This window comes from Micromonospora globbae (assembly GCF_036184225.1).
GTDB classification, from domain to species: Bacteria; Actinomycetota; Actinomycetes; order Mycobacteriales; family Micromonosporaceae; genus Micromonospora; species Micromonospora globbae.
This window is the reverse complement of the sequence record NZ_CP108084.1, coordinates 6340950-6397654: the sequence shown is the minus strand read 5'-3', so window position 1 is coordinate 6397654 and position 56705 is coordinate 6340950. Positions and strand designations below refer to the sequence as shown.

At 74.3% G+C, this 56705-nt stretch carries 50 protein-coding genes and 2 pseudogenes (1 of these 52 only partly in view); 21 read left to right on the top strand and 31 right to left on the bottom strand.

The genetic code is table 11. The features are described 5' to 3' along the window. The first annotated feature begins 432 nt into the window (after positions 1 to 432). On the top strand, positions 433 to 1686 hold the full coding sequence (locus OG994_RS29350; protein ID WP_120328925.1) for a phosphatidylserine decarboxylase: 1254 nt from the start codon (positions 433 to 435) through the stop codon (positions 1684 to 1686). A 69-nt stretch (positions 1687 to 1755) separates the two neighbouring features. Here the strand turns inward: OG994_RS29350 and OG994_RS29345 are convergent, their stop codons facing one another. The 3 genes from OG994_RS29345 to OG994_RS29335 all read right to left on the bottom strand — a co-directional run bounded on the left by OG994_RS29345 (position 1756) and on the right by OG994_RS29335 (position 5075). Next, complete coding sequence (locus OG994_RS29345; protein ID WP_120329117.1) at positions 1756 to 2679, bottom strand: CDP-alcohol phosphatidyltransferase family protein; 924 nt, start codon at positions 2677 to 2679, stop codon at positions 1756 to 1758. A 343-nt stretch (positions 2680 to 3022) separates the two neighbouring features. Further along, complete coding sequence (locus OG994_RS29340; RefSeq protein WP_328853823.1) at positions 3023 to 3934, bottom strand: NUDIX hydrolase; 912 nt, start codon at positions 3932 to 3934, stop codon at positions 3023 to 3025. Between the two features lie 193 nt (positions 3935 to 4127). After that, positions 4128 to 5075, bottom strand: a complete 948-nt coding sequence (locus OG994_RS29335) for an NUDIX hydrolase (RefSeq protein ID WP_120328924.1) — start codon at positions 5073 to 5075, stop codon at positions 4128 to 4130. 144 nt (positions 5076 to 5219) lie between these two features. On the opposite strand from OG994_RS29335, the pseudogene OG994_RS29330 reads away from it, so the two are divergent. Then, positions 5220 to 5510 (top strand): annotated as a pseudogene (locus OG994_RS29330) (PspC domain-containing protein); the annotation flags it as partial. Between the two features lie 112 nt (positions 5511 to 5622). On the opposite strand, the gene guaA reads toward OG994_RS29330, so the two are convergent. Beyond that, positions 5623 to 7176 (bottom strand): glutamine-hydrolyzing GMP synthase, encoded by a 1554-nt coding sequence (gene guaA / locus OG994_RS29325; protein WP_120328922.1) that lies wholly within the window; start codon positions 7174 to 7176, stop codon positions 5623 to 5625. Positions 7177 to 7291: 115 nt separating this feature from the next. Continuing rightward, positions 7292 to 8986, bottom strand: a complete 1695-nt coding sequence (locus tag OG994_RS29320) for a GMC family oxidoreductase (protein WP_328851614.1) — start codon at positions 8984 to 8986, stop codon at positions 7292 to 7294. A 133-nt stretch (positions 8987 to 9119) separates the two neighbouring features. On the opposite strand from OG994_RS29320, the gene OG994_RS29315 reads away from it, so the two are divergent. Continuing rightward, complete coding sequence (locus OG994_RS29315) at positions 9120 to 10244, top strand: LCP family protein (protein WP_192902153.1); 1125 nt, start codon at positions 9120 to 9122, stop codon at positions 10242 to 10244. Between the two features lie 140 nt (positions 10245 to 10384). Here OG994_RS29315 and OG994_RS29310 read toward each other — a convergent pair whose 3' ends face one another. The 4 genes from OG994_RS29310 to guaB all read right to left on the bottom strand — a co-directional run bounded on the left by OG994_RS29310 (position 10385) and on the right by guaB (position 16134). After that, complete coding sequence (locus OG994_RS29310; protein ID WP_328851613.1) at positions 10385 to 11845, bottom strand: M1 family metallopeptidase; 1461 nt, start codon at positions 11843 to 11845, stop codon at positions 10385 to 10387. Positions 11846 to 11963: 118 nt separating this feature from the next. Beyond that, positions 11964 to 13364 (bottom strand): M1 family metallopeptidase, encoded by a 1401-nt coding sequence (locus OG994_RS29305; protein ID WP_328851612.1) that lies wholly within the window; start codon positions 13362 to 13364, stop codon positions 11964 to 11966. Positions 13365 to 13413: 49 nt separating this feature from the next. Continuing rightward, positions 13414 to 14532 (bottom strand): GuaB3 family IMP dehydrogenase-related protein, encoded by a 1119-nt coding sequence (locus tag OG994_RS29300; RefSeq protein ID WP_120328919.1) that lies wholly within the window; start codon positions 14530 to 14532, stop codon positions 13414 to 13416. A gap of 39 nt (positions 14533 to 14571) precedes the next feature. Then, on the bottom strand, positions 14572 to 16134 hold the full coding sequence (gene guaB / locus OG994_RS29295; protein ID WP_120328918.1) for an IMP dehydrogenase: 1563 nt from the start codon (positions 16132 to 16134) through the stop codon (positions 14572 to 14574). Between the two features lie 182 nt (positions 16135 to 16316). Here guaB and OG994_RS29290 point away from each other — a divergent pair, with 182 nt between their 5' ends. Continuing rightward, a complete protein-coding gene (locus OG994_RS29290) occupies positions 16317 to 16727 on the top strand; it encodes a DUF5319 domain-containing protein (protein WP_120328917.1) in 411 nt (136 codons plus the stop codon). Positions 16728 to 16790: 63 nt separating this feature from the next. Here OG994_RS29290 and OG994_RS29285 read toward each other — a convergent pair whose 3' ends face one another. Then, positions 16791 to 17618, bottom strand: a complete 828-nt coding sequence (locus OG994_RS29285) for a response regulator transcription factor (RefSeq protein WP_120328916.1) — start codon at positions 17616 to 17618, stop codon at positions 16791 to 16793. Between the two features lie 252 nt (positions 17619 to 17870). Here OG994_RS29285 and OG994_RS29280 point away from each other — a divergent pair, with 252 nt between their 5' ends. Further along, a complete protein-coding gene (locus OG994_RS29280) occupies positions 17871 to 18254 on the top strand; it encodes a WhiB family transcriptional regulator (RefSeq protein ID WP_120329113.1) in 384 nt (127 codons plus the stop codon). A gap of 159 nt (positions 18255 to 18413) precedes the next feature. On the opposite strand, the gene OG994_RS29275 is transcribed toward OG994_RS29280, so the two are convergent. From OG994_RS29275 to groES, 3 genes are all read right to left on the bottom strand, one after another. Continuing rightward, a complete protein-coding gene (locus tag OG994_RS29275) occupies positions 18414 to 20009 on the bottom strand; it encodes a molybdopterin-dependent oxidoreductase (RefSeq protein WP_407942621.1) in 1596 nt (531 codons plus the stop codon). A 443-nt stretch (positions 20010 to 20452) separates the two neighbouring features. Continuing rightward, positions 20453 to 22099, bottom strand: a complete 1647-nt coding sequence (groL, locus tag OG994_RS29265) for a chaperonin GroEL (RefSeq protein WP_328851611.1) — start codon at positions 22097 to 22099, stop codon at positions 20453 to 20455. A 69-nt stretch (positions 22100 to 22168) separates the two neighbouring features. Continuing rightward, on the bottom strand, positions 22169 to 22483 hold the full coding sequence (gene groES, locus OG994_RS29260; protein ID WP_109802944.1) for a co-chaperone GroES: 315 nt from the start codon (positions 22481 to 22483) through the stop codon (positions 22169 to 22171). A gap of 331 nt (positions 22484 to 22814) precedes the next feature. On the opposite strand from groES, the gene OG994_RS29255 reads away from it, so the two are divergent. From OG994_RS29255 to OG994_RS29220, 8 genes are all read left to right on the top strand, one after another. Next, the gene (locus OG994_RS29255) at positions 22815 to 23615 is read left to right on the top strand and encodes a helix-turn-helix domain-containing protein (protein WP_328851610.1); all 801 of its coding nucleotides are present in this window, start codon (positions 22815 to 22817) and stop codon (positions 23613 to 23615) included. Further along, complete coding sequence (locus OG994_RS29250) at positions 23606 to 23797, top strand: DUF397 domain-containing protein (protein ID WP_328851609.1); 192 nt, start codon at positions 23606 to 23608, stop codon at positions 23795 to 23797. The genes OG994_RS29255 and OG994_RS29250 overlap by 10 nt, the downstream gene beginning before the upstream one ends. 30 nt (positions 23798 to 23827) lie before the next feature. Further along, positions 23828 to 25015 (top strand): THUMP-like domain-containing protein, encoded by a 1188-nt coding sequence (locus OG994_RS29245; RefSeq protein WP_328851608.1) that lies wholly within the window; start codon positions 23828 to 23830, stop codon positions 25013 to 25015. 10 nt (positions 25016 to 25025) lie between these two features. Then, a complete protein-coding gene (gene ybaK / locus OG994_RS29240) occupies positions 25026 to 25505 on the top strand; it encodes a Cys-tRNA(Pro) deacylase (RefSeq protein WP_328851607.1) in 480 nt (159 codons plus the stop codon). 192 nt (positions 25506 to 25697) lie between these two features. After that, positions 25698 to 26795 carry a sugar ABC transporter substrate-binding protein gene (locus OG994_RS29235; RefSeq protein ID WP_120330585.1) on the top strand — a complete coding sequence of 366 codons (1098 nt, stop codon included), beginning with the start codon at positions 25698 to 25700 and terminating at the stop codon, positions 26793 to 26795. Positions 26796 to 26911: 116 nt separating this feature from the next. Then, the gene (locus OG994_RS29230) at positions 26912 to 27742 is read left to right on the top strand and encodes an ATP-binding cassette domain-containing protein (protein WP_120330586.1); all 831 of its coding nucleotides are present in this window, start codon (positions 26912 to 26914) and stop codon (positions 27740 to 27742) included. Continuing rightward, complete coding sequence (locus OG994_RS29225; protein WP_328851606.1) at positions 27739 to 28998, top strand: sugar ABC transporter permease; 1260 nt, start codon at positions 27739 to 27741, stop codon at positions 28996 to 28998. The genes OG994_RS29230 and OG994_RS29225 overlap by 4 nt, the downstream gene beginning before the upstream one ends. 63 nt (positions 28999 to 29061) lie before the next feature. Continuing rightward, positions 29062 to 30243, top strand: a complete 1182-nt coding sequence (locus tag OG994_RS29220) for an ROK family transcriptional regulator (protein ID WP_328851605.1) — start codon at positions 29062 to 29064, stop codon at positions 30241 to 30243. 18 nt (positions 30244 to 30261) lie between these two features. On the opposite strand, the gene OG994_RS29215 is transcribed toward OG994_RS29220, so the two are convergent. Beyond that, positions 30262 to 30912 (bottom strand): winged helix-turn-helix domain-containing protein, encoded by a 651-nt coding sequence (locus tag OG994_RS29215; protein ID WP_328851604.1) that lies wholly within the window; start codon positions 30910 to 30912, stop codon positions 30262 to 30264. A 188-nt stretch (positions 30913 to 31100) separates the two neighbouring features. Between OG994_RS29215 and OG994_RS29210 the strand changes: the two genes are divergently transcribed. Then, positions 31101 to 31841: a DUF4142 domain-containing protein gene (locus tag OG994_RS29210; RefSeq protein WP_120330590.1), complete on the top strand. Its 741-nt coding sequence runs from the start codon at positions 31101 to 31103 to the stop codon at positions 31839 to 31841. 172 nt (positions 31842 to 32013) lie between these two features. On the opposite strand, the gene OG994_RS29205 is transcribed toward OG994_RS29210, so the two are convergent. The 6 genes from OG994_RS29205 to tsaB form a co-directional block, all read right to left on the bottom strand. After that, entirely contained in the window at positions 32014 to 33873 is a 1860-nt protein-coding gene (locus OG994_RS29205; RefSeq protein ID WP_328851603.1) for an ABC transporter ATP-binding protein, read from the bottom strand. Continuing rightward, positions 33873 to 35573 carry an ABC transporter ATP-binding protein gene (locus tag OG994_RS29200; protein WP_328851602.1) on the bottom strand — a complete coding sequence of 567 codons (1701 nt, stop codon included), beginning with the start codon at positions 35571 to 35573 and terminating at the stop codon, positions 33873 to 33875. The genes OG994_RS29205 and OG994_RS29200 overlap by 1 nt, the downstream gene beginning before the upstream one ends. 73 nt (positions 35574 to 35646) lie before the next feature. Beyond that, a complete protein-coding gene (locus OG994_RS29195) occupies positions 35647 to 35901 on the bottom strand; it encodes a hypothetical protein (RefSeq protein ID WP_120330593.1) in 255 nt (84 codons plus the stop codon). After that, on the bottom strand, positions 35898 to 36959 hold the full coding sequence (tsaD, locus tag OG994_RS29190; protein WP_120330594.1) for a tRNA (adenosine(37)-N6)-threonylcarbamoyltransferase complex transferase subunit TsaD: 1062 nt from the start codon (positions 36957 to 36959) through the stop codon (positions 35898 to 35900). The genes OG994_RS29195 and tsaD overlap by 4 nt, the downstream gene beginning before the upstream one ends. Positions 36960 to 36962: 3 nt before the next feature. After that, the gene (rimI, locus tag OG994_RS29185) at positions 36963 to 37409 is read right to left on the bottom strand and encodes a ribosomal protein S18-alanine N-acetyltransferase (protein ID WP_120330595.1); all 447 of its coding nucleotides are present in this window, start codon (positions 37407 to 37409) and stop codon (positions 36963 to 36965) included. Positions 37410 to 37411: 2 nt separating this feature from the next. Then, on the bottom strand, positions 37412 to 38089 hold the full coding sequence (gene tsaB / locus OG994_RS29180; RefSeq protein WP_328851601.1) for a tRNA (adenosine(37)-N6)-threonylcarbamoyltransferase complex dimerization subunit type 1 TsaB: 678 nt from the start codon (positions 38087 to 38089) through the stop codon (positions 37412 to 37414). A gap of 160 nt (positions 38090 to 38249) precedes the next feature. Here tsaB and OG994_RS29175 point away from each other — a divergent pair. Beyond that, positions 38250 to 38402: pseudogene (locus OG994_RS29175) on the top strand (helix-turn-helix transcriptional regulator); the annotation flags it as partial. A 289-nt stretch (positions 38403 to 38691) separates the two neighbouring features. Beyond that, positions 38692 to 39033 carry a hypothetical protein gene (locus OG994_RS29170; protein ID WP_328853848.1) on the top strand — a complete coding sequence of 114 codons (342 nt, stop codon included), beginning with the start codon at positions 38692 to 38694 and terminating at the stop codon, positions 39031 to 39033. Between the two features lie 36 nt (positions 39034 to 39069). Here the strand turns inward: OG994_RS29170 and ung are convergent, their stop codons facing one another. The 6 genes from ung to OG994_RS29140 all read right to left on the bottom strand — a co-directional run bounded on the left by ung (position 39070) and on the right by OG994_RS29140 (position 44633). After that, entirely contained in the window at positions 39070 to 39768 is a 699-nt protein-coding gene (gene ung, locus OG994_RS29165; protein WP_328851600.1) for a uracil-DNA glycosylase, read from the bottom strand. A 180-nt stretch (positions 39769 to 39948) separates the two neighbouring features. Continuing rightward, positions 39949 to 40437: a tRNA (adenosine(37)-N6)-threonylcarbamoyltransferase complex ATPase subunit type 1 TsaE gene (gene tsaE / locus OG994_RS29160; RefSeq protein ID WP_120330599.1), complete on the bottom strand. Its 489-nt coding sequence runs from the start codon at positions 40435 to 40437 to the stop codon at positions 39949 to 39951. Next, entirely contained in the window at positions 40431 to 41519 is a 1089-nt protein-coding gene (locus tag OG994_RS29155; RefSeq protein ID WP_328851599.1) for an alpha/beta fold hydrolase, read from the bottom strand. The genes tsaE and OG994_RS29155 overlap by 7 nt, the downstream gene beginning before the upstream one ends. After that, positions 41516 to 42634 carry an alanine racemase gene (gene alr, locus OG994_RS29150; RefSeq protein WP_328851598.1) on the bottom strand — a complete coding sequence of 373 codons (1119 nt, stop codon included), beginning with the start codon at positions 42632 to 42634 and terminating at the stop codon, positions 41516 to 41518. The genes OG994_RS29155 and alr overlap by 4 nt, the downstream gene beginning before the upstream one ends. 105 nt (positions 42635 to 42739) lie before the next feature. After that, entirely contained in the window at positions 42740 to 44209 is a 1470-nt protein-coding gene (locus tag OG994_RS29145) for an NAD(P)H-hydrate dehydratase (protein WP_328851597.1), read from the bottom strand. 55 nt (positions 44210 to 44264) lie between these two features. Next, complete coding sequence (locus OG994_RS29140) at positions 44265 to 44633, bottom strand: holo-ACP synthase (protein ID WP_328851596.1); 369 nt, start codon at positions 44631 to 44633, stop codon at positions 44265 to 44267. 271 nt (positions 44634 to 44904) lie between these two features. Between OG994_RS29140 and OG994_RS29135 the strand changes: the two genes are divergently transcribed. Together OG994_RS29135 and OG994_RS29130 are read left to right on the top strand one after the other, a co-directional pair. Further along, the gene (locus OG994_RS29135) at positions 44905 to 45201 is read left to right on the top strand and encodes a hypothetical protein (protein WP_328851595.1); all 297 of its coding nucleotides are present in this window, start codon (positions 44905 to 44907) and stop codon (positions 45199 to 45201) included. Further along, positions 45198 to 46790 carry an alpha/beta hydrolase gene (locus OG994_RS29130; protein WP_328851594.1) on the top strand — a complete coding sequence of 531 codons (1593 nt, stop codon included), beginning with the start codon at positions 45198 to 45200 and terminating at the stop codon, positions 46788 to 46790. Before OG994_RS29135 ends, OG994_RS29130 begins: the two co-directional genes overlap by 4 nt. A 93-nt stretch (positions 46791 to 46883) precedes the next feature. On the opposite strand, the gene glmS is transcribed toward OG994_RS29130, so the two are convergent. Beyond that, the gene (gene glmS / locus OG994_RS29125) at positions 46884 to 48797 is read right to left on the bottom strand and encodes a glutamine--fructose-6-phosphate transaminase (isomerizing) (protein WP_120330606.1); all 1914 of its coding nucleotides are present in this window, start codon (positions 48795 to 48797) and stop codon (positions 46884 to 46886) included. A 313-nt stretch (positions 48798 to 49110) separates the two neighbouring features. Here glmS and OG994_RS29120 point away from each other — a divergent pair, with 313 nt between their 5' ends. Further along, complete coding sequence (locus OG994_RS29120) at positions 49111 to 50301, top strand: pyridoxal phosphate-dependent aminotransferase (protein WP_328851593.1); 1191 nt, start codon at positions 49111 to 49113, stop codon at positions 50299 to 50301. Between the two features lie 88 nt (positions 50302 to 50389). On the opposite strand, the gene OG994_RS29115 is transcribed toward OG994_RS29120, so the two are convergent. Then, the gene (locus OG994_RS29115) at positions 50390 to 50986 is read right to left on the bottom strand and encodes a PadR family transcriptional regulator (RefSeq protein WP_328851592.1); all 597 of its coding nucleotides are present in this window, start codon (positions 50984 to 50986) and stop codon (positions 50390 to 50392) included. A gap of 77 nt (positions 50987 to 51063) precedes the next feature. Between OG994_RS29115 and OG994_RS29110 the strand changes: the two genes are divergently transcribed. Continuing rightward, positions 51064 to 53898, top strand: coding sequence for an FtsX-like permease family protein (locus tag OG994_RS29110; RefSeq protein WP_328851591.1), 2835 nt, complete (start codon positions 51064 to 51066; stop codon positions 53896 to 53898). 3 nt (positions 53899 to 53901) lie between these two features. Further along, positions 53902 to 54648: an ABC transporter ATP-binding protein gene (locus OG994_RS29105; RefSeq protein ID WP_328851590.1), complete on the top strand. Its 747-nt coding sequence runs from the start codon at positions 53902 to 53904 to the stop codon at positions 54646 to 54648. Positions 54649 to 54733: 85 nt separating this feature from the next. Here the strand turns inward: OG994_RS29105 and glmM are convergent, their stop codons facing one another. The 3 genes from glmM to rplM form a co-directional block, all read right to left on the bottom strand. Further along, positions 54734 to 56092: a phosphoglucosamine mutase gene (gene glmM / locus OG994_RS29100; protein ID WP_120330610.1), complete on the bottom strand. Its 1359-nt coding sequence runs from the start codon at positions 56090 to 56092 to the stop codon at positions 54734 to 54736. Between the two features lie 123 nt (positions 56093 to 56215). After that, a complete protein-coding gene (gene rpsI / locus OG994_RS29095) occupies positions 56216 to 56680 on the bottom strand; it encodes a 30S ribosomal protein S9 (RefSeq protein WP_120330611.1) in 465 nt (154 codons plus the stop codon). Between the two features lie 20 nt (positions 56681 to 56700). Continuing rightward, positions 56701 to 56705, bottom strand: the end of a protein-coding gene (gene rplM, locus OG994_RS29090; protein WP_120330612.1) for a 50S ribosomal protein L13. Its footprint extends 439 nt past the window's final position; 5 of the gene's 444 nt are visible here — the last part of the coding sequence; the start codon falls outside the window, past its right edge; its stop codon occupies positions 56701 to 56703.

Genomic DNA, 56705 nt, shown 5'->3' with positions numbered 1-56705 from the left:
CCACGCCGGAGCGGACCGAGCCGGTGAGCACGCCGGACGCGACGGTCGACCTCGCGGGCCTCCGGGACGCGGACACGAGCGACCTCGGACGGGTGGGTGGCACCGCGCCCGGTGGTGGCGACGAGCGGCCGACCGAGGCGATCACGGACGCGCCGGTCGAGGCCGTGGAGGACCGGCCGACCAGCGGCCCGGGCGGCGGCGCGGACCCGTGGCCGGCGGCCTCCGACGACGAGGAGCGGCCCCGCCGCTGATCCGGGGCGGCCGGCTCACCGCGTACGGCACGGGGTGCCCGACGGCCGACGGCGGCGGTGCCGGCGGGGAGCCGGGACGCCTATGCTGGCCGATGGAGTTCGCGTCCCGTGAGCCGATCCCGCGCCCTCGCGGTGGCCCCGTCGCGCTTGCCGTGCCTACCCCGTCAGGAGTCCGTCCGACATGACCCAGTCCCCCGCCGTGCGTACCCCCGGCCGGCCCGGTCCGGTCCGCATCGGCGAGCGAGCCGCCCGCACCCTCGTCACCGAGCTCGCTCGACTCAACGACTCGAAGGCCGCGCTGCTGGCCGGTGCGACCTCGCAGTCCGCGGTGCTGGCCGCGGCGATCGAGGCGTTGCTGCCCGGTGACCGGCTCACCGTGGTGCCCGCGGAGGGCGGGTCCGCCGCCGCGCTGCGCGACCACGTCACCGCACAGGGCAGATGGGTCGCCGACCGGGTGCGGGTGGTCGACTCCCTCGCCGAGGCCGACCCGGCCGAGGTGGTGATCGCCGCCGAGCCCCTGCTCGGGACGGCCGAGGAGACGCGTACGACCATCGAGGCCCTCACCAAGTACCTCGCCGACGGAGGGGTGCTCAGCGTCGCGACCGCCGCGGCACCGGGCCGGACCGCCGGCGCGGCGGCCGAGTTGGAGCGGCAGGACGCGCTGCACGGCGTCGGGCGCGACCTGGTGCTGCGCAACTCCCCGCCGGTGCGGCTGTACCGGCTCCGGTTCACCCCGGCGGACCCGGCCACGGCGGTGCGGCTCGCCCCCGCTCACCGGCCGTCCAGCGTGCCGCTGACCCGGACCATGCACATCGACTCCAACGGGGTGGCCGCGGCCGGCATCAGCCTCGGCCTGGCCGCGCTGGCCCGCCTGACCCGGCCGGGCTCCAAGCTCTGGCTCCTGCCGGCGCTCGCCGCCGCACCCGTCGCCGCGTTCTTCCGGGACCCGGAACGGGACGTGCCCGAGGACCCGTCGGCCGTGGTGGCCGCCGCGGACGGCCAGGTCCTGTCGGTGCAACGCCTGCACGACGAGCGTTTCGGCGACGGGGAGTGGCTGCGCGTGGCGGTCTTCCTGTCGGTGCTCGACGTGCACGTCAACCGCGCACCGGTGGCCGGCAAGGTGGTGGACTACTTCGTGGCCGACGGCGGGTTCGCCAACGCCATGAAGCCGGAGGCCGAGCACAACGTGGCCGCGTACACGGTGCTGGACACCGTCCACGGCACGGTGGTGGTCGCGCAGCGGACGGGGCTGATCGCCCGGCGGATCGTGCAGCGGGCGCCGGTCGGCACGCTGCTGGCGCGGGGCGAGCGCTTCGGGCTCATCCGGTTCGGCTCGCGCACCGACGTCTACCTGCCGGCCGACGCCGCGGAACCGCTGGTCGGTCCCGGCGACAAGGTGGTCGGCGGGGCCACCGTGATCGCCCGCTGGCGCTGAGCCGGCACCAAGGGGGGCGCCGCGGACTCGCGGCGCCCCCCTTCGCGTACGGCGGTGTCGGCCGCGGGATCAGGCGGCGCGGCGCTGGCGGAGCCACAGCACCGGCCCGCTGACCAGGTAGCCCGCCACGATCAGCGCGAACGTGAGCCGGACGTCGATCAGCGCGCCGACCACGGGCGCCAGCCACAGCCACGGCGGCAGCTTCACGAGCCGGGCGAGCTTCGCGTACGGGAAGCTGGACACCATCGCGAAGGCGAGCAGCGCCACCCCTGCCAGCAGCACCGGCCCGGGCACCGGCAGGCCGATCGCGACGGTCACCGCGAGCACGGCGGCCGCCATCGTGGTGGGTACGCCGCAGAAGAACCGGCCGTCCTTCGGCGAGACGTTGAACCGGGCGAGCCGGATCGCGGCGCAGGCCGCGACGAGGGCGCACGCCACGGCGGCGGCCGCCGTCGGTACGGAGCCGGCGAGCGAGGCGTAGACCACCACGGGGGCGGCGAGGCCGAAGGAGCACATGTCGGCCAGCGAGTCCATCTGGGCGCCGAACGGGCTCGCCACGCCGAGCTTGCGGGCCAGCGCACCGTCGAGCCCGTCGAACGCGACGCAGGCCATGAGGCAGATGGCGGCGACGCGTACCTCGCCCTGCATGGCCAGGAAGATGGCCAGGACGCCCAGCGTCAGGCTGCTCAGTGTGCACGCGTTGACCACGGCGAACTTCATCCGCCGGCTGGCGCTGCGCTCGCCGGGGAGCAGCGGGATCGTCCCGGCCACGCTGTCGTCGTCCGGCGCGGCGACCGGCGCCAGGGCCGGGCTGACCGGCATGACGGCCTCGACCTCGGCCCGCCGTGTCCGCGCCAGCCCGTAGCGGCGGCGGCGCCGGTCGGCGTAGCGGGGCTCGGCCAGCGCCGCCTCGGCGGCGACGGTGAGGTCACCGTCGCGGCGGCCCACCCGGACCAGCAGCACCTGCCGGGCGAAGGCGCCGCTACGGCGCAGTCGGCCGGCCCAACGAGGGCCTGCGGGGCGCGGGCTGTCAGTCGTACGACGCCGGCGCCATGGGGCTCTCGGCACGCTTCCTCCATCACCGGAACGGCTCGCCGCTTACCGAAGCGGGGCATCCGGCTGTCTCGTGCCGGACCCTTCCCGGCCCGGCAGCCGTTGTGCGGAGTACACCATTGCACAGGGAAGGGCGCTTGGCGATAGCTGTCGGCGGGCTTTATATCTCCATATACCGCCCGAACGGCGCTGTCGTTCGCAACCCGGGCGTCATCGCCCGTTATCCATCATTCCCTACCTCGACTGTAGCCCAGCCGCCCCAGGACGGCCTCCCGGGCGGGTGTCACCCGCCCCGCCGGCCGAGGGCGCGGGCGGCGATCTCGGTGAGCCGCAGGCCGGCCACCTGGTCCGGCGTGAACCAGGCGGCCCGGGCGGTCGAGCCGCCGGCCAGCTCGGTGACGCGGGCCTCGGTGGGTGCCTCGACCACCACCCGGTAGATGACGCGTACGCCGTGCCAGTCCAGCGGCCGGCCCTCGGGGCCGAGAGCGGCCGGGTTGTGCAGGTTGTCCACCCCGATGAGCCCCGTCACCCGGCCCAGCTGGCCGGACTCCTCAACCAGTTCCCGCAGGAGCGCGGGGACCGGCTGCTCGCCGTGGTCCGTGCCACCCCCGGGCAGGTGCCACCGGCCCGCTCCGGGATACCCGTCGGCGATCATCGTGAGCAGCACCCGGCCGTCCGGGTCGGTGACCAGCCCGTACGCCCCGAAGCGCAGCCGGCGGTCCGGCGGCGGCGGGGCGACCTGGTCGGCCGGCAGCGACCGGGGCACACCCGGCGGCAGGGGCGTGACGGGGAGGCCGAGCAGTTCGGCGGTGAACGGCATCAGCGGCACCTCCGCCGCCTCGGCGGGAGTGAACCAGGCGAGGCGGTCACTGCCGCCGCCCGCCTCTGGCCGCGGCTCGGCGTCGGACGCCGTGACGTCGAAGACGACCCGGTCGGTGTGCATCGAGACGTCCGGGTCGCGGAAGGTGGTCACGTCGGCGAGTACGGCCCGCAGCCCGGTCACCTCGACGGCGAGGCCGGTCTCCTCAGCGAACGTCCGCACCACCGCGTGCGCCGGATGCTCGGCGTGCTCCACCCCGCCGCCCGGCAACTGCCAGACCCCGGGGAACGGGGCGGAAGCGGAGCCGCGGGCCAGCAGCACCCGCCCGTCGCGCCGGCACACCCCGTACGCACCGACCCGCCGCCGCTCCCGCATCCCGTGCCCTCCCACCCCGCAGGCCCGCCCGGCCCGCCCGCCGGCCGTCCGCCGGTCCGCCTGCACCGGTCGATCATGAAGTTATCGCCGTCCATCCCGGCGTGTCCCGACAATAACTTCATGATCACCGCTCGGAGCGGAGCGGGGTGAGCGGGACGGGAGGGGAGGGGGGGAGGGGGGGAGGGGTGGGGGGTTAGGTCAGGTTGGCGGCTTGGACGGCTTCGGCGGTGACCTCCGTCAGGCGGTCGGCCGGGAGGGCGCCCAACTCCTCGCGAGCGAACCAGCGGGCCTCGCAGGTGGAGCCGCCGATGTCGGTCACCCGCGGCGGGGCCGGCTTGTCGACCACCACCCGGTAGAACGCGCGCACGCCGTGCCAGTCGATCGGGTAGCCCTCGGGGCCGAGCGACGCGGCGTCCCGGTGGCTCGCCACCCCCAGGAGGCCGACCAGCCGACCCGTCTGCCCGGTCTCCTCGGCCAGCTCACGGATCAGGGCCGCGCCGGGCTGCTCCCCGTAGTCGGTGCCGCCGCCCGGCAGGTGCCAGCAGCCGGCGCCCGGGTAGCCGTCGGCGACCCGGGTGAGCAGCACCCGGCCGTCCGGGTCGGTGCAGACCGCGTACGCGGCGAAGCGCTGCGCCCGGTGCAGCCCGTCGGGACCGGGCACGGCGTAGAAGGAGGGGAACTCCGGAGGCTCGTCGGGGACCACGTCGGCAGAGGACGCGGGCAGGTCGAGGGCGCGCGCCGTGAACGAGCGCAGCGGCAGCCTGGCCGCTTCCTCGCGGGTGAACCAGCGGGCCAGGTCGGTCGGCCGGTCGACCCGGTCGGTGAGGGTGCCGCCCCGTACGGAGACCCGGTAGACGAGCCGGTCGGTGTGGATCGTGATGCCACGCTCGGGCAACGCCCGCATGTCCGCCAGCACGTCCTGGAGCCCGGTCACGGCCACCGACAACCCGGTCTCGGCCGCGGTCTCCCGGACGACCGTGTGGTTCGGGTCCTCACCGTGATCGACCGCCCCGCCGGGCAGGGACCATGTGCCGGGTGTGCCGGAGTGCTTCGAGGCGCGGACGAGCAGCACCCGGCCGGCGGAATCAGCACAAACTGCGTATGCCGCGATCCTGCGAAGCGGCGTCAGCGTGGTGGTCACGGGACAAAATTCTCCCCCGGGCGGGTTACCGGCATCGAAAAGAGTCGGATTGCTGACTCAACGCTCGCCCCTCAGGGGGTGGTCAGGGTAGGGATCCGGGCACTCACCGAGGCCGTGGACGCGCCCAGCGCGGACCGTGGAGGCATGACAGCGACCGTCCCTCCCCAGGCCCCGTACAAGCAGCTCCGGCGACCCACCACCGACCGCATGGTGGCCGGTGTCGCCAGCGGCCTCGGCCGCTACTTCGACGTCGACCCGACCCTGGTACGCGTGATCTTCGCGGTCGCCGGCCTGCTGACCGGCGGGCTCGCGCTGCTCGCGTACCCGATCATGTGGTTCCTGATGCCCGAGGAGCCGGCCGGCGCGCCCGCCTGGCCGCGCCCGACGGGCACCGCGCCGCAACCTCCGCCGGCCGGGCCGTTCCCTCCGGCCGGACCGTTCCCTCCGGCCGGACCTACCGCGCCGGTCCCGCCGACCGGGCAGGTTCCGCCGACGGCGCCGGTCCCGCCGGCCGGGCCTCAGCCGCCGACGGCGGCCTGAGCCCGGATCACTCCCACTCGATGGTGCCCGGCGGCTTGCTGGTCACGTCCAGCACCACCCGGTTCACCTCGGCCACCTCGTTGGTGATCCGCGTCGAGATCTTCGCGATCAGCTCGTAGGGGAGCCGGGACCAGTCGGCCGTCATCGCGTCCTCGCTCGAGACCGGGCGCAGCACCACGGGATGCCCGTAGCTGCGCCCGTCACCCTGCACGCCGACACTGCGTACGTCGGCCAGGAGCACCACCGGGAACTGCCAGACGCCCCGGTCGAGGCCGGAGGCGCTCAGCTCCTGCCGGGCGATGAGATCGGCCTTGCGGAGCACGGCGAGGCGCTCCTCGTCGACCGCGCCGATGATCCGGATGGCGAGGCCCGGGCCGGGGAACGGGTGCCGCCAGACCATCGCCTCGGGCAGCCCGAGCTGCAGGCCGAGCGCCCGCACCTCGTCCTTGAAGAGCGTGCGCAGCGGCTCGACCAGGGAGAACTTCAGGTCCTCCGGGAGCCCGCCGACGTTGTGGTGGCTCTTGATGTTGGCGGTGCCGGTGCCGCCGCCGGACTCCACGACGTCCGGGTAGAGGGTGCCCTGCACCAGGAACTCGACGTCACCGTGCGCGGCGACCTCCCGGGCGGCCGCCTCGAACACCCGGATGAACTCACGACCGATGATCTTGCGCTTCTGCTCCGGGTCGGTGACCCCGGCGAGCGCGCCGAGGAACCGCTCCCGGGCGTCGACCACCTTGAGCTTGATGCCGGTGGCCGCCACGTAGTCCTTCTCCACCTGCTCGGCCTCGCCGGCCCGCAGCAGGCCGTGGTCCACGAACACGCAGGTGAGCTGGTCACCGACGGCCCTGTGCACCAGCGCGGCGGCCACCGCGGAGTCGACACCCCCGGAGAGGGCGCAGATGACCTCCTTGTCGCCGACCTGCTCGCGGATCCGGGCCACCTGCTCGTCGATGATGTTCTCCGGCGTCCAGGTGGGCTCGATGCCGGCGACGTCGTAGAGGAAGCGGGTGAGCATCTCCTGCCCGTGGGCGGTGTGCCCCACCTCCGGGTGGAACTGCACGCCGGCCCGCCGGCCCGCCAGGTCCTCGAAGGCGGCGACCGGCGCGCCGGCCGACTCGGCGGTGACCGTGAAGCCGGCCGGGGCCTCGGTGACGCAGTCGCCGTGGCTCATCCAGACCGGCAGGTCGTCGGGGAGGTCCCGGAGCAGCACCCCGGCGTCCGGGCGGGTGCGCAGCGGGGTGCCGCCGTACTCGCGGTTGCCGGTGTGGGCCACCGTGCCGCCGAGCGCCTGCGCCATGGCCTGGAAGCCGTAGCAGATGCCGAAGACGGGCACCCCGGCCGTGAACATGCCGGCGTCGACCTGCGGCGCGCCGGGCGCGTAGACGCTGGCCGGGCCACCGGAGAGGATGATCGCCGCAGGATCCTTCGCCAGCATCTCGGCGACCGGCATGGTGTGCGGGACGATCTCGGAGTAGACCTTCGCCTCGCGTACCCGGCGCGCGATGAGCTGGGCGTACTGGGCTCCGAAGTCCACCACGAGGACGGGGCGAGGCGTGCTCATGCGCACAAAGCCTACCGACTGTCACGGCCCCGCCGGCCGCGCCCCGTGCCGTGGGCGGGGTGAGCCTGTTAACAGGGGGCCCGCGCTCCACGGCGGGCACCGGGTAGGGGTCCTGTCACCGCAGGGCGGCGGGGGCGCCGACGGGCACGGCCGGGTTGCGGGGCGGCACCGGGGCCAGCCGCCGGTACGGGGAGCCCAGCGGCGGCCGGGGATCCTCCTCACCCTTGTTGGGCCAGAACGACATGGCCCGCTCGGCCTGCGCGGTGATCGTCAGCGACGGGTTCACCCCGAGGTTCGCCGAGACGGCCGCCCCGTCCACGACGTGCAGGCCGGGGTGGCCGAAGACCCGGTGGTACGGGTCGATCACCCCGTCGTCGGGGGTGGCGCCGATCACCGCCCCGCCGAGGATGTGCGCGGTCATCGGGATGTCGAACGGCTCGGTCATCGCGCCGCCCGGCGTACCACCGATCTCCTCGGCGAGCAGCCGGGCCGCGGTGTGGCCGGCGGGGATCCAGGTCGGGTTCGGTGTGCCGTGCCCGGGACCGCTGACCAGCCGCCGGCGCAGCGGCCCCCGGTGCCACCGGGTGGTGAGGGAGTTGTCGGCCGACTGCATGATCAGGGCGATGACCGTCCGCTCGGACCACCCGCGTACGGACACCATCCGCGCGGCGAGACCGGGCTGGCGCAGCAGCGTGCCGAACCAGCGCCGGACGCGGTGCGGCCCGCCCTCGACCAGCAGCGACTGGAGCAGGCCCATGGCGTTGGAGCCCCGCCCGTAGCGCACCGGCTCGATGTGGGTCTGCGGGTCGGGGTGGAACGAGCTGGTGATGGCCACACCCTCGGTGAAGTCGAGTCCCGCGGCCCGGGCCTGCCGGCGGGGCACCGACGCGCCGAGGATCGCCTCCGAGTTGGTCCGGGTCAGCTCCCCGAGCCGGGGCGAGAGCGCGGGCAGCGCTCCGGTCGCCTTCATCTCGTGCAGCAGCCGCTGGGTGCCGAGCGCGCCCGCGGCGAACACGACCTGGTCGGCCCGGAAGACCTGCCGCCGCCGGCGCAGCCACGCGCCCGTGCGTACGGTGTGCACCTCGTAGCCGCCCTCGGGATGCGGGCGCACGGCGGTCACCGTGGTGAGCGGATGCACCCGGGCCCCCAGCCGCTCGGCCAGCCAGAGGTAGTTCTTCACCAGCGTGTTCTTCGCCCCGTGCCGGCAGCCCGTCATGCACGAACCGCAGTGCGTGCAGCCGGTGCGCTCGGGGCCGGCGCCGCCGAAGTACGGGTCGGCCACCCGCTCGCCGGGGCGACCGATGTGCACGCCGACCGGGGTGGCGTGCACGGTGTGGCCGACGCCCATCCGCTCGGCCACCGCCCGCATCACCCGGTCCGCGCCGGTGTCCACCGGGTACGTGGTGACGCCGAGCATCCGCTTGGCCTGGTCGTAGTGGCGGGCCAGCTCGTCGCGCCAGTCGGTGATGTCCCGCCACTGCGGGTCGGTGTAGAACGCGGGCAGGGGCTCGTAGAGCGTGTTGGCGTAGACCAGCGAGCCGCCGCCCACCCCCGCGCCGGAGAGCACCAGCACCCCGCCGCCCGCGCGCCGGTCGGCCGCCCGCAACAGCGTGATCCGCTGGATGCCGTAGCAGCCGAGCTTCGGCGCCCAGAGGAACCGCCGCACCCGCCACGACGTCTCGGGGAACTCGTCGTCGGCGAAACGCCGGCCGGCTTCGAGGACCCCGACCGAGTAGCCCTTCTCGGCCAGGCGGAGCGCGGTGACGCTACCGCCGAAGCCCGACCCGATGACGAGCACGTCGTACCGCATCACCGCATCATTACCGGTCGGTAGCTGTCGCGCCAGGGTCAGTTTCGCGCGATCATCCACAGCACCGGGCCGTACCGGCGCCACCGGAGGCAACCGGAGGCACCCGTCGTCCCACGGTGGAGGGGGTGGCCAGATGGTCCTCGGTTCGGCCGTGCCGCGCCGCCGGTTGCTGCTCGTGGCGCTGCTGGCGGCCGTCGTGCTCGTCGTGGCGGGCGGCGTCGTGGCCACGCGACTGGTGGGTGGACCGCGTACGGACCGCGGGGCGACGCCCGTGCTCACGCCCGGTCCGTCCACACCGGCCTCGCCCAGCACGACACCGAGCCCGCCGCCACCGCCCCCGGGAGCCGACATCACCGGGCCGCTCAACCTGCTGCTGGTGGGCGTGGACACCCGGGTCAGCGTCCCCGGCTGGGAGCCGCACGCCGACGCCGTGCTCGTCCTGCACGTGCCGCGCGGGCTGGGCAGGGCGTACCTCTTCTCCCTCCCCCGCGACCTGGTGGTCGACATCCCGGCCTTCCCGAAGGCGGGCTACCGGGGCGGGCGCACCAAGCTCACCCACGCCATGAGCTACGGCAGCAGGGTGCCCGGCCGCCCGAAGCAGCCGGACACCGCCCAGGGGTACGAGCTGCTGCGGAGCACGGTGAGCGGCTACACGGGGCTGCGGATCGACGCCGGGGCGGTGCTCACCTTCAACGGCTTCGACCGGCTGGTCGACAGCCTCGGCGGGGTCGACATCTACGTCGACCAGCGGGTCGTCTCGCGGCACCGGCAGCCCGACGGCCGGCACCGGGCGAGCGCGCCCGGCGGCTACACGGGGCCGCAGATGGTGTACGAGAAGGGCCGGCGCCACCTGACCGGCTGGCAGGCGCTGGACTACGCCCGGCAGCGCTACATCCCGGGCGGTGACTACAGCCGGCAACGCCATCAGCAGCAGCTGATCCGGGCGCTGGCGCGGAAGATCCTCGACCAGGGGTTGGCCCGCGACCCGGACCAGGTGCAGCAGGTCGTCGACGCCCTCGGCGACACGCTCGTCTACGCCGGGGGCGGGCGGCGGCTTGTCGAGTTCGCGTACGCCCTGGGCGGCCTGCCCGCCGACAGGTTCGTGCTGGTCGGCCTGCCCGGCTCGTCGGTGGGCTCGGGCGGCTCCTACCGGGGCGAGCAGCTGACCACGGTCGGCCGCCGCTTCCTCACCGAACTACGCGCCGGCCGCGCCGACGCCTACCTGACAAAACACCCAACCCTGAAAGTCAAAACCTAACCCCCGCGCTCCCCTCCTCGCGCCCCCGCCCCCTCTCCCCCGCGATCTTGCAGTTTCGGCCCCTGTTTCGTGGCTTTTGCCCGGAATGCCGGGGCACAAAGTGCAAGATCGCGGGGGAAGAGGGGCGGGGGCGCGCGGGGTTACAGGGGTTTGGGCTCGGCGGGGCGTTCGGTGCCGTAGAGCCAGGCGTCGAACAGGGCGTCGAGCTTCTTGCCCGAGACGCGCTCGGCGAGCGCCACGAACTCGGCCGTGGTGCCGTTGCCGTTGCGCTTCTCCGCCGCCCAGGTCTTCAGGATCTTGAAGAACGCGTCGTCGCCGACGGCCACCCGCAGGGCGTGCACGGTCATCCCGCCCCGCTGGTAGACGGAGTTGCTGAACAGGTTCTCCACGCCCGGCCGGCCCGGCGGCGTACGCCAGAGCTGGGTGGACGATCCGTGGTACCGGTCGATGAACGACTCCTCGGCGCTCCGGCCGCCCCGGTGCTCGGTCCAGAGCCACTCGGCGTACGTGGCGAGGCCCTCGTTGAGCCAGATGTCGCCCCACCGGTTCAGCGAGACGCTGTCGCCGAACCACTGGTGCGCGAGCTCGTGCGCCACCACCTCCGTGTTGACGCCCTGCCGGAAGAAGCTCACCGAGTAGACCGGCCGGGACTGCGTCTCCAGCGCGTACCGGATCCGGCTGTCGGAGACCACCACCCCGCCGTACGCCTCGAACGGGTACGGCCCGAAGACGGTCTCCAGGTAGTCGGCGACCTCCACGGTGTCCTCGATCGACTCGTCCGCCGCACCCTCGGGCACGTCGGCGTCGATCGCGCTGTAGACGGGCCGCCCCTTGTGCTTCCCCGTGGTCACGCGCAGCTCGCCGATCATCACGAAGCTCAGGTAGCTGGCCATGGGCGCCCGCTCGGACCACTTCCAGGTGGTCCAGCCGTCCGCGCTCGACTTTCCGCCCGGCACCCCGTTGCTGACCGCCGTCAGTCCCTCCGGGACGGTGATCTCGAAGTCGTACGTGGCCTTGTCCGACGGGTGGTCGTTGACCGGGAACCAGGTGCTCGCGGACTCGGGCTGGCCGAGCGCGATCGCGCCGTCCGAGGTGTGGATGAAGCCGCCCTCGCCGAGCGCCTCGTTCGCCAGCGGCTCGGGCTCACCCTCGTACGCGATCTCGGCGACGAAGCCGTTGCCCGCGATGAGGCCGCGGGCCGGCGTGACCACCAGCTCGTCGCCCTTGCGGGCGTGCTTCGCGGCGGCGCCGTCGACGGTCACCGAGCGCACGGTCAGTCCCGCGAGGTCCAGGTTGAACGCGGACAGGTCGCTGGTCGCGGAGGCGTGCACGGTGGTGGTGCCGGTGAGCCGGTCCTTCGCCGGGTCGTACCGCACCTTGACGGTGTAGCGGTCGACGTCGTAGCCGCCGTTGCCGTAGCTGGGGAAGTACGGGTCGCCCGCGCCCGCCGCACCGGGGGTGAAACGCCGCTCGGCCGGCGACGACGTGCCGACCACGGGATCGGCGCCGGTGTCGTCGGGCGCCGAGCCGCACGCGGCGAGCAGTCCCCCGACCAGCAGCAGACCGACACCCGCACCCAGAGACCGCCGTGGCTGCCTCATCGCCTCGCCCTCCCGCTGTCGCCGACGGGCCGCGCGCCCGCCCGGCGCGCCGGTCGAGCGCACCGGCGCCTCGCCCGGTCCGTCCGCGGCAGCCTACCGAGCGACCATCACGGGCCCGTCACGGCAGGGCCGGTGGGCTGGCGCCGACGAGCCAGGCGTCGAGGACCGGCCGCACCTGCCGGCCGGAGATCCGCTCGGCGAGGGCGACCAGGTCGGCGGTCGTGCCGTTGCCGCCCCGCCGCTGCGCCGTCCACTCGCGAAGGATGCGGAAGAACGCGTCGTCGCCGACGGTGCGGCGCAGGGCGTGCACGGCCAGCGCGCCGCGCCGGTAGACGGCGTTGCCGAACATGCCGTCCCGGCCCGGGTCCACGGAGGGCTGCGACCAGTCGGTGGTCGCGTACTGCGCCTCGAACTGGCGCTGCACGCTCCGCCCGCCGTCGTGTTCCTCCCAGAGCCATTCGGCGTACGTGGCGAAGCCCTCGTTGAGCCAGATGTCGCTCCACCGGTGCAGCGAGACGCTGTCCCCGAACCACTGGTGGGCCAGTTCGTGCGCCACCACCGTCGGGTTGGGCCGGCCGTCGGCGAAGAACCCCGGCCCGTACACGGGTCGGGACTGGGTCTCCAGCGCGTACCCGATCCGCTCGTCGGCGACCGCGATCCCCCCGTACGAGTCGAAGGGGTACGGCCCGAAGCGGCTGGCCAGGAAGTCGGCGATCGCGCCGGTGCGGGCGAGCGAGACGGCGGCGGGCCCGGTGGCCGGCTCGCCCGCGGGCACCGCGGTGACCATGGGCCGGCCCGCGTGCGTGCCCGTGCTGACCCGGTAGTCGCCGATCACCAACGTGGTCAGGTAGCTGGCCATCGGTGCGCGCTCGCTCCACCGCCAGGTGGTCCACCCGTCGGCGCTGCTTCGCGGCCCGGGAACTCCGTTGCTGAGCGCCGCCAGGCCATCCGGGACGGTGACGGCGATGTCGTAGGTGGCCTTGTCCGAGGGGTGGTCGTTGACCGGGAACCAGGTCGCCGCCGAGTCCGGCTGGCCGAGGGCGATCGCGCCGTCGTCGGTGTGGAGGAAGCCGCCGGAACCCAGGGCGCCGCCGGCGACGGCGGCCGGCACCCCGGCGTACGCCACCTCGACGGTGAAGCGGGCGCCCCGCGGCAGCCCGCGGGCCGGGGTGACGACCAGTTCCTCCCCGGTCCGCCGGTGCGCGGCGGCGGCGCCGTCGACGGTCACCCGCGCGACGTCCAACCCCGCGAGGTCCAGGTTGAACCGGGACAGTCCCTGGGTGGCGGTGGCGGTCACCGTGGCGTTCCCGGTCAGCCGGTCGCTCGCCGGGTCGTACCGCACGTCGAGGGCGTAGTGCGCCACGTCGTACCCGCCGTTGCCGCGCCCCGGCACGTACGGGTCGCCCGCGTCCGCGCCGCCCGGCCGGAACGCGTGGTCCTCATCGGACCGGGTGCACCCGCTGGCCGCGAGCACCACCACCAACGCGGCGGCGAGCACGGGCCGGTAGATACGTCGCACCGGCCGAGCCTATCGGCGCGGCCGGTGCGGTACGGCGGGTTCGCGCAGGTCAGCGGTCCAGGACCAGGCCGACCTTCTGGAACTCCTTGAGGTCGCGGTAGCCGCACTTGGCCATCGCGCGGCGCAGCCCGCCGAACAGGTTCAGCTGGCCGTCCGGCTCGTCGGCCGGGCCGGAGAGGACCTGCTCCATCGAGCCGAGCGGCTCGCTGGCGACGGAGAACGCGCCTCGGGGCAGCGACGGGTGGCTGGCCGCCGAGTGCCACCAGGCCCCGCCGGCGGGCGCCTCGGTGCACCGGGAGAGCGGCTCGCCGAGCATCACGGCGTCCGCACCGCAGCCCAGCGCCTTCGCGATGTCGCCGGAGGTCCGGATGTCGCCGTCGGCGATCAGGTGCACGTACCGGCCGCCGGTCTCGTCCAGGTAGTCCCGGCGGGCCGCCGCGGCGTCGGCGATGGCGGTGGCCATCGGCACCCGGATGCCGAGCACCGACTCGGTGGTCGACCAGTCGTCGCCGCCGATGCCGACGATGACGCCGGCCGCGCCCGTCCGCATGAGGTGCAGCGCCGTCTTGTAGTCGGTGCAGCCGCCCACGATGACCGGCAGGTCGAGGTCGGCGATGAACTCCTTGAGGTTCAGCGGCTCGTCGGTGGTCGAGACGTGCTCGGCGGAGACGATCGTGCCCTGGATGACCAGGATGTCCACGCCGGCGTCGAGGATCACCGGGGCGAGCGCCAGGGTGTGCTGCGGGGAGACCCGCACGGCCACGGTGCCGCCGCCGGCCCGCAGCTCGCGCACCCGCTCGGCGATGAGGTCGGGGCGGATCGGCTCGGCGTACACCTCCTGGAGTCGCTTGGTGGCGCGGGCGTCCTCGTCGAGCCCGGCCAGTTCCTCCAGCACCTTCGTGGGGTTCTCGTAGCGGGTCCACAGCCCCTCGACGTTGAGGACGCCGAGACCGCCGAGCTGCCCCAGCCGCACGGCGGAGGCCGGGCTCATCGTGGCGTCGGAGGGGTGCCCGACGCACGGGATGCCGAACTGGTACGCGTCGAGCTGCCAGGCCGTGGAGACGTCGTCGACGTCCCTGGTCCGGCGGCTCGGCACGATCGCGATGTCGTCCAGGTGGTAGCCGCGTTGCGCGGTCTTGCCCAACCCGATCTCGACCACGTCACGCATGGCTCACTCCTGCTGGTGTCGGGGGTGGTGGTGGGGGGGTCACCGGGTGTGGTAGTTGGGCGCCTCGACGGTCATCTGGATGTCGTGCGGGTGGCTCTCCTTGAGCCCGGCCGCGGTGATCCGGATCAGCTGGCCGCGCTCGTGGAGCTCGGGGATGCTCTCCGCGCCGGCGTACCCCATCGCGAGCCGCAGGCCGCCGACGAGCTGGTGGGCGACCCGGGACAGCGGCCCCCGGTACGGCACCTGGCCCTCGACGCCCTCGGGGACCAGCTTCTCGTCGCTGGTCACGTCCTGCTGGAAGTAGCGGTCCTTCGAGTACGACTTGGCCTGCCCGCGGGACTGCATGGCGCCGAGCGAGCCCATCCCCCGGTACGCCTTGTACTGCTTGCCGTTCACGAAGATCAGCTCGCCGGGGCTCTCCTCGCAGCCGGCCAGCAGGCTGCCGAGCATCACCGTGTCGGCGCCGGCGACGAGGGCCTTCGCGATGTCGCCCGAGTACTGGATGCCGCCGTCGCCGATCACCGGCACGCCGGCCGGACGGGCGGCCCGGGCCGCCTCCATGATCGCGGTGATCTGCGGCACACCGACGCCGGCCACGATCCGGGTGGTGCAGATGGCGCCCGGGCCGACACCGACCTTCACGCCGTCGGCGCCCGCGTCGACGAGGGCCTTCGCGCCCGCGTACGTGGCGATGTTGCCGCCGACCACGTCGACGGCCACGTCCTTCTTGAGCCGGCGGACCATGTCCAGCACGGCCCGCTGGTGGCCGTGCGCGGTGTCCACGACGAGCACGTCCACGCCCGCGTCGACCAGCGTCCGGGCGCGCTTGTACGCGTCCTCGCCCACACCGATCGCGGCGGCGACGCGGAGCCGGCCGGCCTCGTCCTTGGTGGCGTTCGGGTACTGCTCGCTCTTGGTGAAGTCCTTCACCGTGATGAGGCCGCGCAACCGGCCCGAGCCGTCGACGATCGGCAGCTTCTCGATCTTGTGCTGGCGCAGCAGCGTGAGCGCCTCGTCCTTGCTCACCCCGACCGGCGCGGTGATCAGCGGGGCCCGCGTCATGATCTCGCGGACCGGGGTGGACGGGTCGGAGACGAACCGCATGTCCCGGTTGGTCACGATGCCCACGAGCTGGCCGTCGCCGTCGACCACCGGGACGCCGGAGATCCGGTAGCGGCCGCAGAGTGCGTCGACGTCGCGCAGCGTGTCCTCCGGGCTGGCGGTCACCGGGTTGGTGATCATGCCGGACTCGGAGCGCTTCACCAGGTCGACCTGGAGCGCCTGGTCCTCCACCGAGAGGTTGCGGTGCAGCACGCCGATGCCGCCCTGGCGGGCCATGGCGATCGCCATCCGGGCCTCGGTCACCGTGTCCATGGCGCTGGACAGCAGTGGTACGGAGAGGGTGACGTTGCGGGTCATCCGCGTGACGGTGTTCACGCGGCTCGGCACCACGTCCGACTCGCCGGGCTGGAGGAGCACGTCGTCGAAGGTGAGGCCGAGCGGCACCACCCGGGCCGAACCGGCCGGCAGTTCCGGCAGGTGGCCGCCCAGCTCGCCGTGATCGGCGCCGGCCGGAAGATCGGTGCTGGGCGAAATTTCCACGATTGCTCCCCTGAGCTGGTCGAACGGGCTTCGGCGAGGTGGCGCGGCGGGCACCGGAGGAACGCCGCACGCGGCGCGTCCTCCCATCGTACCCGTGCAGGTGGGCGGCCCCTCGTCGCGCCGGGCCGGTCGGCGCGCGTGCGGGGCGGGCGTGAGCGCGGTCTTCGGTCTACGGTGAGGGGGTGCACGACGAGCCCATCGACCCGTTCAACGGCGACCCGGCCGACCCGGCGGCGGGGCTGCACGACCCGGGCGACGCACAGCTGGACCCGCTGACCGACGTCGAGCGGCAGGACGTGCTGGAGGACCTCGCCGACCTGGAGATCTACCAGGCCCTGCTGGCTCCCGTGGGGGTCCGCGGGCTGGTGATCGAGTGCGAGGACTGCCGCGAGCCGCACTACTTCGACTGGGACCTGCTCCGGGGCAACCTCCGGCACCTGCTCAGCTCCGGCCGGCCACGGGTGCACGAGCCGGCGTACGACCCGGATCCGGACCACTACGTCACCTGGGAGTACGCCCGGGGCTACGCGGACGGTGTGCACGACACGCTGACCGACGGCGGCGACGAGGAGGAGTCCGCCGAGCGCTCCTGACCGTTCGCTCGTGCCGGCGGTGTCCGGGTCGAAGGCGACGGCCCGATCCCGGCGGACCCTCGGTCAGGCCACCAGTCCGGCCCGGAAGCCGGCGGCCACGGCGTGCGCCCGGTCCCGCGCGCCCAGCTTGCGGAAGAGCCGGCGGGCGTGCGTCTTGACGGTGTCCTCGGAGACGAACAGCTCCCGCCCGATCTCGGCGTTGCTCTTGCCCTCGGCCATGCCGAGCAGCACTTGGAGTTCCCGCTCCGTCAGCCCCACCGACGCCCGCGCGGCGCGTACGTTCGCCGCCGGCCGCTGCCCGTCGGGCGGCGTACCCTCCGGCTCGCCGCCGTTGCCCTCGGCCCCGTCGTCGCCGCGCTGCACCGGCACCACCGCCGGCGCGCCGCCCGGTCCCTCGGCGGGGCCGGCGGACCAGCCCGGACCGGGGTCCCCGCCGCTGCGGCCGGGCGGCGTCGAGCGGGCCGGGCCGCCGACCGCCGCGGTGTCGCGGGCCGGGTCGGTGACCCGGTGGCGGGCCGCCCGGCCGGGCGCCGAGAGCAGCAGCAGCGCCTTGGCGACGGCGCTCGTGAGGTCGTGGTCGGCGCCCTGGATCAGCCCGCGGGCGCCGGCGTTGATGGTCGCCGCGGCCGCCTCGGACTCCTCGGCCCCGAACAGCAGCACGGCGGCCTGCGGCGCGCGGGCCAGCACCCGGCGGACGAAGCCGGCGCTGTCCGGGCGGGTGAGCGCGGTGTCGGCGAGTACGACGTCCGGTTGCCGCTCGGCGAGGCGCAGCATCACCTCGGGATCGGAGACGGCGGTACGGACGACCGCGGACAGTCCGAGCCGGGCCGCCGCGGAGGTGAGATGTTGCGCCGCGAGCGGTGTCCGGACGCACACAAGAACGGTACGCACTGTGGTCTCCTCTCCGCCAACGAGCAGACCACGACGGGGTCGCTCGGGGAGGAGGTTCCCGGCAATCCTCCGAACTTTTCCGACAGATGGGGCATATGCCGCAAGTCGTCAGAGGTTTTGGATCACACACGTGTGAGTCGCGCGGCACCCGGGTACCGGGAGATCCAGGCCGGGATCGGTGCGCCTGTGCGGCCCGCCGCCCGGAGGCCGGCCATGAGTATCTCGCGGTGCCGCGCGGGAGGAGGGGTGCTGATGTCGAACGTACGTAGACTGCCCGGACCCATCGTCGATCTCTGGGACTGGCAGCGGCTCGGCGCCTGCCGAGGCCGGGACAGCGCCCAGTTCTTCCACCCCGACGGCGAGCGGGGCTCCTCCCGGCTGCGCCGGGAGTCCGGAGCGAAGGCGGTCTGCCGTACCTGCCCCGTGCGGGCCGAGTGCGCCGCGCACGCCCTCTCGGTCCGGGAGCCGTACGGCGTGTGGGGTGGCTTCAGCGAGTCCGAGCGGCTGCGGCTGCTCGCCATCGGCTGGGAGGACCTGGCCGACCGGCGCCACACCCGGGTCGACGTGGCCCGGCTGGAAGCCCGGCTCGGCCGACCCCACAAGGCAACGGTCCCAGCCCAACGAAACGTAGCCTGACCGTCCCCCGGTCCCGTCCCCCTCTACCCCGTTGATCATGAGGTTGGCGGCCTTTTCGATCTCCCGATCGCCCGCCAACCTCATGATCAACCCATGTTCCGGGGGGGGACGGCGGGGGGACGGGCGCGGGGGGCGCGGACGGGAGGGGGGCGGGGCGGGTCAGCGGACTTTTACTCGTACCTCGTGCCAGCCGGTGGCGCCGTCGGGGACCACGTCCTGCCGCCACTCGGTCTGCGTGTCGCCGGTGGCGTCGGTGGCCCGCACCTGGAGCCGGTGCTCCCCCGGCGTGGCCTCCCAGCGCCACGACCACTGCACCCAGGTGTCCACCGACACGGCGGGGGCCAGTTCCGCCTCCCGCCAGGGTCCGTCGTCGACGCGTACCTCGACGCGGCGGATCCCGCGGTGCTGCGCCCACGCCACCCCGGCCACCGTCACGGGGCCGGCGGTCAACCGGTTGCGCGCCCGGGGCACGTCGATCCGCGACTGGGTCTTGATCGGCCCCTGCGCCGACCACCCCCGCGGCACCCAGTACGCGTCGAAGTCCGCGAAGCTCGTCAACTCCAGCTCGGTCACCCACTTGCAGGCCGACACGTAGCCGTACAGGCCGGGCACCACCATCCGGACCGGGAAGCCGTGCTCGACCGGCAGCGGTTCGCCGTTCATCCCGACCGCCAGCAGCGCGTCCCGCCCGTCGCGCAGCACGGCGGTCGGGGTGCCGCAGGTCCAGCCGTCGACCGACCGCCCGACCACCTGGTCGGCGCCCTCCTCCGGCTCGGCCTCGTCCAGCAGGTCGCGGATCGGCACGCCCAGCCACCGGGCGTTGCCGACGAGATCCCCGCCGACCTCGTTCGAGACGCAGGCGAGCGTGATGTACCGCTCGACCATCGGCCGGGCGAGCAGGTCGGCGAAGCTCAGCGTCATCGGGTTGCGGACCCGGCCGTGGATGCGCAGCCGCCAGGTGTCCGGGTCGACCTGCGGCACCACGAGGGCCGTGTCGATCCGGTAGAAGCCGAAGTTCGACGTGACGTAGGGGGCGAGCTGGGTCAGCGACAGGTCGGCCCCGGCCGGCACCGCGGGCGCGGGTGACGCCGGGGCGGGCAGGACCACCGCCTCCCGGGCCGCGGACACCCCGCGCCGGCCCGCCAGCCAACGCCCGCCGAGGCCGGCCACCGCGGCGACGCCGAGCAGGGTCCCGGCCCCGGTCAGGAAGCGCCGCCGGGACTCCGGGTCGCTGCTCTCCAGCGGCACCCCGGCAGGCGCGGGCCCGGCAGGCGCGGGCCCGGCAGGCGCGGGCCCGGCAGGCGTCACGGGCCGGGCGGTCCTGGCGCCGCTCGGCGATCCTGGCTCGGGTATGTCGGTGGCGTCCTGTCGAGCTGCCCCGGAAATGGGGCGCCCCATTTCTGGGGCAGCTCGACAGGACGCGGAGTCCACCTGCGGCACCCTGGGGGACGGGACGCCAGAGCTGCCCCCCGGCCCGGCGGCGCCGCCCGACCCGCCCGGCCCGGCGGAGCCGCCCGGCGAGGTCGACACGGCCGAGGAGGCCGGCGAGGTCGACACGGCCGAGGAGGCCGGCGGGGTGGGCGGCGGGGTGGGCGGGGTCCAGGGCCACGGGTCCAGCTCCAGCGGCCCGGCGACGAAGGCCCAGAGCACGACCGCCCCCAGCCCTCCGCCGATCAGGGACGGCAGCGCGTCCGCCACGTCGGCGCCGGCCCGGGTCAGGGCGGCGGCCACCCCGAGCGCTGTGAAACCCGCGATGCCGGCGAGGCCGACCGCGAGCCGGCGTACGGACAGGGCGCCGAGCAGCGCCGCGAAGGCGGCCAGCAGCACGCCGGTGCCGACCAGCAGGGCGGCCTTGTCGTACGTGCCGAAGAGGTCGATGGCGACCTGCTTGAGCGGCTCCGGAACCCGGTCGACGACCACGCCGCCGACCGCCACCAGCGGCGCGGACCGGGGGCCGGTCAGGACGGCCACGGCTTCGGCGACGCCGATGGCCACCGCCGCGGCGGTGATCCCGGCCAGGGCGGCGTACCGGCGGGTGGTGGTGCTCATCGGCCCAGTGTTTCCGATCGACCGGGCCGACCGGTAGCGACGTCAGCGTTCGGTAAGCACCGCGGCGACCCGCGTTCCGTGGACACCCGGAAACGCGTCGGGGCACACCGCCTGACGGCGGTGTGCCCCGACCGGGCGTACGACGTGGGTCAGAAGCCCGGGCCGTGCTGGTGGCCGTGGCCGTGCGAGTGGCCGTGCCCACCGGCGGCGGCCGGCTCCGGCTCGGCCGGCTTCTCCACCACGAGGCTCTCCGTGGTGAGCAGCAGACCGGCGATGGAGGCGGCGTTGGCGACCGCGTTGCGGGTGACCTTCACCGGGTCCAGGATGCCGGCCTTGGCCAGGTCGACGTACTCGCCGGTGGCGGCGTTCAGGCCGGTGCCCCACTCGGCGTCGACGACCTTCTGCACCACCACGTAGCCGTCGTGGCCGGCGTTCTGGGCGATCCAGCGCAGCGGCTCGACCAGCGCCTTGCGCACGATCGAGACGCCGACCTTCTCGTCACCGGTGAAGCCGAGGTCGTCGGCGAGCACCGGCAGGATCTGCGCCAGCGCGGCGCCGCCACCGGGCACCGTGCCCTCCTCGACCGCGGCCTTGGTCGCGGCGATGGCGTCCTCGATGCGGTGCTTGCGCTCCTTCATCTCGACCTCGGTAGCCGCGCCCACCTTGATGACCGCGACACCGCCGGAGAGCTTCGCGAGCCGCTCGGAGAGCTTCTCCCGGTCCCACTCCGAGTCGGACGCCTCGATCTCCTTGCGGATCTGGGCGACCCGGTCGGCGACGTCGGAGGACTTGCCGCCGCCGTCGACGATCGTCGTGGTGTCCTTGTCGACGACGACCCGGCGGGCCGAGCCCAGCACCTCCAGGCCGACCTGGTCGAGCTTGTAGCCCAGCTCGGGAGCGATGAGCTCCGCGCCGGTGAGGATCGCCATGTCCTGCAGCATCGCCTTGCGGCGGTCGCCGAAGCCGGGGGCCTTGACCGCGCAGACCTTCAGGGTCTTGCGCAGCGAGTTGACCACCAGGGTGGCCAGGGCCTGGCCCTCGACGTCCTCGGCGATGATGAGCAGCGGCTTGCTGTTCTGCAGGATCTTCTCCAGCAGCGGCAGCAGCTCCTCGATCGCCGAGATCTTCTGCGTGGTGATCAGGATGTACGGGTCCTCCAGGACCGCCTCCTGCGCCTCCGCGTCGGTGACGAAGTTCGGCGAGATGAAGCCCTTGTCGAACTGGAGACCCTCGGTGACCTCCAGCTCGGTGGCGAGGGTGGAGCCCTCCTCGACGGTGATGACGCCGTCGCGGCCGACCTTCTCCATCGCCTCGGCGATCATGTCGCCGATGGTGGCGTCCTGCGCGGAGACCGTCGCGACGTGCGCGATGGACTCCCGGCCGGCCACCTCGACGGCACGGCCCAGCAGGGCCTCGGAGACCTTGCCGGCCGCCGCGTCGATGCCCCGCTTGAGGCCGGTCGGGTTGGCGCCGGCCGCCACGTTGCGCAGGCCCTCACGGACCATCGCCTGGGCCAGCACGGTGGCGGTGGTGGTCCCGTCGCCGGCGACGTCGTTGGTCTTGGTCGCCACCTCCTTGACCAGCTGCGCGCCGAGGTTCTCGTACGGGTTGGTGAGCTCGATCTCCTTGGCGATGGTCACACCATCGTTGGTGATCGTGGGCGCACCAAACTTCTTGTCCAGGACGACGTTGCGCCCGCGCGGGCCGAGGGTGACCTTCACCGCGTCCGCGAGGGCGTTGACACCGTGCTCGAGCAGGTGTCGGGCGTCGTCCGAGAAGCTCAGGATCTTCGCCATGAATGTCCCTTCAAGCGGCGGTGCCCCGGCCCGGCGAGCCGGACCGGGGCAACGACACTGATCGGTTGCTTACTTCTCGATGACCGCGAGGACGTCGCGGGCGGAGAGCACCAGGTACTCCTCGCCGGCGTACTTGACCTCGGTGCCGCCGTACTTCGAGTAGATGACGGTGTCGCCGACCTTGACGTCAACCGGGATCCGGTTGCCCTTGTCGTCGATCCGGCCCGGGCCGACAGCGAGGACGGTGCCCTCCTGCGGCTTCTCCTTGGCGGTGTCGGGGATCACGATGCCCGACGCCGTGGTGGTCTCAGCCTCGTTCGCCTGGACCAGGATCCGGTCCTCGAGCGGCTTGATCGCAACCTTGGTCGCGGTAGTCACGGGCATACCCTCCTGGGGTACTGGTTTCTGTGCCGGCCGGCAGGGCCGACCAGCGTCAATCTGCCACATGCCACCGGGCGGGGCCGTCGTCGCGGGTGCCGGTCCGCCTGGCGTTCAGCGCCCGGGTCAGCGGACCCGGAAGCTGGCACCCTCGGGTTGAGAGTGCTAATCGCAGGTTATGCCGTGGCTAGCACTCCGTCAAGGAGAGTGCCAACGCGCCGGGCCCTCGTGTCGCCACAGTTCCGCCACACGTCACCGCGACACGCCGGGGACCCGTCGCCACACCGTGACGCACCGCCTACGTTCCGGCCCCGTACCGCCGCGCGAAGGGGTTGGAGTGAGCCAGATACCGACAGTGACGTTCCTGCGGAGCCAGCTCCGCCGTGCCCGCCAGGGGCGCGGCCTTAGCCAGGAGGAACTGGGCAGACTGATCAACTACTCGTCGTCGCAGGTGAGCGCGATCGAGACGGGCGACCGCCCGGTCAACCCGGACTACCTGGCCCGGGTCGACGCCGCGCTGGACACCGGCGGCCTCTTCGTCGCCATGCTGGAGCTGATCCGCTTCCACGCCGCGCCGGACTGGTTCCGCCCGTGGGAGGAGATTGAGCGGGAGGCCACCGCGCTGCGCTGGTATGACCCGGCAGTGGTGCCGGGCCTGCTCCAGACCGAGGGGTACGCCCGGGCGATGCTGGGCGTGGGCGGGGAGCTGACCGCCGAGGAGATCGAGGCGCGGGTGGTCGCCCGGCTGGCCCGGCAGTCCCTGCTCACCGGCGATCCGCGACCGCAGCTCGTCGCCGTGCTGGAGGAGCAGGCGCTGCGCCGGCAGGTCGGTGACCGGAGCGTCATGCGCGACCAGATGGCGCACCTGCTGGCCGTCGGCGCCGAGCCGAACGTGCACGTCCGGGTCGTACCGGCCGCAGCCCCCTGGCACGCCGGGCTCAATGGCCCCTTCATCCTGGCCCGGCTCGACGGCGGCGCCGAGCTGGCGCACCTCGACAACCAGCTCCGGGGCCAGACGGTGGACGCCCCTAACGACGTTGCCGCCCTGGGGCGGCGCTGGGAGAGTGTGACGGGTGAGGCGCTGCCACGCAGGCAGTCCGCCCGGCTCATCGAGGAAGTGGCGAAGACATGGACCTGAGCCGCGCCGCCTGGCGCAAGTCATCCCGCAGCAACAGCAACGGCGGCGCCTGCGTCGAGGTCGCCGACAACCTGCCCGGCGTGGTCGCCGTCCGCGACAGCAAGGACCGGACCGGCCCGGTCCTCACCTTCACCCCGGCGAGCTGGCGGGCCTTCGTCGCCGCCACCCCCGGCCGACGCTGACCCCGGCCGGCGGGCCCGGAGAATGGGCGGGTGGACCTCGACCAGCTCGCCGCCCTGCGTACGCCCGAGGGGGTGAACGCGCTCGACGCGGCGGCCCGGGTGGCCGACGGCGACCCGCTGGCCGCGGCGTCCGCCCTGCGCGCCGCCGGGGTGCCGGCCGCGCTCGCGGCGGCGGCGCTGACCCAGGTCGAGCTGCGTCGCCGGGCGGCGGCCAAGTTCGGGCCCGCCGCCGCCGGGATGTTCCTCACCCGCGCCGGCCTCGAACAGGCGACCCGCGGCGTGGTCGCCGCCCGGCGCGCCGAGCGGCTGCGGGCCGCCGGGGTGCGGACCCTGGCCGACCTGGGCTGCGGGCTGGGCGCCGACGCGCTCGCCGCGGCCCGCGCCGGCATCCGGGTGTACGGGGTGGAGGCCGACCCGCTGACCGCCGCCATGGCCGCGGCGAACGCCGAGGCGGCGGGGCTGGCCGACCTGTTCACGGTGGAGTGTGGCGACGCGACCGCCTTCGACGTGGACCGCGTGGACGCCGTCTTCTGCGACCCGGCCCGGCGGGCCACCGGCACCGGGCGCCGGATCTTCGACCCGTCCGCCTACTCCCCGCCCTGGGACTTCGTGACGGGGCTCGCCGAGCGGGTGCCGCGGACGGTGGTGAAGGTGGCCCCCGGGATCGACCACGGGCTGATCCCGGCCGGCGCCGAGGCCGAGTGGGTCAGCGTCGACGGCGACCTCGTCGAGGCGACCCTCTGGTGCGGACGGCTCGCCGAGGTCCCGCGCCGGGCCACCCGGACGAGCGCGGACGGGGAGCGCCGCCACCAGCTCACCGGCGCGGGCGACCGGGAGGCGGCCGTCGGGCCGGTGCGCCGCTACCTGTACGACCCCGATCCGGCGGTGGTCCGCGCGCACCTCGTGGCCGAACTCGCCGACGACCTGGGCGCGACCCTCGCCGACCCGGCCATCGCCTACCTGTACGCCGACACCCCGGCCGAGAGCCCGTACGCCCGGCGCCTGGAGGTCACCGACGTGCTCCCGTTCTCGTTGAAGCGGCTGCGCGCGCTGCTGCGGGAGCGGGGCGTGGGCCGGGTCGAGATCCTCAAGCGCGGCTCGGCGCTCACCCCCGAGCAGCTCCGGCGGGATCTGCGGTTGGCCGGCGACAAGGCTGCCAGCCTCGTGCTCACGCGCGTGGCGGGGGCACCCACCGTGCTCGTGTGCCGGGCGGGTTAGGTTGTCGGGCGTGGCGGGACAGGGAACGCCGGCGACGGCACTGCTGACGAAGCGGAAGATCGCGCACAGCACCCACCCGTACGACGTGAGCCCCGACGCCCCGAACTACGGCGCGCTGGTGGCGGCGGCGCTCGGCGTACCGCCGGAGCGGGTGTTCAAGTCGCTGGTCACCGAGGTCGACGGCACGCTCACGGTGGCGGTGGTGCCGGTCACCGGCGAGCTCGACCTGAAGGCGCTCGCCGCGGCCGTCGGTGGGAAGCGGGCGACGCTCGCCGACCGGGCCGTCGCCGAGCGGGCCACCGGGTACGTCCGGGGCGGGATCAGCCCTCTCGGCCAGCGCAAGCGCCTGCCCACGGTGCTCGACGCGTCCGCGCTGGAGTTCCCGACGATCTACGTCTCGGCCGGCCGCCGGGGGCTGCAGCTCCAGCTCGCCCCGGCCGACCTCGTGGCGCTCACCGACGCGCGCACCGCACCGATCGCCGCGCGCTGACCCGCTGCCGGCCCGGGCGCGGGGAAGCGCTCCCACGCCTGGCTGCCGTCGAGGTCCGGCGCGTTGCTGAATTGTTACTGGCCCCCGCCAACTCAGCCCCTCCGTGCCCTTGTGTCGGGACTCACAGCCGAATACGTTGCCGGGCACAACAAAAGTACCGACACCGTCCCCCACCCCGAAAGGACCCTGCACATGCGTAAGGGGCTCCTCACCTTCGCCACCGTGGGCCTGCTGGCGACGGGCAGCATGGCCGCCTGTGGCGACAACTCCGGCGGGAACGACCAGGCCGGCTCCGAGCAGACGCCGAAGATCGGCGTGATCCTCCCCGACAGCAAGTCCTCGGCCCGCTGGGAGGGCGCCGACCGCAAGTTCCTCGAGGAGGCCTTCAAGGCCGCCGGCGTCCAGTACGACATCCAGAACGCGCAGAACGACAAGACCCAGTTCCAGACGATCGCCGACCAGATGATCACCAGCGGCGTCACCGTGCTGATGATCGTCAACCTGGACTCCGGCACCGGCAAGGCCGTGCTCGACAAGGCGAAGTCCCAGGGTGTCGCCACCATCGACTACGACCGGCTCACCCTCGGCGGCTCCGCCGAGTACTACGTGAGCTTCGACAACGAGGCCGTCGGCAAGCTCCAGGGCGAGGGTCTCGTCAAGTGCCTCACCGACAAGGGCGTGAAGAACCCGTCGATCGCCTACCTCAACGGCTCGCCCACCGACAACAACGCGACCCTGTTCAAGAACGGGTACGACTCGGTGCTCAAGCCGAAGTTCGACGCCAAGGAGTACACGAAGGTCGCCGACGACTCCGTGCCGGACTGGGACAACGCCCAGGCCGCCACGATCTTCGAGCAGCAGCTCACCAAGACCGGCGGCAAGATCGACGGCGTGCTGGCCGCGAACGACGGCCTGGGCAACGCCGCCATCTCGATCCTGAAGAAGAACAAGCTCAACGGCAGGGTCCCCGTCACCGGCCAGGACGCCACCCCCGAGGGCCTGCAGAACATCCTCGCCGGCGACCAGTGCATGACCGTCTACAAGGCGGTCCGCGAGGAGGCGAAGGCCGCCTCCGACCTGGCGATCGCGCTGGCCAAGGGTCAGCGGAAGGAGACCGGCCAGACGGTCAAGGACCCGGAGGGCGGCCGGGACGTCCCGGCCGTGCTGCTGACCCCGAAGGCGATCTACAAGGAGAACGTCAAGGACGTCATCGCCGACGGGTACGTCACGAAGGAAGAGGTCTGCACCGAGGCGTACGCCAAGCTGTGCACCGAGGCCGGCATCAGCTGACCGACGCCGCATCCGCCGAGGACAGCCGCCGCCCGGCACGGGACCCGTCTCCCGTGCCGGGCGGCACACGCCGGACGGGCTCGGAACGCCTGCCCGCCATCCAAAGGAGACACCCCGTGTCCGCAACACCCCTGCTGGAGCTGCGCGGGATCGACAAGAGCTTCGGTCCCGTCCAGGTCCTGCGCGACGTCGCCTTCGCGGCCCACGCCGGCGAGGTGACCGCGCTCGTCGGCGACAACGGCGCCGGCAAGTCGACCCTCGTCAAGTGCATCAGCGGCATCTACCCGACCGACGCGGGCGAGTTCCTCTTCGACGGCCGCCCGGTGACCATCCACAGTCCCCGCGACGCCGCGGCCCTCGGCATCGAGGTCGTCTACCAGGACCTCGCGCTCTGCGACAACCTCGACATCGTGCAGAACATGTTCCTCGGCCGGGAGAAGCGCAACGGGCTCGTCCTCGACGAGCCCACCATGGAGCAGATGGCCGCGGAGACGCTGGCCGGCCTCTCCGTACGCACCGTGAAGTCGTTGCGCCAGCACGTCTCCAGCCTCTCCGGCGGCCAGCGGCAGACGGTGGCGATCGCCAAGGCGGTGCTCTGGAACAGCCGGCTCGTCATCCTGGACGAACCGACCGCCGCGCTCGGCGTCGCGCAGACCGCGCAGGTCCTCGAACTCGTCCGCCGGCTCGCCGACAACGGCCTCGCCGTGGTGCTGATCTCCCACAACATGAACGACGTCTTCGCCGTCTCCGACCGCATCGCCGCCCTGTACCTCGGCCAGATGGTCGCCCAGGTGAAGACCACCGACATCACCCACGCCCAGGTGGTCGAGTTGATCACCGCCGGTCGTTCCGGCAGCCTCGGACTCAGCGCCGAGCCGGGCACGGGCGCCAACGGCAACGGCGGCGGCACGCTGCCGGCCGACTCGACCACGGGAGGTGCCCGATGACCATGACCGTCGTGCAGGAGGAGGGCCCGGCGTCGGTCACACCGGCGCCGACCGTCGCCAGCCACGCGCGCAACTACTGGAGCCGCGTACGCGGCGGCGACATCGGCGCGCTGCCCGCCGTCCTCGGGCTGATCGTGCTGTGCACGGTCTTCTCGATCGCACGGCCGTCGTTCCTCACCGCCGGCAACTTCGCCAACCTGTTCACCCAGGGCGCGGCGGTCACCCTCATCGCGATGGGCCTGGTCTTCGTCCTGCTGCTCGGCGAGATCGACCTCTCGGCGGGCTTCGCCAGCGGCGTCTGCGCGGCCGTGCTGGCGAACGTGGTGACGGTGCTCGGCTACCCCTGGTACGTCGCGGTCCTCGCCGCGATCGCCACCGGCGTGGTGATCGGCACGACGCTCGGCGTCCTCGTCGCCAAGGTCGGCATCCCGTCCTTCGTGGTCACCCTCGCCGGCTTCCTCGCCTTCCAGGGCATCGCGCTGATGCTCATGAAGGAGGGCAGCAACATCGCCATCCGCGACACGGTGCTGCTGGCCATCGCCAACCGCAACCTGCCCCCGCTGGTCGGCTGGCTGCTCGCGCTCGTGGCCGTGGTCGGGTACGGGGCGACGCAGCTCCTGCGGCACCGCAAGCGCGCCTCGCGAGGACTCGTCACCGACCCCATCGCGGTGGTCTTCGCGCGGATCGGCGGCCTGGCCCTGATCCTCGGCGTGGCGGTGTTCATCCTCAACCTCGAACGCAGCCGCAACGTCCTGATCACCTCCCTCAAGGGCGTGCCGATCGTCGTGCCCGTCATCGCCGTACTGCTGATCGTCTGGACCTTCGTCCTCCAGCGCACCAGCTACGGCCGGCACGTCTACGCCGTCGGCGGCAACCGGGAGGCGGCCCGCCGGGCCGGCATCAACGTTGACCGGATCCGCATCTCGGTCTTCGTGATCTGCTCCTCGATGGCGGCGGTCGGCGGCATCGTGGCGGCCAGCCGAGCCAACTCGGTCGACCCGAACACCGGCGGCAGCAGCGTCCTGCTCTACGCCGTCGGTGCGGCGGTCATCGGCGGCACCAGCCTCTTCGGCGGCAAGGGCCGCGTCCTCGACGCGGTGCTCGGCGGCGCGGTGATCGCCGTCATCGACAACGGCATGGGCCTCATGGGGTACAGCTCGGGAGTCAAGTACGTGCTCACCGGCGTCGTGCTGGCGCTGGCCGCGACCGTCGACGCCTTCTCGCGCCGCCGGTCGACGGCAACCGGCACCCGCTGACCACACCCCCGGGTTCCGGTCGACGGTGACCGGCACCCTGACCCACGCCCCCGGAGTACCCACATGCGCCCAGGACCGAGCCAGGACGAGATCCGTCGGCAGAACCTCGGTGCCCTGCTGCGCCATGTGCACGTGCACGGCGCCACCTCGCGCGCCGAGCTGACCACCGCCCTGGGGCTGAACCGCAGCACCATCGGCGCGTTGACGGCCGACCTCGTCAGCGCCGGCCTGGTCAGCGAGGGTGCGCCGAAGGAGACCGGCCGGGCCGGACGACCGTCGCTGGTCGTCCGGCCCGAGTCGACCCGCATCTACGCGTACGCGTACAGCATCGAGGTCGACCGACTGCGGGCCGCGCGGGTCGGTCTGGGCGGCGCGGTGCTCGACCGCCGGGAGATGGCCCGGCCCCGCGGCCTCACGGCGACGGAGGCCGCGCCGCTGCTGGCCGGCGCCGCCAAGGAGATGCAGCAGGCGGTGCCGGCCGGCGCCGTCTGCGTCGGCACCGGGGTGGCGGTCTGCGGCATGGTCCGCCGTGACGACGGTCTGGTCCGGCTCGGCCCCACGACCGGCTGGGTGGACGAACCGATCGGCCCGGCGCTCGGCGCCGAACTGGGCCTCGACGCGCCGATCACCGTGGGCAACGTGGCCGACGTGGCCGCCTTCGCGGAGCACGCTCGCGGCGTGGCGGCCGGCTGCGACAACGTCGTCTACCTCTACGGCGACGTGGGCGTCGGCGCCGGCATCATCGCCGGCGGGCGGCGGCTCACCGGGCACGGCGGGTACGGCGGCGAGGTCGGGCACATGAAGGTCGTCCGGGACGGCCAGCCCTGCGAGTGCGGTGCGCGGGGCTGCTGGGAGACCGAGATCGGTGAACACGGCCTGCTGCGCAACGCCGGTCGCTGCGACGCACGGGGGCGGGACGCGCTGCTGGCCGTCTTCGACGCCGCGAACCGGGGCGACGCACGGGCGAACGCCGCCGTGCGCCAGGCCGGCGACTGGCTCGGCTTCGGTGTGGCGAACCTCGTCAACATCTTCAACCCGGAGATGGTCATCTTCGGCGGCACCATGCGCGACCTGTACCTGGCCGCCGCCGCGCAGATCCGCAGCCGGCTCAACGCCAACGCGCTGCCGGCCTGCCTGGAGCACGTCCGCCTGCGCACCCCGAAGCTCGGCGACGACGCCGCCCTGATCGGCGCCGCCGAGCTGGCCTTCGAACGGCTGCTGGCCGATCCGCTCGACGTCGGTTGAGCGGCCCGGTCGCTACGGTCACCGGTCCTCGTCGGCGGAGGCGCGGTCGGCGGAGGCGCGGTCGGCGGGTGCGCCGTCGGCGGAGGCGCGGTCGGCGGGTGCGCCGTCGGCGGCGCCGACGAACGGCATCAGTTGCGCCTGCAGCACCACCGGCGCGGCCTCGGGCGGGGCGTCCACCTCGGGGCGGTCCAGCCGGTACTCGCCGACCAGGGCGATCAACCGGTCGTGCAACTCGGCCGCCTCGGCCGGCGTGAGCCGCAGCCGCCAGTCACTGATCGTCGGGACGGCCGACCAGTCGGCGGGCAGGGCGGGCAGTTCGCCGATCCACCGGTCGACACGGTCGGCGTACATCGCGGCGACGGCACGCAGGTAGCCCTCCGCCTCCGTCGGCGCGGCGGGTCCGGCCACGCTGTCGACGACGGTCCCCCGGTGTGCGGCCCGCCACCAGCGCTCCCGCCCGACCGCCCGGTCCGGCTCCTCGACCACGAACCCGTAACGGGCCAGTTGCCGCAGGTGGTAGCTGGTCGCGCCGGAGGACAGACCGAGCCGTGCCGCGAGCCCGGTGGCGGTGGCCGGGCCGTGCTCACGGAGCAGGTCCAGCAGGCGTACGCGCAGCGGGTGGGCCAGACCGCGCAGTGCCGTGGGATCGGGGCGGGCGACGTCGACCATGGGCGCAAAGATATCTTTGCAAAGGGGCCTTCGCAATACGTCTTGCACAGTCGGCGGTGAACTGATCGGACGGTACACCCGTACCAGTGGCCGGACGGGCGGCCGACGGGGCGGCCGTCCGCCCACACGCGCTCAGCTCACACGCGCTCAGCCCACGCGTCCAGCCCGCACGAGGAGGCACCGCAGACATGGCACCCCTCAGATCCGCCCGTCGCCGCTCGGCACACCGCCTGCGCCGCGCGGCGGTGCTGCTCATCGCGATCGTGGCCGGAACCGGCGTGCTGCCGGGCGTGGCCGTCGCCGCGCCCGCCGGCGGACAACAGCTCAACGCCGCCGACATGACCCTGCTCAACGGGGTGCGGCTGGCGGGCCTGTGGGAGATGCCGGCCGGGCAGATGGCCGCCGAGAAGGGCCAGTCCGCCAAGGTGCGGGAGATCGGCGCCGGGATCGCCAGCGAACACCAGGAACTCGACCAACTCGTCGTGGACGCCGCCAACAAGCTGCGTACCAGCATCCCCAGCGAGCCCACCGACGAGCAGAAGGGCTGGCTCAAGGAGATGCAGAACGCCTCCGGAGCCCGGTTCGACCAGATCTTCGTGACCCGGCTGCGGGTCGCGCACGGCAAGATCTTCCCGGTGATCGCCGCCGTACGGGCCAGCACCCGCGACGCCACCGTCCGCAAGCTCTGCGACGACGCCAACCGGTTCGTGCTGCACCACATGCAGATGTTGGAGAGCACCAACCTTGTCCGCTGGCCCGAACTGCCACCGGCGGCGCTCCCCGCACCCGGCGACGACGGGCTGCTGGCCGCCGCCGCCGCGAACACCGGCCCGGGAGTCGGAGTGAGCAGCACGGTCGTCTGGCTGGTCTTCCTCGCAGCCCTGGGCACCGGCGGCCTGGCCACCTACCGCCTCTTCCGCCGCACCTGACCCGCCCCCTCCCCCGCCCGGCCTGGCCCCTGGCCCGTCCCCGCCCCCCGGGCGAGCCCCGGTGATCATGAAGTTATTGCCGTCCGCCCCGGCGTGTCGTGGCAATAACTTCATGATCACCGGGGACAGGGGGTGGGGCGGGACGGGGCGGGGTGGGGTGGGGGTGGGTGGGTTAGGGGGTGCCGTGCCACGAGTGCCAGAGGGCGGCGTACGAGCCTCCGGCCGCGACCAGTTCGTCGTGCGAGCCCAGCTCGGTGATCCGGCCGTCCTCCACCACGGCCACCCGGTCCGCGTCGTGGGCGGAGAAGAGGCGGTGCGCGATGGCGATCACCGTCCGTCCCCTGAGGACGGCGGCCAGCGACCGCTCCAGCTCCCGCGCAGCGCGCGGGTCGATGAGCGAGGTCGCCTCGTCCAGCACGAGGGTGTGCGGGTCGGCCAGCACCAAGCGGGCGAGCGCGAGCTGCTGGGCCTGCGCCGGGGAGAGCGGGTGCCCGCCCGAGCCGACCATCGTGTCCAGCCCGTCCGGCAGCGCCTCGGCCCAGTCCAGAGCGGCCACGGCCGCCAGCGCCGCCCGTACGTCGGCGTCCGTCGCGGACGGCTTCACCATCGCCACGTTCTCGCGGAGCGTACCGATGAAGACGTGGTGCTCCTGGGTGACCAGCGCGACGTGCGAACGCAGCTCGGCCAGCGGCAGGGTGTCCAGCCGGCGTCCGGCCACGGTGACCGAACCGCCCTGCGGCGCGTGCACCCCGGCGAGCAGCCGGCCGAGGGTCGACTTTCCGGCGCCGGAGGGCCCCACGACGGCGAGCTTCTCCCCCGGTTCCGGGATCAGGGTCACCCCGTGCAGCACGTCCCGGCCGGTGCGGTACGCGTACCGCACGTCCCGGGCGACGAGCCGCCGGACCCCGTCGGGATCGTCCGCCCCGGCCGGCCGCGCCGCACCGGGCGCGCCGCCAGCGCCACCCGCGGCACCCGCACCGCCCACACCGACCGCGGCACCCGCGGCATCCGCGGCACCCGCACCGCCCGCAGCACCCCCGGCCCGCGACCGCTCGTCCGGTTCGGCCACGCCGAGCAGGCGGGCCATCGAGGCGCCGCCGACCTGCACCTCGTCCAGCCACGACAGCAGCCGGTCCACCGGGTCGACGAGCTGCTGCACGTAGAGCGTGGCGGCGGTGACCTGACCCAGGCTCACCCACCCCTTGAGGTGGAACCAGCCGCCGATGACGAGGGTCGCCACCACCGGCACGACGTAGCCGATCTCGGCCACCGGGAAGAAGACCGTGCGAAGGAACAGGGTGTACCGCTCGGCCGCGTACGACCGCCTGATGTCCGCGTTGGTGCGGGCCCGCCGGCGGGCCTGCTGGCGCAGCGCCTCCGTGGTCCGCGACCCCTCGACCGTCTCGCTGATCCCGTCGGTGATGTCCGAGTAGGCGGCGTTCTCCCGCAGGTAGCCGGCGGGCGCCCGGCGCAGGTACCAGCGGGTGCCCGCCCACAGCACGGGCACCGCGATGAGGCAGGGCAGCGCCAGCAGCGGCCCGACCAGCAGCAGCGCGCCGATGATGAACCCGGCGGTCACGATGGCGACGAGCGTCTCGGGTACGGCGAGACGGACGGTCCGGGACAGCGCGGAGACGTCCCGGGAGGTGCGGGTGAGCAGGTCACCCGTGCCGGCGCGCTCCACGGTGGCCAGCGGCAGGGCCAGCACCCGGTCCACGAACTCCTCGCGGAGCTGGGCCAGCACCCGCTCGCCGAGCCGCGCCGAGGCGAGGTGGGCGAAGCGCGTCAGCACCGCCTGCACCACCACGAACCCGGCGATCAGCAGGGCGATCCGGTCCACCGTCATCCGCGACGTGCCCCGGGAGATCGCCTCGACGAGGTCACCGAGGAGCCGCGGGGCCACCAGGCCGGCCGCGGCGGCCAGCGCGTGCAGGCCGAGCGCCGCCCCCAGGGCCCGCGGGTGCCGGCGGACGAGCGTACGGGCGTAGCGGCGCACGTGGGCCGCGTCGGCGACGGGCAGCGTCGTGGACATCAGTCCTCCCCCCGGCTGACCGCGGCCCGGTAGCGCGGCTCCTGCTCGAACAACTCGGCGTGGGTGCCCTCGGCCACCACCTTCCCGTCCTCCACGAAGATCACGTGGTCGGCGTGCCCGAGCAGCAGCGGGCTCGTGGTGCACACCAGGGTGGTGCGGCCGGCCCGGGCGGCGGCGAGCCCCTCGGCGATCCGGGCCTCGGTGTGCGCGTCGACGGCGCTCGTCGGCTCCACGAGCAGCAGGGCCTCCGGGTCGGCGACCAGCGCGCGGGCCAGGCGCAGCCGTTGCTGCTGCCCGCCGGAGAACTCCCGGCCGCGCTCGGCGACCGGGCTGTCGAGCCCGTCCGGCAGCGCCTCCACGATGTCGATGGCGCTCGCCGCCCGCAGGGCCGCGTCGATCGTGGCGTCGTCGGCCCGGTCGTGCGGGTCCAGCTCCGTGCGCAGCCGGCCCGTGAACAGGTGCGCGTCGTTGTCGGCCACGAGGATCCGCTCGCGCACGGTGGCCAGTGGCAGCTCCCGCAGCGGTACGCCGTGCAGCGTCGCGTCCGAGTCGACGTACCGGCCCAGCCGGTCGACGATCGCGACCGCGTCCTCGGGTGCCGTGGCGGCCAGCGCCGTGAGCCGGCCCGGCGGCACCCGCACGCCCGACTCGACGTCGACGAGTTCGCCGGGACCGTCGGGCACGGTCGCGGGCCGGGCCGGGTCGACGAGGTCGGGGGTGAGCCGCAGCAGCCGCACGACCCGCCGGGCGGCCACGTGGCCCCGGGTCAGCTTGTCCACCGCCTCGGTGAGCTGCCGCAAGGGGCTGACGAGGAACGCCGTGTAGCCGTAGAAGGCGACGAGCTCACCGGGGCTGATCCGCCCGGCCAGCGCGAACCGCGCCCCCAGCCAGGTGACCAGCACCAGGAACGCGCCGGGCAGCAGCACCTGCGCCGCCTCCAGCAGCGACTGGACCCGGGCCACCCGTACGCCGTGCGCACGCAGCGCCTGCGACTCGGCCCGGTAGCGGGCCGAGAGCACCGGCTCGCCGCCGACGCCGCGCAGCACCCGCAGCCCCGAGACGATGTCCCCGGCCCGGGTGGTCAGCGCGCCTTCCGCGTCCCGGTACGCGTGCTGCTGCCGGTGCAGCGGCCGGATCAGCAAGCCGACCACCGCCATCAGCACCGGTACGCCGAGCACCACGACGAGTCCGAGCGGCACCGAGGCGTCGAGCAGGATCACCGCCACGGTCACGATGGCGACCACGGCTCCGGTGCCCCGGGCCGTGATGTCGATGGCGCTGCCGATCTGGTCGATGTCGGAGGTGCCGACGCTCACCACCTCACCGGTGGCGACCCGGCGGGGCAGGGCCGCGCCGAGCCGGTTGGCGGTCGCCACGGTCAGCTGCACCGTCCGGTACGCGGCGGCCAGCCAGTTGCGCACCGCGAACTGGTGGCGCAGGACGCCGGCGGCGGCCTGGAGCATCCCCAGCCCGAGCAGCACGAGGCCCCAGGTGAGCAGGGCGCCCTCGTCGCGGCGGCTCAGCCCGTCGACCGCCCGGCCGACGGCGGCGGGCATCAGCGCCTGCGCGACCATCCAGACGACGCCGAGCAGGATGCCCGCGCCGAGGAACGTCTTGTGCCGGCCGGCCAGCCAGATCAGGTAGCGGGTCGCCGACCGGTCATCGGGTACGCCGGGGTCACCGGCCGGTGAGAAGCGCATGACCCCTCGACGCTAGGGGGCCGGCGGTCACCCGCGCGAACCAATTAGCGCCGGCCGGCTCCCGCCGTACGGGTCAGCGGTCGACCTGCGTGAAGTCCCAGGAGTGCGGCGCCCGCGCGACCAGCATCGGGGGCGGGTCGGGCAGCGGCCTCGGGTCACCACGCCACTTCGAGATCACCACCACCCGGTGGTCGGTGGAGGAGTAGACCTCGCTGGAGAGGTGCCGGGGGTCGTGCTCGAACTCGGGCAGCGCCGTGTCGCAGACCCAGGTGATGAGGTCGGCGAAACCGTACGGCTCCGCGCGCGCCTCCCACATGCGGACGATCACGCCGCTTCCCCGGGGACGCTGACGACGGTCAGGGGCATGGCCGAGTCGGCGGGCAGGTCCAGCCGGCTCGGCGCGACACCCGAGGACACGAGGTGCGAGCCGAGCGCCGCGACCATCGCGCCGTTGTCCGTGCACAGCCGCGGCCGGGGCACCCGCACCCGGATCCCGTGCTTCTCGGCCCGCTGCTCGGCCATGGCGCGCAGCCGCGAGTTCGCCGCCACTCCCCCGCCGATCACGAGCGTGTCGACGCCGTGGGCGCGGCAGGCGTCCAGCGCCTTGGCCGTGAGCACGTCGCAGACCGCCTCCTGGAAGGACGCGGCCACGTCGGCCACGGGCACCGGCTCACCGGCCCGCTGCCGCGCCTCCACCCACCGGGCCACGGCCGTCTTCAGCCCGGAGAACGAGAAGTCGTACCGGTGCGCCGCGAGGTCCTTGGCGGCGGTCAGCCCGCGCGGGAAGCCGATGGCCGCGGGGTCGCCGGCCCGGGCCTCCCGGTCGATCGGCGGACCGCCGGGGAAGGGCAGCCCGAGCAGGCGGGCCACCTTGTCGAACGCCTCGCCGGCCGCGTCGTCGATCGTGGCGCCGAGCGGGGTGACCCCCCGGGCCAGGTCGTCGACGAGCAGCAGCGACGAGTGCCCGCCGGAGACCAGCAGCGCGACCGCCGGCTCGGGCAGCGGGCCGTGCTCCAGGGTGTCCACGGCGACGTGCGCGGCCAGGTGGTTCACCCCGTAGACGGGCTTCTCCGCGGCGAGCGCGTACCCCTTGGCGGCGGCCACGCCGACCAGCAGCGCGCCGGCCAGCCCCGGACCGGAGGTGACGGCGATCGCGTCGATGTCGGCGATCGTCACCCCCGCCTCCGCCAGCGCCCGGTCCATGGTCGGCACGATGGCCTCCAGGTGGGCCCGGCTCGCCACCTCGGGCACCACACCGCCGAAGCGGGCGTGCTCCTCGACACTGGAGGCGAGCGCGTCCGCGAGCAGCGTGTGCCCGCGGACGATGCCGACCCCCGTCTCGTCGCAGGAGGTCTCGATTCCGAGGATGAGCGGTTCGTCAGCCATGGGTCATTCCTCGTCCCGCTGCATGACCAGCGCGTCCGTGTTGCTCGGTTGGTAGTAGCCGCGTCGGATGCCGACCGGCTCGAAGCCGTACGCCGCGTAGAGCCGCTGGGCGGGGGCGTTGTCCGCCGCGACCTCCAGCAGCGTCCGGCGGGCGCCGCGCCGGGCCGCCTCGGCGAGCAGCTCCTCCAGCAGGAGCCGGCCGATGCCCCGGCGCTGGGCGTCGCGTCGTACCGCGATGTTCTGCACCCACGCCTCGTCGGGCGGGACGACGGTGAGCCCGGCGTAGCCGAGCACCGTGCCGTCGTCGTCCGTCGCGATCCGGTAGTGGTGCCCGTTGGCCAGCTCGTTCCAGAACATGGCGGGCGACCACTGCTCGACGCCGAAGAGGTCCGCCTCGATGGGCAGCACCTCCTCGATGTGCCACCAGCGGAACCGGTCGAGCCGGACCATGCTCACGGCAGGACCGGCTTGCGGGCGGTCGCCGCCACGGCGTCCGGGCGGCGCAGGTAGAGCGGGGTGAGTCGTTCGCCGGGGGCGCCCGCGCGGATCCGCTCACCGGCGAGCCGGGCCAGCGCGACCGGGTCCGGGTAGCGCGGCTCGGCCCGGACGGACAGGCCGAGCACGTCGGCGTACCGGTGGGCGCCGTCGCCCACGGCCACCGTCACCGCCAGGTCACGGGCCCGCTCGGCCGCCACCGCCGGAGCGTCCACCTCCGGCCCGGCGATCCGCTGGCCGGCGCCGTCGTAGACGGCCCAGTAGACCTCCCTGCGTCGCGCGTCACTCGCCGCGAGAACCGGCTCGCCGGCGGCCGCCGGGTGACCGATGCCGTCCAGCGAGCAGACGCCGTACGTGGGAATGCCGAGCACCTGACCCATCGTGGCGCCGGTGACGAGACCCACCCGCAGCCCGGTGAACGGGCCGGGGCCGAGGCCGGCGACGATCGCCGTGAGGTCGGCGGGGCGGGCGCCCACGTCGGCGAGCACCGCGTCGACCTCGGGAGCGAGCAGTTCGCCGTGCGCCCTGGCGTCCACCGTGCACCGGTGTGACCGCAACGCGACACCGTCCGCCGAGACCTCGACCAGCGCCGCGGTCACCGCAGGGGTCGAGCTGTCCACCACGAGTACGAGCACGGTATGCCAGCCTAGCCGCCCGCCCGGTCACGCCCGGTGACGCCCCGCCTGGCCCGCGTCCGCGCCATGGCCGTGGCCCTGTCTTCGGCAAGGGCCTGCCGTAGCGAGCCTGATACCGCTCTGTCATGGATATGCCTCTGCGGTATCGCAGTCCTGAACCATGCCCCACGATGCCGGGATGTCGACCCGCCTCGTGAGGATCCTCGGCCAGGTCGTCCGGCAGCAGCGTGAGGCGCGCGAGCTCACCCAGCGCCAGCTCGCGGACCTGGTCGGAGTCAGCCAGGCGGCGGTGGCCCGCATCGAGCGTGGTGACCGCGCGCCCCGCCTCCCCCTCCTGGAACGCCTGCTCGCGGCCATGGACGTCCAGCTCGCGGTCACGGTCGAGCCACTCGACGCGCACCTGGACAGCGCGATGGCGCAGCTCGCCGTCCGGCCCCTGGCCGAGCGGATCGACGGCCTGTGTTTGGACCGCCTCCTCGACCGCCTCGACACCCTGCCGTACACGATCACCGGGGCCGCGGCGGCACTGCTCCAGGGCGCACCGGTGCCGGTCGACGCCCCGGAACTGGCGATCCGCTGGTGCGACGCCGACCCCCCGGTGGTTGGAGAAGGCGTACGGGCAGCGGTGGAACGCCCGGTGGGGCGAGTTCGGCAACCTGCCACTGTCTCCCGAAGAACCGGGTGCCCACCGCTGGGACACCCGGTACGGGGAGATCCGCGCGACCATGTGCGACGAGCTGCCGGATTCCGTCGAGGTCCGGCACGGCGACCGGTCCTACCGGGTCGTCCCGCTCGTCGACCTGGAGGTGACCGATCCCCGCGCCGGCGCGCTGCTGCGCCGCTACCGTGACCTCCGGGCGCAAACCGCCCGGGACGCCGCAGCCGGTTCCGCTGCCAGCGGCGGGACCGCTACCGGCACGGACGTCCGAGGCGAGCACCCATGACGGCGTCGCGCCTGCGCAGGGGTCGGCGATCGCAGCTCAGCCGGCGGAGCGTTCCCAGTCGATCGTGGGGCGCCCGGCGTCGGCGAGGGCCTTGTTGGCCGCGCTGAACGGGCGGCTGCCGAGGAAGCCGCGCGGGTTCATGGGGCTGGGGTGCCCCGCCTCCAGCACCACGTGCTGCGGGTTGCCGACCAAGACGGCCTTCCGGCGGGCGTAGCCGCCCCAGAGCAGGAAGACCACCCGCTCGGGCAGCGCGTCCAGCGCGCGGATGGTGGCGTCGGTGAACTCCTCCCACCCCTGGTTGGCGTGCGAGCCGGGGCTGCCCTGCCGGACGGTCAGCACGGAGTTGAGCAGCAGCACGCCCTGGGCTGCCCACCCGGCGAGGTTGCCGCTGGGCGGCTTCGGCACGCCGAGGTCGTCGCCGAGCTCCTTGAAGACGTTGCGCAGCGACGGTGGGACGCTCACCCCCTCGCGGACGCTGAAGCTGAGCCCGTGCGCCTGCCCCGCCCGGTGGTACGGGTCCTGCCCGAGGATCAGCACGCGGCAGGCCGCCGGCGGGCACAGCCGGTAGGCGGAGAACAGGTCCTCCAACGGCGGGAAGACGGTCTGCGTGGCGTACTCCCGCGCGACGAAGTCGGCCAGCGCCGCGGTGCGGGCCGGGTCGAGGTGGGGGGTGAGCACGGCACGCCACTCCTCCGGCAGCAGCGCCAGCAGGTCGAGGGTGGGGACGTCAGCCATCGGCAACCTTTCGTCGATCGGCCCTCTTCCTACCAGCCGCGACCGACATCGCCGCCCGCCCCCACGCCGGCACTCGTTGATCATGAGGTTGGCGGGCGAGTCGATCTCCCTGGACCCCGCCAACCTCACGATCAACGGGGCGAGGGGCGGCGCCCCGGCGGAGGCAGGTGGTCGGGTCGGTCAGGCCAGTCCGGCCAGGCGCTGCGCCCAGTCGCCGCCCACCGGGTCGAGCTCGACGATCCGGGTGTCGTCGTCGCGGCGGTCGATGCGGACGCGAAGGTGGGCGTCGCTCAGCTGCTCGACCATGCCCTCACCCCACTCGACGACCGTCACCGACTCCTCCACCGAGGCGTCCAGGTCCAGGTCGTCGATCTCGGCGCGCGGGTCGGCGGCGTCCCCCAACCGGTACGCGTCGGCGTGCACGAGCGGCACCCGCCCGCCCCGGGCCGGATCGGGCCGGTGGACCCGGGCGATCACGAACGTCGGCGAGGTGATCTCCCCGAGCACCCCGAGCCCCGCGCCGATCCCCTGGGTCAGCGCGGTCTTCCCGGCACCCAACGGGCCGGTGAGCAGCACGAGGTCACCGGCGCGCAGCACACCGGCCAGCCGACGGCCGAAGTCCTGCGTGTCGGCCACGGTGGGCAGCTTCACGACGACCTTGTTCACCACTCCTCCAGGAACCTCGCCAGCGCGGCGTTGACCTCGTCCGCGTGTTCCAGCATCACCACGTGCCCGCTGTCCGGAATTCTGACGAACTCGGCGTGCGGCAGCCGGCGGACGATCCCCTCCGAGTGTGTCACCGGGGTGATCATGTCCTTGTCGCCGACCACGACCAGCACCGGCGTGTCGGCCAGGGCCGCCAACGCCGGGAACCGGGAGTGCGTCGCCAGCGTACGCAGGTACCGGGTCACGGTGTCCGCCGAGGTGCGCGAGTTCATCGTCTCCACGTACGACACCAGGGCCGGGCTGGGGTGCCGGCCGCCGAAGCCGTAGCGGCGGGTCAGCAGCCAGGCCACGTTCGACGTCGACTTGCGGGCCTTGTCGATGACCGTGCCGCCGTAGCGGGTGGCGTTGCTCATCATGAACAGCACCGGCCCGCCGACCCGGCCCAGCAGGGCCGGCGCCACCAGCTTCGTCTCGGCCAGCAGTCCGCCCGAGGTGGCCATCAGGACGGTGCCGACCACCCGGTCGCCGAACATCTCGGGGAACAGCTCGGCGAAGGCCATGATGGTCATCCCGCCCATCGAGTGGCCGACCAGCACCAGCGGCCCCTCCGGGGCGGTCCGGTCGATGACCCGGCGCAGGGTGCGGCCCAGGACCGTGAGGTCGTACTCGCCGGTCTCCAGCCGGCCCGACCGGCCGTGCCCGGGCTGGTCGTACGCCACCACCCGGTGCTCGCCCCGCTCGGTGAGCATCTTGCGCTGGAAGTGGAACGTGCCCATGTCCAGGCAGAACCCGTGCACCAGCACGACCGTGGGCCGGCCCGGCACCGGGTGTCTCGGCTCGACCACCTCGACGTGGATGTCGGTGCCGTCCGGCAGCTCCAGCCGGAACGCCTCGTCGTACGGCTGCTGGCCGAACGGCTCGTGCGCGTACGGGTCGGTCGGGTCGGCCTTGAGGCGGCGGACGAGGGCGCGCTCCGTGGCGACGCCCGCCGCGAGGCCGGCGGCCGCCACGCCCACCGTGGCGCCGACCACCCCGGCGACCCGGCCGACCGCGCTCCGGGGCCGGGGAATGCGGTACCGACTCACGGGTTCTCGCCGTCGTATGTACGCGGCACCCGACTGCTCCCGAACCGGGTGACGATCTCGTAGTTGATGGTGCCGACGGCGTCGGCCCAGTCGTCGGCGGTCGGCTCGCCGTCGGCGCCGCTGCCGAAGAGCGTCACCACGTCGCCGGCGGCCACCGGGTCGTCGCCGCAGTCGAGCACGAACTGGTCCATGCACACCCGGCCGGAGATCACCCGCCGCACGCCGCCGAGCTGGACGGGACCGCAGTTGGAGGCGTGGCGCGGCACCCCGTCGGCGTACCCGAGCGGCACCACCGCCAGGTTCGCGTCCCGCGACGTGGTGTACGTGTGCCCGTACGACACGCCGGTGCCGGCGGGCACCCGCTTGGTCAGCATCACCCGGGCCCGGGCGGTCATGGCCGGACGCAGCCCGAAGGTGTCCCCGGCGATCGGGGACAGGCCGTAGACCGCCAGCCCGGGCCGGACCAGGTCGAAGTGGGTGTCGGGCCGGGTCAGGGTGGCCGCCGAGTTGGCGAGGTGCCGGTAGCGGGGGCGCAGCCCGGCCCGCTCGACCATCGCCAGGCCCTCGTGGAAGACGGCCAGCTGCCGGTCGGTCGTCGGGTGGCCGGGCATGTCGGCGTAGACGAAGTGGCTCCACACCCCGACCACCTCGATGAGCCCGTCGGCCTGGGCCTTGGCCGCCGCGTCCAGCAGCGCCGGCCAGTCCGCGACGGTCGCCCCGCCCCGGGACAGCCCGGTGTCGATCTTCAGGTGGAGCTGGGCCGGACGGTCCGCCCGGCGGCTCGCCTCGATCATCTCGTCCAGTTGCGGCAGGCTCGCGGCGGCCAGGTCGACGCCCGCGCTGACCCCCTCGTGCAGGGGCAGCCCCGGAGCGAGCAGCCAGGCCAGCACGGGCACGGTGATCCCGGCCCGACGCAGCGTGAGCGCCTCGTCGAGGGTGCAGACACCGAGCCAGGACGCCCCGCCGTCCAGCGCCGCGCGGGCGGCCGGGATCATCCCGTGCCCGTACCCGTCGGCCTTCACCACGGCCATCACGTCGGCGGTGGTGCCGGACCGGATCCGGCTCACGTTCTCACGGATCGCGTCAAGGTCGACGCGCACCTCGGCCTGCCACATGGGCCCAGCCTACTTTCCGCGGTGATCACCGCGCGGCGCGACGGTGCCGCTGCCGCCCCCACCCGACCGTTTCCGAACCGGGCAGCCGGGGCCGGGTGGTGACGGTCAGCCCAGCCGGGCGATGACCGGGCGGAGCGCGGTCGCCACGTCGGGCGCGGTCACCGGGCCACCCCGGGCCGCCTCCCGGCCGGCCAGCCCGTGCAGGTACGCGGCCGCGGCGGCCGCCTTCTCCGGCGACACCCCGCCGGCGAGGAGCGAGCCGAGCAGCCCGGCCAGCACGTCGCCGGTGCCCCCGGTGGCCAGCGCCGGGGTGCCGGTCGGGTTGACGTACGCCCGGCCGTCGGGCGTGCCGATCACCGTGCGGTCCCCCTTGAGCAGCACCACGGCGTTCATCCAGGCGGCCAGCCGCAGCGCGGCCGCCACCCGGTCGGCGCCGGGCGCCTCGCCGCAGAGCCGGGTGAACTCCCGGTCGTGCGGGGTGACGACGGTCGGCGCGTCCCGCCCGCGGAGCTGGTCGGCGAGCGAGCCGTCGACCAGCAGGGTGAGCGCGTCGGCGTCGAGCACCACCGGCACCGGCGCGGCCAGCACCGCCCGCAGCTCGGCCGCGGCGTCCGCGCCGGTGCCCAGCCCGGAGCCGCACACCCACGCCTGGACCCGGCCGGCGTCGGCGACCCGCCCGGTGGCGATGACCGACGGGTGCTGGCGCAGCACCTCCTCCCGGGCGCCGCCGGCGTAGCGGACCATCCCGGTCGGCCCGGCCAGCGCCCCGCCGACCGAGAGCACGGCCGCCCCCGGGTACGTGGCCGAGCCGGTCGCCACCCCGACGACGCCCCGGGAGTACTTCTCCGAGGCCGGCCCGAGCGACGGCCACCACCGCTCGACGTCCGACCACTCGGTGACCCGCAGCGCGGGGGTGCCACGCAGCCACGGCCCCAGCCCGATGTCGACCAGCTCGACCTCGCCGGCCAGCGGCGCGGCCGGGCCCACCACGAGGGCCGGCTTCAACGCGCCGAAGGTCACCGTCACGTCGGCGTGGACGGCGTTCGGCCGGCCGGACGCGGTGAGCGGCACGTGACCGGTGTCCACCGCGACCCCGCTCGGCACGTCCACCGCCACCACGGTCGCCCGCACGCCGTCGCGTCCGCAGTGACCGACCAGGCTCGCGGCCAACTGCTCGGCGGTCTCCCGCAGGCCCCCGGTGCCGCCGATCCCGACGATGCCGTCGAGTACCAGGTCGAGCACGGGCGGCGGCCGGTCGACCACCCGGCCGCCCGCGGCGCGCAGCGCGGCCAGTCCCTCGGCGTGCGCCCGCCCGGGGGTGAGCAGCAACGCCGACACGGCCGCGCCGCGCCGGGCCAGGTGCGCGCCGGCGAACAGGGCGTCGCCGCCGTTGTCGCCCGAGCCGACGAGCAGCAGCACCCGGGAGCCGTAGACGCCGCCCCGGTCGGCGAGGAGCAGCGCGCACCGCCGGGCCAGCCCGGCCGCCGCGCGCTGCATGAGCGTCCCCGGCGGGAGCGTGGCCATCAGGCCGGCCTCCGCCGCGCGTACGTCCGCCACCCGCCACACCGGTCTCATGCCGCTGGCCCCCGTTCCCATGTTCCGGGCGCGCCCTCCGGCGGCCCGGACGACATCAGCGTTCCGCCACCACCATCGCCGACGCGATCCCGCCGTCGTGCGACAGCGAGAGGTGCCAGCGGTTGATCCCGCGCGCGACCGCCGCGTCGGCCACCGTGCCGGAGACGGCCAGCCACGGCCGGCCGGCCGGATCCGGGACGATCTCGCAGTCGTGCCAGTTCAGGCCCGCCGGCGCGCCGAGTGCCTTGGCCACCGCCTCCTTCGCGGCGAACCGGGCGGCGAGCGACTCCGGCGAGCGCGGGCTGCCGGAGCGGGTGGCGCGCTCGGCCTCGGTGAACAGCCGGTCGGCGAGCAGCGGCGTCCGCGCCAGGGCCCGGGCGAACCGGTCCACCAGCACGACGTCGATGCCGACAGCGACGATCACGAACTCACCCTACCGGCGGAGGCCGGCGCGGATCGGCCGCCGCAGCCGGCGCAGGCGGCGCAGACCAGCCGGCGAAGGCGAGGCGCATCAGCCGGCGGAGGCGGTCCAGACCAGCCGCCGGAGGCGCCGCAGATTAGCCGCCGGACAGCGCATCCGGCAACGCCTGTGGACCGGCGGGACGCACGGCCCCCGCCGGCTGTCCACAGGCCGCCCGCCCGACGCCGGCGGCCGCCTAGCGTGACCCGGGTCGAACCGCGGTCAGGGGGTGGGGATGGCGGAGGACCCGTTCACGGTCCGGCCGGAGGCGCTGCGCGCGGTGGCCCGGGAGCTGGACGACGACGCGTACGGGCTCGCGCACGGGCTCGACGGGGTGCCGGGGCTCACGGTGGCCGCCCCCGGCTGGTCGGCGGCGGGTGCGCTGGCCGGGTGGGAGGCGGCGGTGCACGGCTGGCTCGGCCGGCTCGGCGGTCGCGTGGCCGAGACGGGCGTGGCGGTGCGGTCGGCCGTGGAGGCGTACCAGGCGGTCGACGACCGGGTCGCCCGCCGGCTCGCCGGCCTGCCCCGGTGACCGCCGTCGCGTACGCCCAGCTCTGGGCGGCCGACCCGGGTGCGTGGCGGGCCGCCGGGGCGGCGTGGGGTGGGCTCACGGCTCTCGTCGGGCGCCGTACCGCCGAGCTGGGCGAGCGCGGGACGGGGTTGACCGCCGCCTGGTCGGGGGCGGCCGCCGGAGCGGCCGGCACCCGGCTCACGGGCCTCCGCGCCGAGCTGGCCTCGGTGACACCCGCGCTCATCGAGGCCGACCAGATCCTCGCCGAGTACGCCGCACGGCTCGCCACCGCGAAGGGGCGGCTGGCCGACGCGGTGGCCCTCGCCGACGCGGCCGGGCTGTCGATCGACCGGGACGGGCGGGTCGGCGCCGATCCCGCGCGGGGGCGGCCCGGCGAGCGCGACGGGCCGGCGGCGGCCCGCGTGGCGGCGGCGCTGCGGGGCGCACTGGACCTGGCCGGCGCCGCCGACCGGGCGGCGGCGGCCCGGCTGGCCGAGCTGACGGCGTCCGCCGCCACCGGCTGGCAGGAGCCCCCGCCGCCGGGCCGGCCGGCCCGCGACGCCGACCCACGGCAGGTGCGGGCCTGGTGGGCGGGGCTGACCCCGGGGCAGCGGCGCTGGCTGGTGGCGCACGAGCCGGCGCTGATCGGCCGCCTCGACGGGGTGCCGGTGGCGGCGCGTGACCAGGCCAACCGGCTGCTGCTCGGCACGCACCGCGCGGCGCTGCTGGCCCAGCGGCGGCGACTGCCGACCGGTGCGCCGCCCGGCCCGCTCGACGCCGTCCGGCTGCGCGGTGTCGACGCCCGCCTCGCCGGTCTCGACGCCCTCACCGACCGGCTGGCGGCGCCGGGCGGGCCGCGGGCGTACCTGCTCGGTCTGGATCCGGCCGGTGAGGGCCGGGTGGTCGTCGCCCTGGGCGACCCGGACCACGCCGACCGGGTGTTCACGTACGTGCCGGGGATGACCTCGGGTCTCGACGACGCACCCGGCGAGCTGGGCCGGGCCGGACGGGTGCTGGGCCGCTGCGCCGACCTGGCACCGGGCGAGCGGAGCGCGGCGGTGCTGTGGCTGGACTACGACGCCCCGGACTTCCTGCACGAGGCGGTCACCACGGGCCAGGCCCGGGACGCGGGCCCGGCGCTGCACCGCTTCCAGGAGGGGCTGCGGGCCACCCACGACGGCCCACCGGCCCGGCAGACGGTGCTCGGGCACAGCTACGGGTCGCTCGTGGTGGGCACAGCCGCCCGCGACCACGGGTTGGCCGCCGACGCCCTCGTCTTCGTGGGCTCGCCGGGCGTCGGCGTCGGGCACGCCGCCGAGCTGCGGGTGCCGGCCGGTGAGGTCTGGGCGAGCACCGCGCCGGACGACGTGATCCGGCTGGCCCGACCCCCGGACGAGCTGGCCCGCCGGGCACTGGTCGGCACCGCGCCGCTCGCGGCGGCGCTCGGGTGGCCCGGGCACGACGGTCACGAGCTGTGGTTCGGGCGGGACCCGTCGACTGCGCGCTTCGGCGGGCGGGTCTTCCCCAGCGGCCGCAACGGTCACACCGGCTACTGGGACGCGGACAACCCGGCGCTGGACGGCATGGCACGCATCGTCCTCGGCCGCTGACCGGTCCCGGCCGCCGGACGGGCGGCCGGGACGTGGGACGGACCTGGCACGGGCCGCCGGGCGGGCGGCCCGGACCGGGGACGCGCCGCCGGGCTACTCGACGGTGACCGACTTCGCGAGGTTGCGCGGCTGGTCGACGTCGTGCCCGCGGGCCGCGGCGATCTCGGCCGCGAGGACCTGGAGCGGCACGGTGGTGACCAGCGGCGAGAGGAGGGTGGGCGTACGCGGCACGTAGATGAGGTGGTCGGCGTACCGGACGACCGCCTCGTCCCCCTCCTCCGCGATGACGATGGTCCGCGCGCCCCGCGCCCGCACCTCCTGGATGTTGGAGACGACCTTGTCGTGCAGCACGCCCCGGCCGGCCGGCGACGGCACCACGCACACCACCGGCGTGCCCTTGTCGATGAGCGCGATGGGGCCGTGCTTCAGCTCGCCGGCGGCGAAGCCCTCGGCGTGCATGTACGCCAGCTCCTTGAGCTTGAGCGCGCCCTCCAGGGCCACCGGGTAGCCGACGTGCCGGCCGATGAACAGCACGGTCGGCTCGGACTTCAGCTCGCGGGCCAGCTCACGGACCGGCTCGATGCGGTCCAGCAGCTCACGGAGCTTGGCGGGCACCTCCTGGAGCTGGGCGACCACGGCGGCGACCTCGTCGGCGTACTTGATGCCGCGCACCTGGGCCAGGTGCAGGCCGATCAGGTAGCAGGCGACCAGCTGGGTGAGGAACGCCTTGGTGGACGCGACGGCGATCTCCGGCCCGCCGTGGGTGTAGAGGACCGCGTCGGACTCCCGGGGGATGGTCGAGCCGTTGGTGTTGCAGATGGCGAGCACCCGCGCCTTCTGCTCCTTGGCGTGCCGCAGCGCCATGAGGGTGTCCATCGTCTCGCCGGACTGGGAGATCACCACGATGAGCGTGGACCGGTCGAGCACCGGGTCGCGGTAGCGGAACTCGCTGGCCAGCTCCACCTCGCAGGGGATGCGGGTCCAGTGCTCGATCGCGTACTTGGCGACCAGCCCGGAGTGGTACGCGGTGCCGCAGGCCACGATGAAGATCTTGTCGACGTCGCGCAGGTCCTGGTCGCTGAGGCGGACCTCGTCCAGCGCGATCTCGCCCGACTCGGTGAGCCGGCCCAGCAGGGTGTCGGCCACCGCCTGGGGCTGCTCCTCGATCTCCTTGAGCATGAACCAGTCGTAGCCACCCTTCTCGGCGGCCGACGAGTCCCAGTCGATGTGGAAGTCCTTGCCGCTGGCCGGCTGCCCGTCGAAGTCGGTGATCTCGATGGTGTCGCCCGTGATGAGGACGATCTGGTCCTGGCCCAGCTCGACCGCGTCCCGGGTGTGCTCGATGAACGCCGCCACGTCGGAGGCGAGGTAGTTCTCGCCCTGCCCGCGCCCGACCACGAGCGGCGAGTTGCGCCGCGCGCCGACGACCGCCCCGGGCACCGTGGCGTCGACGGCGAGCAGGGTGAACGCGCCCTCGAGCCGCTGGCAGACCACCCGCATGGCGGCGGCGAGCAGTTGCGGGCCGTCCGGGTGGCCGGCGGAGCGCAGGTCGGCGAGCGCGGCGGCGAGCAGGTGGGCGGCGCACTCGGTGTCGGTGTCGCTGGTGAACTGGACCCCGTCGGCCTCCAGTTCGGCGCGGAGCTTCGCGAAGTTCTCGATGATGCCGTTGTGGATCACGGCGACGCGGCCGTCGGGCGAGACGTGCGGGTGGGCGTTGCGGTCGGTGGGACCGCCGTGGGTGGCCCAACGGGTGTGGCCGATGCCGGTGGTGCCGTCACCGATGCCGATGGGGCTGGAGGCACAGGAGGACGGGTCCTCGGCGGCACGCTCGGAGAGCACCTTCTCCAGGTTGGCCAGCTTGCCGGCCTTCTTCTCCGTCAGCAGCTCACCGTCGCAGACGATGGCGACGCCCGCCGAGTCGTAGCCGCGGTACTCCAGCCGCCGCAGCCCGTCCAGCACGATGCCGAGCGCCGGCCGCGCGCCGGCGTAACCCACGATTCCACACATGGTCCGCAGCCTAACCTAGTTTCGCTCACCCCGCGTGCGCGAAAGCCGGGCAAACAATCACCGAGCTTGAGCGAACGGCTGCCGCCCGGCACCCGTCCGGGTCGAACATCCGCCCGCACGTGCCGCAACGTTGTCGCTCGCCGCCCCCCGCCTACCCGTACATCCGGGGCCGCAACCGGCGGGCGGGCGGCAACCTCGCCGGTCGGCGCACCTCACGGGGCACCCGCCGCCGGATCCGTCACTCCAGCGCACCAGATGTCCGAGCTGTCACCGGCCGGTGGAACGGGCGGCCGCGGGCCGTAGGCTGGCGGACGTGACGACGACCACCGATGTCGATCCCCTCGTGGCCCGGATGCGGCCGTTCGGCACGACCATCTTCGCCGAGATGTCCGCGCTCGCCGTCCGCACCGGCGCCGTCAACCTCGGGCAGGGCTTTCCGGACACCGACGGCCCGCCGGAGATGCTCGCCGCCGCGGCCGAGGCGCTGCGCTCGGGGCAGAACCAGTACCCGCCGGGGCCGGGCGTCCCCGCCCTGCGGGCGGCGGTCGCGGCCCACCAGCGCCGGTTCTGGGGGCTGGAGTACGACCCGGACGGCGAGATCGTGGTGACGGCGGGCGCCACCGAGGCCGTCGCCGCCGCGATCCTCGCCCTGTGCGAGCCGGGCGACGAGGTGGTGTGCTTCGAGCCGTACTACGACTCGTACGCCGCGTCGATCGCCCTGGCCGGCGCGGTCCGCCGGCCCGTGACGCTGCGGCCGACCGGCGACGGCCGGTACGCCTTCGACCCGGCCGCGCTGCGCGCGGCGTTCGGGCCGCGCACCCGGCTGGTGCTGCTGAACTCGCCGCACAACCCCACCGGGAAGGTGTTCACCCCGGACGAACTCGCGCTGGTCGCGGAGCTGTGCCGGGAGCACGACGCGTACGCGGTGACCGACGAGGTGTACGAGCACCTCGTGTTCACCGACGCGGCCGCCCCGCACGTCCCGCTCGCCACGCTGCCCGGCATGCGGGAGCGGACACTGCGGATCTCCTCGGCCGGCAAGACGTTCTCCTGCACCGGGTGGAAGGTCGGCTGGGCGAGCGGGCCGGCCGCGCTCGTCTCCGCGGTGCTCCGCGTGAAGCAGTTCCTCACGTTCGTCAACGCGGCGCCGCTACAGCCCGCGGTCGCCATGGCGTTGGCCCTGCCCGACGACTACTTCACCGGGTTCCGGGCGGAGTTGCAGGCGCGGCGGGACCAGCTCGTCGACGGCCTCACCGCCGCCGGCTTCGAGGTGCTCAGCCCGGAGGGCACGTACTTCGTCACGGCCGACGTCACCCCGCTCGGCGGCCGCGACGGGGTGGAGTTCTGCCGCTCGCTGCCGGAGCGCTGCGGGGTGGTGGCCGTGCCGACGCAGGTCTTCTACGACGACGCCGAGGCCGGCCGCCGGCTCGTGCGGTTCGCCTTCTGCAAGCGACCGGAGGTGATCGCCGAGGCGGTCACCCGGCTGCGGCGCGCGTCGGCCTGACCGCGCGGCCGGGCGGCGGCCGGTCGCGCGGTTCGCCGGCCACATGGTGCGCCGGTCGCCCGGCGGCCGGTCCCGGCCCGCCGGGCGATCACCCCGCGGCGCGGGCCGGACCCGATCCGCTCGCGGGGGCCGGGCGGGCCGCGGCGAGCCTCGCGAGCAGCGATCCGCCGTCGGTGAGCAGCACCGACTCGGCGTCGTCGATGAAGGCGAGGTCCGCCTCCACGTGCCGGCAGGCGGCGGCGAGCAGCAGTCCCACCACCGGATCCTCGGCCGTGCGTCGCAGGCCGTCGAGGTTGCGCAGTTCCCGCAGCAGGTGCGCCCGTTGGTTGCCGAGCACCGTCCGCACCGTCGAGGCGTCCCCCGACCGGGCCGCGGCGGTCACCTTGAGGAAGAAGTCGTCGCGGAAGCCTCCGCTGCGGGCGCTCGGCTCACCCAGCCACCGGTCCAGCTCCGCCCGGCCGCCCTCGGTGATCTCGTAGACCACCCGGTCCGGCTTCGTCGGCTGCGCCTCCCGGTGGGCGACGACCAGCCCGTCCCGGGACAGCCGCTCCAGGATCTGGTAGAGGTGCCCGATGTTCAGCGGTCCCCACTGTGGACCGACCGCGCTCTCGAACTCGCTCTTCAGCTCGTAGCCGTAGCTGGGCCCACGAGCGAGCAGCGCGAGGACGGCGTGCTGGATCGCCATGATCCCCTCCCCTTCGGGTCTTGCATTGTGACAATGTAACGCGCACAGTGAGAGGCAGCACACGGGGAGGCGCGACATTGCTGCGGTTCATCTGGGGTCAACTTCGTGGCCGTGCGGGACGGTCGGTGGCGCTGCTGGTCGGCGTGCTCGTGGCGACGACCGGGTTCGTGGTGCTCACCGGTGCCACCACCACCTCCCGGCTGGATGTCACCGGCACCGTCGAGCGCAACACCCGGGCCGCCTACGACATCCTGGTCCGTCCCCAGGGGACACGCACCCCCCTGGAGGCCGAGCGCGGCCTGGTCCGTCCGAACTACCTGTCCGGCCTCTTCGGCGGCATCACCCTGCAGCAGTACGAGCAGGTCAAGGCCGTCGCCGGCATCGACGTGGCGGCCCCGATCGCGATGCTCGGCTACTCGACCACGCCCCTGCTGACGCCACTGGACCTCACCGACGCGGTCGACCGGTCGCTGGACCGCCAGGTGATCCGCGTGGACCCGACCTTCGTGGCCGAGCGGGGACTCTCGACCGCCCCCGGCAAGCCCCGCTACGTGTACGTGACGAAGCATCCGCTGATCTACCCGCGACAGGACGCGCCATCCGCGTCCGACTCGGTGCCGTACTCCGACGGTCGCTCGTACGCGGTACCACCCGAATGCGGTGGCGCGCTCGCACGGGAGGTGCTGCCCGACGGGCGCACCGCTGCCATCTGCAACCCGGGAGAGGGCTTGTTGGGGGCGGCCGGCACCTACTCCGAGCGCGACGACTGGTCGGTCGACGCCGTCCGCCTGCTGCCGGACGGCCGGTTCGAGAGCCTGACCTCGCTGGTGACCGACACGGACAACTATCCCGAACCGTCGACCTCCGACCGGCTCGTCCTGGCATACCACCTCACGGTGCCGTTCCTGCTCGCGGCGGTGGACCCGGAGGCTGAGGACCAGCTCGTCGGCCTCGCCGGGGCGGTCGTGGCGGGCCGCGCCGTGCGCGGCGACGACACGGTCCGGGTGACTCCCGATCCCAAGGTTCCCCGGCACGAGGTGCCGGTGCTCGTCACCAACCGGCCGTTCGTCGACGAGACGCTGACCGCCCGATTCACCCGACTCACCGGGGTCAGCCCGGCCGGGGTGCCGGGAACCGCCCTGGAGAAGACGCTGGGCGGCGCCGCCGGAACGCCGGCGGGGTCCGGCCGGTACGACGTGGCGACCGGATACCGGGCCCTGCTCGACAAGGGGATCTCCCAGTTCGGGTGCTGCGTCGGCCAGCTGCAGAGCATCGTGCAGTCAGCCGACGTGCAGTACGACCGGCTGCCCGACGGCAGCCTGCGTGCCCGCCCGCAACCGCCCGGCGCCGGCGAGGTGTACGGCGGGAATCGCGCCTTCAACCCGTGGCCCCGCCCCTGGCTCGCCGACGACGTCGGATCGCGGGAGGTGCGGCCGCTGCCGCTCGTCGAGGGCTACAACCGGCCGTGGCGCTCCTGGCGGGCGGTCGGCGTGTTCGATCCGGCGAAGCTGACCGGGTTCAGCGACCTCGGCCAGGTGCCGCTGGAGACGTACGAGCCGCCCGTGGCGGACGGCGCCGACGACCGGAGCCGGGCCGCGCTCGGCGGGCAGCCGCTGGAGCCGAGCGGCAACCCGGCCGGCTACCTCTCCGCGCCACCGCTGCTGCTCACCAACCTCGGCAGCGTGCCGAAGCTCCTGGAGCGCGGGGGCGCTCCCCAGATCAAGGCCCCGATCAGCGCCATCCGCGTGCGGGTCTCCGATGTGGACGGCTACAGCGAACGCTCGGCCGAGCGGGTCCGCCTGATCGCCGAGCAGATCGCCACGCGGACCGGCCTGGACGTCGACATCACCCTCGGCTCCTCGCCGGCACCGCAGACCGTCGAGCTGCCGCCGGGTTCGTTCGGGCGGCCCCTGCTGCGGTTGACCGAGAACTGGTCGGCGCTCGGCGTCGCGTCGGTCATCACGCAGGCGGTGGACCGCAAGAGCGTCGTGCTCTTCGGTCTGGTGCTGGTGGTGTGCGCGCTCTTCCTCGGCAACGCGGTGAGCGCCGCCGTCCGGGACCGCCGGCCGGAGCTGGCGGTGCTCGCCTGCCTCGGCTGGCCGGTCCGCCGCATCGGGGCGCTGATCCTGGGCGAGGTCGCCGTGCTCGGCCTCGCGGCCGGCCTGCTCTCGCTGGCCCTCGCGGTGCCGCTCGGCTCCGCGCTCGGCGTCGACGTGGACTGGCGGCGGGCGGCGCTGGCCGTACCCGTGGCGTTGCTGCTCGCGCTGGCGGCGGGCGTGGTGCCGGCGCTGCGGGCCGCACGCGCCCACCCGGCCGCCGCACTCCGCCCGCTGGTCGCCGGTGCCCGCCGGGGCCGCCGGCCGCGCACCCTGCTCGGGCTGGCCGTGACCAACCTGCTCCGTACGCCCGGACGCACCCTCCTCGGCGCCGGCGCCCTCGCCATCGGGGTGGCCGCGCTGACGCTGGTCGCCGCCGCCGCGTACGCCTTCCGCGGCGCCATCGTCGGCAGCCTGCTCGGCGACCTGGTGTCGCTGAGCGTGCGCGGCGCGGACGCCGTGGCCGCCGCCGCGACCGTGCTGCTCGGTGCGGCGGCCGTCGCGGACGTGCTCTACCTGAACATCCGGGACCGGGCCGCCGAGCTGGCCACGCTGCGCGCCGTGGGGTGGACCGACTCCGCGCTCGCCCGGCTGGTCGGCTACGAGGGACTGGCGCTGGGCGCTACCGGCGCGGTGACGGGAGCGGCGGTCGGCCTGGCCGGCACGGCCTGGATGATCGGCGACCTCCCCGGCCCGCTCGTCCTGGTCGCCGCGCTGGTCGCCCTCGGCGGCGTGCTGGTGACGGCGGTCGCCGCCCTGGTGCCCACGGCCCTCCTGCACCGCCTCCGGACCGCACGCCTACTGGCAGAGGAGTAGACCATGAGCGAACAGATCGGCAGCACGGTGTCGACCGAGCACCTGGTCCGGCGGTTCGGCACCGGCGCGGAGCGCCTGACCGCGGTCGACGACGTGACCCTGACGATCGCCGCCGGCTCGGTGGTGGCCCTCACCGGGCCCAGCGGGTCGGGCAAGTCGACCCTGCTGCACCTGATCGGCGCCATCGAGCAGCCCGACGAGGGGACCGTCACCGTCGACGGCGTGGACGTCACCGCCCTGCGCCGCGGCGGGCTGGCGCGGTACCGGCAACGCGTCGGCTTCGTCTTCCAGCGCTACCACCTGCTGCCGGCGCTCACCGTGCTGGACAACGTGCTCGCGCCCGTGCTCCCCCGCCGCGGCCGCGCCGACCACGTGGCCCAGGCCCGGGAGCTGGTCGAGGCCGTCGGCCTGGCCGGACGGGAACGGGCCCTGCCGGCGCAGCTCTCCGGCGGCCAGCAGCAGCGGGTCGCCGTCGCCCGCGCGCTGATGGGCCGGCCGGGGCTGCTGCTCGCCGACGAGCCCACCGGCAACCTCGACTCGACCACCGGCGCGCAGATCCTCGACCTGCTGCTCGGCCTGCGCGACCGGCACGGCATGACGATCGTGCTCGCCACCCACGAACGGGCCATCGCCGCCCGCTGCGACCGGCTGATCCGCCTCGGCGACGGCCGCGTGGTCGAGGACCTCGACCTCACCGAGGGCGAGGACCCGGCGGACACCTTCGACCGGGCCGCCCGGCTGCGGCTGTGAAGCGCGGCGGCGGTCCGCGGGCCGGTGCAGGCCACCGGGCCGACGCGGGCCGGTCAGGACAACCCGCCGGCGGGCGCCGGATCGGTCAGGAGCCCACCGGGCTCGCGTTGCGGACCTGCTCGGCGATCCGTTCGGCGACCTCCCGGGCGGTCGTCTCGGTGGCGGCCTCGACCATCACCCGGACCAGCGGCTCGGTGCCCGACGGTCGCAGCAGCACCCGCCCGGTGCCGCCCAGTTCGGCCTCGGCCCGCTCGACCTCCGCGCGCACGGCCGGGGCGGCGGCGCCCACGGTACGGTCGCCGACGGGCACGTTGATGAGCACCTGCGGAAGCTTGGTGACCACGGCGGCCAGGTCCGCGAGGCTGCGGCCGGTGGCCGCCATCCGCGCCATGAGGTGCAGGCCGGTGAGCACGCCGTCGCCGGTCGTGGCGTACGCCGGCATGACGATGTGCCCGCTCTGCTCACCGCCGAGCGCCAGCCCGGACGCGCGCAGCTCCTCCAGCACGTACCGGTCGCCGACCTTCGTCTCGACGAGCCGGATTCCCTCGGCGGACATGGCCAGCCGCAGCCCGAGGTTGCTCATCACGGTCGCCACGAGCGTGTCGTCGGTGAGCGTGCCGGCCTCCCGCATGGCGAGCGCGAGGATGGCCATGACCTGGTCGCCGTCGACCTCGTCACCCTCGGCGGTCACGGCCACGCACCGGTCCGCGTCGCCGTCGTGCGCGATGCCCAGGTGCGCGCCGTGCTCGACCACCGCGGCGCGCAGGGCCTCGATGTGGTTGGAGCCGCAGTCGTCGTTGATGTTGAGCCCGTCCGGCTCGGCGTGGATGGCGATCACCTCGGCGCCGGCCTCCCGGTAGGCCGCCGGAGCGACCTCCGCCGCCGCGCCGTTCGCGCAGTCGACCACGACCTTGATCCCGTCGAGGCGGTGCGGCACGGTGCCGACGAGGTGCTGCACGTAGTGGTCGGCGCCGTCGATCAGGTCGTGCACCCGACCGACGCCGGCGCCCACCGGACGGTCCCACGCCGTCGTGGCGTTCGCCTCGATCGCCGCCTCGATCTTCATCTCGATCTCGTCGGGCAGCTTGTGCCCACCGGCGGCGAAGAGCTTGATCCCGTTGTCCGGCATCGGGTTGTGCGACGCGGAGAGCATCACCCCGAGGTCGGCCTTGGCCTCGGCGGTCAGGTACGCCACCGCCGGGGTGGGCAGGACGCCGACCCGGATCACCGTGGCGCCGGCGCTGGTCAGCCCGGCCACGACGGCGGCCTCCAGCATCTCGCCACTGGCCCGGGTGTCCCGGCCGACCACCGCCACCGGCGGATGACTCCGGTCCGTCTCGGCGAGTGTGTGCGCCGCGGCCACCGCGACCGCGAGCGCCAACTCGGGCGTGAGATCCACGTTCGCCCGCCCGCGGACGCCGTCCGTGCCGAACAACCGACCCATACCGCCGAACCTCCGTTGCCACGGCTGGAAGAAGAAGGAGGAAGAAAGGCGAAACGGCCGGCCCACCTCCCGATGCGGGAGGCGGACCGGCCGTCCGTCACACGTACAACGTGTAGCTGTTGATCAGCGCTTCGAGTACTGGGGAGCCTTGCGGGCCTTCTTGAGGCCGTACTTCTTGCTCTCCTTGACCCGGGCGTCCCGGGTCAGGAAGCCGGCCTTCTTCAGGGCCGGGCGGTCGTCCGGCTCGTTGGCGATCAGGGCCCGGGCGATGGCGAGCCGCAGCGCACCGGCCTGGCCGGTGATGCCGCCGCCACGCAGGTTGGCGATGACGTCGAACGACTCCGCCTTCTCGGCGGTCACCAGCGGGTCCTTGATGAGCTGCTGGTGAACCTTGCTCGGGAAGTACGCCTCGAGGTCGCGGCCGTTGCAGGTGATCTTGCCGGTGCCCGGCACGATGCGCACCCGGACGATGGCCTCCTTGCGGCGGCCCACGGTCTGGATCGGACGGTCACCACGGGGCGCGCGGGCGACGGGCGCCGGCGCCTCGGTGGCCTCGGGGGCGACCTCGGTGACGGTGATGTCGGTCATGCTGCTTCCTTCGCCCGCGCTCACT

Excerpts from the sequence above, each read along its gene's own strand:
- OG994_RS29350 (WP_120328925.1), top strand. The coding sequence starts at position 433 with ATGACCCAGTCCCCCGCCGTGCGTACCCCCGGCCGGCCCGGTCCGGTC.
- OG994_RS29340 (WP_328853823.1), bottom strand. The coding sequence starts at position 3,934 with ATGCGGGAGCGGCGGCGGGTCGGTGCGTACGGGGTGTGCCGGCGCGAC.
- guaA (WP_120328922.1), bottom strand. The coding sequence starts at position 7,176 with ATGAGCACGCCTCGCCCCGTCCTCGTGGTGGACTTCGGAGCCCAGTAC.
- OG994_RS29320 (WP_328851614.1), bottom strand. The coding sequence starts at position 8,986 with ATGCGGTACGACGTGCTCGTCATCGGGTCGGGCTTCGGCGGTAGCGTC.
- OG994_RS29315 (WP_192902153.1), top strand. The coding sequence starts at position 9,120 with ATGGTCCTCGGTTCGGCCGTGCCGCGCCGCCGGTTGCTGCTCGTGGCG.
- OG994_RS29310 (WP_328851613.1), bottom strand. The coding sequence starts at position 11,845 with ATGAGGCAGCCACGGCGGTCTCTGGGTGCGGGTGTCGGTCTGCTGCTG.
- OG994_RS29300 (WP_120328919.1), bottom strand. The coding sequence starts at position 14,532 with ATGCGTGACGTGGTCGAGATCGGGTTGGGCAAGACCGCGCAACGCGGC.
- OG994_RS29280 (WP_120329113.1), top strand. The coding sequence starts at position 17,871 with ATGTCGAACGTACGTAGACTGCCCGGACCCATCGTCGATCTCTGGGAC.
- groL (WP_328851611.1), bottom strand. The coding sequence starts at position 22,099 with ATGGCGAAGATCCTGAGCTTCTCGGACGACGCCCGACACCTGCTCGAG.
- groES (WP_109802944.1), bottom strand. The coding sequence starts at position 22,483 with ATGCCCGTGACTACCGCGACCAAGGTTGCGATCAAGCCGCTCGAGGAC.
- OG994_RS29250 (WP_328851609.1), top strand. The coding sequence starts at position 23,606 with ATGGACCTGAGCCGCGCCGCCTGGCGCAAGTCATCCCGCAGCAACAGC.
- OG994_RS29235 (WP_120330585.1), top strand. The coding sequence starts at position 25,698 with ATGCGTAAGGGGCTCCTCACCTTCGCCACCGTGGGCCTGCTGGCGACG.
- OG994_RS29225 (WP_328851606.1), top strand. The coding sequence starts at position 27,739 with ATGACCATGACCGTCGTGCAGGAGGAGGGCCCGGCGTCGGTCACACCG.
- OG994_RS29220 (WP_328851605.1), top strand. The coding sequence starts at position 29,062 with ATGCGCCCAGGACCGAGCCAGGACGAGATCCGTCGGCAGAACCTCGGT.
- OG994_RS29215 (WP_328851604.1), bottom strand. The coding sequence starts at position 30,912 with ATGGTCGACGTCGCCCGCCCCGATCCCACGGCACTGCGCGGTCTGGCC.
- OG994_RS29210 (WP_120330590.1), top strand. The coding sequence starts at position 31,101 with ATGGCACCCCTCAGATCCGCCCGTCGCCGCTCGGCACACCGCCTGCGC.
- OG994_RS29205 (WP_328851603.1), bottom strand. The coding sequence starts at position 33,873 with ATGTCCACGACGCTGCCCGTCGCCGACGCGGCCCACGTGCGCCGCTAC.
- OG994_RS29200 (WP_328851602.1), bottom strand. The coding sequence starts at position 35,573 with ATGCGCTTCTCACCGGCCGGTGACCCCGGCGTACCCGATGACCGGTCG.
- tsaD (WP_120330594.1), bottom strand. The coding sequence starts at position 36,959 with ATGGCTGACGAACCGCTCATCCTCGGAATCGAGACCTCCTGCGACGAG.
- rimI (WP_120330595.1), bottom strand. The coding sequence starts at position 37,409 with ATGGTCCGGCTCGACCGGTTCCGCTGGTGGCACATCGAGGAGGTGCTG.
- ung (WP_328851600.1), bottom strand. The coding sequence starts at position 39,768 with ATGGCTGACGTCCCCACCCTCGACCTGCTGGCGCTGCTGCCGGAGGAG.
- alr (WP_328851598.1), bottom strand. The coding sequence starts at position 42,634 with ATGTGGCAGGCCGAGGTGCGCGTCGACCTTGACGCGATCCGTGAGAAC.
- OG994_RS29145 (WP_328851597.1), bottom strand. The coding sequence starts at position 44,209 with ATGAGACCGGTGTGGCGGGTGGCGGACGTACGCGCGGCGGAGGCCGGC.
- OG994_RS29135 (WP_328851595.1), top strand. The coding sequence starts at position 44,905 with ATGGCGGAGGACCCGTTCACGGTCCGGCCGGAGGCGCTGCGCGCGGTG.
- glmS (WP_120330606.1), bottom strand. The coding sequence starts at position 48,797 with ATGTGTGGAATCGTGGGTTACGCCGGCGCGCGGCCGGCGCTCGGCATC.
- OG994_RS29115 (WP_328851592.1), bottom strand. The coding sequence starts at position 50,986 with ATGGCGATCCAGCACGCCGTCCTCGCGCTGCTCGCTCGTGGGCCCAGC.
- OG994_RS29105 (WP_328851590.1), top strand. The coding sequence starts at position 53,902 with ATGAGCGAACAGATCGGCAGCACGGTGTCGACCGAGCACCTGGTCCGG.
- glmM (WP_120330610.1), bottom strand. The coding sequence starts at position 56,092 with ATGGGTCGGTTGTTCGGCACGGACGGCGTCCGCGGGCGGGCGAACGTG.
- rpsI (WP_120330611.1), bottom strand. The coding sequence starts at position 56,680 with ATGACCGACATCACCGTCACCGAGGTCGCCCCCGAGGCCACCGAGGCG.